Origin of the sequence: Hymenobacter sp. YIM 151858-1, from assembly GCF_025979705.1 — a bacterium.
GTDB lineage: Bacteria > Bacteroidota > Bacteroidia > Cytophagales > Hymenobacteraceae > Solirubrum.
This window is the reverse complement of the sequence record NZ_CP110136.1, coordinates 914,824-971,616: the sequence shown is the minus strand read 5'-3', so window position 1 is coordinate 971,616 and position 56,793 is coordinate 914,824. Positions and strand designations below refer to the sequence as shown.

The window sequence follows — 56,793 nt, the reverse complement described above, 5'->3', positions numbered from 1 at the left end:
CTCCGAGACGCAGCTGTTCCGCAACTCCGTAGCCTACACCGACCACGCCCTAGGTCAGTTTTTGCGGGCCGCCCGCCAGCAGCCCTGGTGGGGCAATACCGTGGTGGTAATTGCCGCCGACCACGGCCACCACCTGCCCGGCAACTCCGGCGGCCACGAGCCCGCGAAATTTCATATCCCGCTGTTACTCACGGGTGGCGCGCTGCGCCCCGAGTTTATGGGCCGCAGCGTGGCTACTTTCGGCAGCCAAACCGACGTGGCCACTACCCTGCTCGCCCAGTTGGGCCTACCCAGCCAGGAGTACGCCTGGGGCCGCAACCTGCTGGCGCCCGCCCCGCCAGCTGCGCCTGGAGGCTTCGCGTTCTACTGCTTCACCGATGGTTTCGGCCTGATACGCCCCCAAGGCGTAGTGACCATGGACAACGACGCCCGCCGCATCATAGAGCGCGACAGCGCCACCAGCCCGCTGCAGCTGCGGCAAGGCCAGGCCTATCAGCAACAATCCTTCGCCGACTTTTTGCGCCGCTGAACCCCGCCGGGCCCGGCGCCGCGTATACCTCGTCCGATGCTCCCAACTTCTGCCTCCTCCGCCCAACTGCTGTTCGTGTACAACGCCGATTCGGGCTGGGCCAATGCCTTGCTGGATGCGGTGCACAAAGCCGTTTCGCCCGCTACCTACCCTTGCTCGCTGTGCGGCATCACGTACGGGGCCGTAAGCATGCACCCCGCCTGGAAGCAGTTTTTGCGCAGCCTGCCCGTACCCGCCAAATTCGTGTACCGCAATCAGCTGCCGCAGCACTACCCGCAACTGGCGCCCTACCGCCTGCCGGCCGTGTTCGTCGAAACCGAAAACCGGCAGATTGAACTGCTGGTATCGGCTGAAGAGCTAGGCCGCGCGGATTTGGCCGGACTGATGCACCTGCTCCGGGAGCGGCTATCGACCATGCTTCAGCGGTAAAGCCTGCCCCGGGCGCCTGCTCCGAACGTTTTTAACCTTAGTGGATACCCCAACATGGCGCTGACGCCCGAGCCGCGTACATGCAAGGTAGTGGCGCCGCGCTGCGAGTTATACTGATACTCCACGGGCACGAGCAGCATGTCGGTCAGGCCTTGGGTCACGAACACGCTCAGGTTCAGCCGCTCCTTCCCCAGGCGGTAGAAGCGGGCCGTGACGCCAGCCGTAACAAAGCCGCCCCACTTGCGCTGCACGAGCCGCTGCTCCCGGAACTCAATGGTGTCGTAGAACAGTCCGCCGCCGCTGAGCAGGCCGCAATCCAGGCAGCTGTTGCCGATGCGGTTGGCCCCGCCGCCCACCACCGCGTCGAGGCGGAAGCTGGCCAGGTAGGTGTGGCGCACCGTGTCGATTTCCTTGATGTTGTAACGCCCGACGGTTTTGCTCAGCAGCAGCGGCAGTTGATGCATGTACAGCCCCGAGCCTCTGCCGCGCCACTCGCCTTCATAGGGGTTGGCGGTGTACTGCTCGGGCATTTTAATGCTATAGGCCCAGCCCAGCGTGCTGCCGCTGTAGCCCGCCGCCACGCCCCACTCCTCGCGCAGCTGCAGCCGCAGCATTACTACGCCTTGTTCGGCAAACGAGAGCGTGCTGTACGCTTTAAAGGGCAATGTGCCCTTGCCGAAGTAGGCGCCTTCGGCAAAGTTGTGGTTGGCCCCGAGCTTCAAATCGAGGTACAGCTTGGCTTGGCCGTAGCCAGAAATGCGCGTTCCGATAAGCAATAAAGCCAGACAACAGATGCTTCTAAACATTATGCGGGTTTGATTTTAACCTCCTGGCAACGGGCCCATGCGTGCACGTTGATTAAAGCTCCTAGCAATTGGTGGCGCGGTGGATTAACATCCGCTACTGATAATTTGCTTTCACTAATATTTGGATAACGCTGCCGGCCTGCAGCTATTGTTGCACGGCGCTTCGCAGCAACACAATCTGTCCTAAATCCTTATGCCCGGCCTAGGTCGCGCAACTCTCGTTTTGCTTCGGACCCTGCCCGGAACCACTACCCCGCCCGGTGTTGTATCTTTGCCGATCCTATGAACACGCGCACCGTTGCCTTTTACACGCTGGGCTGCAAGCTCAACTTTTCCGAAACCTCGGCTTTGGGCCGGCAATTCGAAGAGCGGGGCTTTGAAAAAGTGGCTTTCGAGCAAGGCGCTGATATCTACGTTATCAATACCTGCTCCGTAACCGACCACGCCGACCGCAAATGCCGGAAAGTAGTGCAGCAGGCGCTTAAGCACAACCCCGAGGCCTACGTTACCATTGTGGGCTGCTACGCCCAGCTGAAGCCGCAGGAAATTGCCGGAATCCCCGGCGTGCACGCCGTACTGGGCGCGGCCGAGAAGTTTCGGTTGGCCGAAATCCTGGCCGAAACGGCCTACCGCAAGCCCGAGGCCGGCCAGCCCGGCCAGGTGTTTGCCTCGCCCATTTCCGAAGCCGTGGAGTTTCACGACGCCCACTCCTTCGGCGACCGGACGCGCACCTTTATGAAAGTGCAGGACGGCTGCGACTACTCCTGCTCATTCTGTACCATTCCGCTGGCCCGCGGCAAAAGCCGCTCCGGCTCGGTAGCGAGCGTGGTAGAGCGCGTGCAGAAGCTGGCCGCCACGGGCGTGAAGGAAATTGTGCTGACGGGCGTGAACCTAGGCGACTTCGGCATTCAGGGCGAAGAGCGCCAGCGCCTCGAAACGTTTACTGACCTGGTAAACGCGCTCGACCAGGTGGAAGGCATCCAGCGTTTCCGCATCAGCAGCTGCGAGCCCAACCTGCTCACCGACGACATCCTGCGCACCGTGGCGCAGTCGCGGCGCTTCATGCCGCACTTCCACATTCCGCTGCAGTCGGGCTCCAACAAAATCCTGGGCCTGATGCGCCGCCGCTACCGCCGCGAGCTGTACGCCGAGCGCGTAGCCCTAATCAAAGAGCTAATGCCCCACGCCAGCATCGGCGTGGATGTGATTGTGGGCTTCCCCGGCGAAACCGACGCCGAGTTTCTCGAAACCTACCAGTTCCTCAACGAGCTGCCCGTTTCGTACCTGCACGTGTTTCCGTACTCCGAGCGCGAAAATACCCTGGCGCCCACCCTGCCCGGCCGCGTGCAGGACCGGGTGCGGCACGAGCGCACCACGCAGCTCCGCAGCCTATCCGAGAAGAAAAAGCGCTTCTTCTACGAGCAACACGTGGGCCTCGAAACCGAAGTGTTGTTTGAGGACGACCTAGGGCCCGATGGCCGCATTGAGGGCTACACCCCCAACTACATTCGGGTGGCTGCCAAGTACGACCCGCTGCTGATAGGCGAGTTGAAAAAGCTGCGCCTGACCGAGGTAAACGCTGCCGGCCTGATGGAGGTAGAAGAATCGGAGTTGCCGGTGTTTCATCACTAGCCTTGGCCCAACAAACGCAAAGCGCCCGCCGCCAAACCATGGCAGCGGGCGCTTTGCTTTGGCGCCTAACCGTGCGGCGCTTTTAACGGCTGAGCTGGCGGCTCATCAGCTCAACCATTTGTTGCATCATCTTTTGCTGCTCCTGCAAGTGTTGGTTGCGCATTTCGGCTAGTGCCAATTGGTGCTGCAGCTGCTGGGCATACAAGGCTGCTTCCAACGAAACCACCTGCGCCGGAGCCGGAGCAGCTGCAGCAACGGGAACAGCCGCCGGCATAGCCTCGGCCGGTGCAGCGGCTGGTTCCGGAGATACTCCTACGCTGGTTATAGCTGCTGAAGGAGCGGCAATCGGCGTCTGCTGACCTGAGGCTGCTTGGGTAGCGTTGGCAGGAACGGGCGCGGCCGCAGCTTGCTGGGCCTTTTCATCGGGAGCTAAATCAACTGCTTCAACACGTGCCGAAGCAAGTACGCGTTCGGTTGGCGTTTCGTCATTAAACATTTGGCCAAAACCTTGCATCATCCATTCCTTTGACACATTTGGGTACACCTCAAACACTTTACACAAAAGGTCAAACCCGGGCTTATTGCGTTCTTCTACAATGTGTTGGATAACCGTGGCCGTTTTGTCGAGCGATAATGCAAAGGCGTTTTTCGACATACCCAAGGTTTGAATAAGTTGGCTGAAGCGCTGACCTACTGTCTCTACTTTTGCCATATATGGATTTGGTTATGCAGGTTGATTGAACACAAATATAACCATTTGTTAAACAAGATCAACTTCAATTGTGCGGCGCTTTAACAGCTTTGCTCAGTCCATCAACACGCATCAGATTTTCTTTGCTGCGTCCGGTCAGTCAATTGTGGCTGCTCAGCTTTTCCTTTTCGGTACCGGCTCACTTTTCTCTCGAAGGAAGATGGATAGCGGCGGTACCAACGCACATTGCCAGCTTTACTTGGTGGTTGCGCAACAGCGCCTTGCCCGCATGCTTACCGCGGGTGGCTTCGGGGGGGAAGCGCGCATGCACAAAGAGGCTGGTGCGCGAAGCAGCACCTAGGCCACCTAAGCCACAGTTCGGCCCGAACGCTACACCTCCGGCCCCACCGCCAGCGACCCACCTCACGGTTGGGTAGTGCCGTGCCGGCTTGATATGATCGTAAGTAGTATTGCCACGAGCCGACGACAAACGTTGTCCTGACCATACCTAGGCCCGAGCCAGGTGGAACGGTTTCGCATCGGAAGCTCCCGCGCTACTGAACGCGTGGCTGCGTTTGACCTTTGGAGCGGCGGTGCCTGGCCCCTTTCCTCGTAAGCGCCCGCCTAGGTCGTTATGCACAGCACCAGGCCAGCCGGCTTGCCAAAGGGTATTCACCACGTGAAATTTATTGGCAGGAATGTAACGATGTGGAGCAGCTCAGAAACCTTGCGTCAGTACCCGAGTTTCCTATAGTTTTCAGGAAAGCGCCTGCACCGGCTGCCGGCGAAGCGGTGAACATTGGCTGGCTATGCGGCGCTCCTACTAGGTTGGCAAATGCGATGCAGCGTTTGATGGCCGGAGCACGCACGAGCCAAAGTCAGGTCATGAAATCGTACGTGTTGCGCAGGCTGTTTTAGCCACCACAAGCGAAGTGCAGCGCCAAGCCTTACTCGTAGCGCAGCGACTCGATTGGATCGAGCTTGGAGGCTTTGCTGGCGGGGTAATAGCCGGAGGCCAGCCCCACGGTTACGCAAATCAGCAGGCCCAGCATCATCCACAGCCAGGGCACCAGAAACGCACCTTCGCCCACGAACAACGAAACGGCGTTGCCCATGCTCACGCCGAGCACGATACCTAGGGCCCCGCCCAACACGCAAATCACAATGGCCTCGATGAGGAACTGCTGCCGGATTTGCAGCGACGTAGCACCTAGGGCTTTGCGGATGCCGATTTCGCGGGTGCGCTCCGTTACCGATACCATCATGATGTTCATGAGGGCGATGCTGGCGCCCAGCAAGGTGATGAAGCCCACCAGAAAGCCCCCGATCTTGAGCGAGCCCGACAGCTCATCCAGCTTGCTGGCGAGCGAGTCGCTGCTCTCCATCTCAAAGCTGTCTTCCTGGCCCAGCCGGTCGTGGCGCACGGCGCGCATAATGCCGCGGGCTTGGTCCATGGCAAAGGGCAGGTTTTCGGGCTGCAGCACGGCGGTTTTGATGTCGTACGTCAGGGCCTGCTGGCGCGGCATCTGGTTGCCGGCTTCCAGCGGAACCAGCACAATTCGGTCGGCCCCGCCGCCGCCCATCGAGCTGCCGCTGCGGTCGAGGGTGCCCACCACCAAAAAGCGCCGGCCCAGCATGTAAATGTACTTGCCCAGGGCCGAGGCCGTGGAGTTGCTGCCGAACAGCTTTTCGCGCACTTCGGCGCCTATAACGGCCACGCTAACGCCGTTCTCAAGCTCCTGCTGCGAAAACGCGCGCCCCGAGGCCAGGTTGTAGTTTTGGTTGAGCAGGTAGTTTTCGTCGCCGCCCACCACCTGGGTGTTGGGGTTGGTTTCCTTGCTGCCGGCCTTCACTTTGGCGGCCCCGGCCACAAACGCCGACACGCCCACGCGGCCTTCGTCGCCGAGCTGGGCTTTGTATTGCTGGGCCTGCAGGTAGGTAATGGGCGGATAGGTTTTGCCGCGCACCCCGCCCCTGCGGAAGCGGTTGCTGTAGCCCTTGGCCTGAATATCAAACGAGTTGGCACCCAGGCTCGAAAAAGTCTCGTTCAGCGAGTACTTCATGGCGTCGATGGCCGTTAGAATACCCACCAGCGACATGATGCCAATGCTCACAATCAGAGCCGTTAGTACCGTACGGAGCAGGTTGCTTTGAATCGACCGGAACGCCTCGCGGATATTTTCAAGTAAATGCATGCCCGACGCCTACAATCAAATCTAAGATTTCTTCTACCTGCCCGAACGCGAAATGTGCTGTACTGAGCCCGCCGAAAGGTAGCGGCTTTGCAACAAACCTGTAGGGCCTTTTGCTACATTTGTTTTGGGCCGTTTGCCGCCGGCCTAGGTTCTTTCAGGGGTGGCAAGGCGTTGGCTGGCGGGTAGTTGGGGCCACCTGAACTTGCGGCCCGGATGCACGCCTCAGCGGAACGCCCACCCGCCCGGCACCGTTGTGGTGCAACGCCCGCGTGCCTTTACCCTTCTTTTGCATCGTGAATCCCATGCTTTCAATCCGTCGTTTGCTTGCTTTCGCGCTGCTGCTGCTGGCCTACCTAGGGCCAACGGCCAGCCGCGCCAGCCAAATTCTCATTCCGATGGATGAGGCCCAGCGCGAACACCTCAAAGCATACGGGGCAGCTTACTGGCTGCTAACCAAGGAAATTGAGGTGGATTGGCTGCTGAACTACCGCGGCGGCGCTTTTGCATTTCCGGCCGTGCAGGCTGCCGAGCAGGAGCTGGCCGTGCGCGGCGTAAGCTACCAGGTGGTATCGGATGCGCAGTACAGCGCCATACTCAGCCAGATTGGCGACCCGAACGCCAACATGGACCTGATGAAGCTGGAGAAAGCACCCAAAATTGCGGTGTACACGCCCAAAGGCAAGCAACCCTGGGACGACGCCGTGACGTTGGTGCTGTCCTACGCCGAAATTCCTTACACCGAGGTGTACGACGACGAGGTGCTCGACGGCAAGCTCACCAAATACGACTGGCTGCACCTGCACCACGAGGACTTTACGGGCCAGTACGGCAAGTTTTACGCCACCTACCGCAACCGGCCCTGGTACCAGCAGCAGCAGCGCGATACCGAGGCGGCCGCCAAGCGACACGGCTTTAGCAAAGTGTCGCAGATGAAGGCCTCGGTAGTTACCAAAATGCAGGAATTTGTGGCCGGCGGCGGTTTCTTGTTCGCTATGTGCTCGGCTACTGACACGTACGATATTGCTCTGGCCGGCTTGGGGCTCGATATGGTAGATGTGATGTACGACGGCGACGCTCCCGATCCGCAGGCGCAGCAAAAGCTCAACTTCAACCGCACCCTGGCCTTCCGCAATTTTACCATCGAGCGCAACCCCTACCAGTACGAGTATTCCAACATCGACATGCAGCCCTACGAGCGGGGCATGAGCGAGGAAAACGATTATTTTCAGCTGTTTACGTTTTCGGCCAAAAACGACCCCGTGCCCACCATGCTCACCCAGAACCACACCCGCACGGTGAAAGGGTTTATGGGCCAAACCACGGCATTCCGCAAAACGCTCATCAAGCCCGATGTGCTGGTGATGGGCGAAAACAAGACCTCGGGCGAGGTGCGCTACATGCACGGCGAGCTGGGCAAAGGCACCTGGACGTTTTACGGCGGCCACGACCCCGAAGACTACCAGCACCTGGTGGAAGAAGAACCCACGGAGCTGTCGTTGCACCCCAACTCGCCCGGCTACCGCCTTATCCTGAACAACATTTTGTTTCCGGCGGCGAAAAAGAAAAAGCAGAAAACCTGATTAGTGCGGCCCGGCCCGCTTCAAAGCCTTGCTTTACCTCGTACCCCGCTAGTGCCTATGCAGTAGCGGGGTATATTGTTTTTAAACACTCGAGGTATCCGGCGAAGCCGAAAACTCGTTTGAATGTGCTCAACCACTGCGCTCCTATGGATTCCGAGCAAACGAACTACGGCTTCTCGCCCACCAATGGCAACGTGCGCACCGCCAACCCTTTGCCCAGGGCAGTGCTGCGCTCCAACAATTTTCTGCTGCTGGACGGCGAGTGGCGCTTTGCCATCGACCCCGACGACTGCGGCCTACGCGAGGGCTGGTACCTGGCCCATCAGTACGAGCTTAACGCCAATTGGCCCGGCTCGGTGGAGTCGCACATCCTCGAAGCCCGGGGGCAGCAAAACACCACGGCCTGGCACGACCGCATCGTGGTGTGGTACGAGCGGGAGTTTACCCTGCCCGAGCGCGGCGACGAAGGTGCGAACTCCATGTTTCAGCTCACGTTTGGGGCGTGCGGCTACGAAACCCGCGTGTGGCTGAACGGGCACCTGCTCACCACCATCGAGGGCGAAACCGTGCATTACGGCGAGTACACCTCGTTTTCGTTTGAGCTGCAGGAGGTGCACCTGCGCCCCGTAAACCGCCTCACGGTCCGCATCATGGATACCATGGATGCCGAAACACCTAGGGGCAAGCAGGAGTCGCACGTGTACAAGCGGGGCGGCATCTGGTACCAAACCTATACCGGGGCCGTGCGCTCGGTGTGGCTCGAAATGGTGGAGCGCAACCGCCTCCGCTCCCGCGTGGGGGTCGATAGCGTTATCGAAGACCAGATGGTGCGCTTTAACCTTACCACCCGCATTCACGACCCTGGGCCTTACACGCTAAGGTTGCAGGTGTTCGAGCGGTTTGCCAAATCGGCGCAGCCGCTGGCCACGGCCGAGTACCCGATGAAGCTCGAAGCCGGCCAACGCAAGCAACGGGTGGTAATGGAGCTGGCCGGCGCCAAAGTGTGGTCCAACGCCTCGCCCAACCTGTACCGGTTGGTGGCTCAGCTCATCGACGCCGACGGGTACACCGCTGAAATAGAAACGCATTTCGGGCTCCGCAAAATCGAGTCGCGGGGGCGCAACGTGTACCTGAACAACGAGCCCATTTACATCGACGGCATTCTGTACCAGCCCGGTACGGCTACCTACGAGGAAATGCAGCGGCATATGCACGCCATGAAGGAGCTGGGCTGCAACCTGGTGCGCGTGCACATTGCCGGCGTCGATCCGCGCATCTACAACCTCGCCGACGAGCTGGGCTTGCTGCTGTGGGTGGAGGTGCCTTCGCCGCACAGCTCTACCCCGCGCAGCCGCGAAAACCACCGCGCCGAGCTGCTGCGCATGCTGGCCCTGATCGAGTCGCACCCCTCGGTGGTTATCTGGAGCCTGTACAACGAGGACTGGGGCTGCCAGGACATTGCCACCAACCCGGCCACGCGCGAGTACATCATCGAGATGTACCACTACATGCAGATTCATCACCCGCAGTTTTTGGTGGTGGATAACGACGGCTGGCACCACATTTCGCACGAGGGCCGCCTGAAATCCGATTTGCTGACGGCCCACCTGTACACGCCCGAGCTGGAACGCTGGCGCGAGCTGCTCGACCGCATGGTGCAGGGCGAAATGGAGGGCGTGGCCGTGAACCCTTTGGTAGTGGGCGACCCGTTCTACTACCGCCGTCAGAAGCCCCTGATTGTAAGCGAGTGGGGCGGCTTCGGCTTTGTGGACTACGGCGGCCCGGCCGACTCCGAGGACCGCGCCCAGCGAATCCGCGACTTCAAGCGCGAGCTGCGGCAGCGCTCCATTGCCGGCGACGTGTACACGCAGGCCACCAACATCGAGGACGAGCGCAACGGCCTGATCGACCCGCACACCGGCGCGCTCGACGTACCGCCCGGCCTGCTCAACTCCGCCGGCTTTGCCCCGGGCGCCAACGAGCCGCAGCCCGAAGCATAGCCTTAGCCTGCATTAAAAACCGGCCCCTAGGTGCTGCTGATGACCAAGCACCTAGGGGCCGGTTGGCGTTATGGCGGCGGTTAGCTGTAAGGTCCTAGGTGCTTGCAGCACATGCCGCACCTAGGGCGCGCAAAGGCCTCAGCTGGCGTTAGCGCTTCATGCGCAGGCTGGCGGCTATTTTTTTAAGCGCAGCGGCGTAATCGGGCGCAGCGGGGTTGCCGGTAGTCTTGTCCGGTTTCGGCTTGCTTTTTTTGGCTGGCGTGGCAGTTGCTTCGGCGGGCCCAAACACCACCCCATCGAACACCAGCGTAGCCTCGCCGTCGGTTTTTACCACCTGATGAAAGGTGCCGGGCCGCTTCTGGTAGCTGCTGGTAGCGCTGATTTCGTACGCAAACACCGGCTCGGCGCTTAGCTGGCGCTCCTCGGTTCGGATAATGGCCCCGGCCGTGGTGCGCTGCAGCACGCTGCGGTGCAAATCGGGGCGCAGGTTGTCGAACGCAGTCGGTGGCAGCACTTGCACGGTAAACTGCGGCGGCATGGGGTCGGGTTTGCTTTTAGCCACTACCGCGGGGCCAAACACGTACAGCTTGCCCTCGTTGCGCACTTGCTGCAGCCGAAAAGGCGTGCCCGCAAGCTGCACCACAAACGGGGCCAGCTCGAGCGGCGGAATGGTGCCTTTGGGGTCGTACCAGCCGGTAAGCAGCATCTTCTTGAGCTCGGCCGCCGATTGCTTATCGGCGTTTTCGTAGAGGCCGAACACCAGCATGATGGAGGTAGTATCGCCGAAGCCCAGCACCATCAGGCTTTTACCGGGCTCGATGCTTTCGCCCTCGCCAAACACGGCCGGGTACCCGTTGAAAAGCAGCTGGCGTTGCTCGCCGATGCGCCCGGCTTTGGCCATGTACTGCTGCACCAGCACATCCTTCACGTTCAGGAAGTTGCTTTGCGGAATCCGCAGCACCTCCAGCAAAGCGCCGTTGGGCTTCACCAAGCCGTTAAGCGACTCCTCGGCCACGTAGTCGGGCGTTTTGCGCACGTAAAACGTGGAGCCGGGCACCCGCACGTGGCGGGCCGTAATGGAGGTTGTAATCGTATCGAGCTGCGGCGGGCCTGCCACGGCCTCTTGCCCCAGGGCGCGCAGGGTTGGGCCCAACAAGAGCCACATTCCTACCAGCAGCAGCCGCCAGCTTAAGCAGTACTTAGCGGCGCAGGTTCTTAGCATTAGCATTTCGGGCAGCAAAGATGCGCAGTAGGCTCGGCATCTGAGATACTTACCTGGGTGCCGCATTGCACAAGTAGCCCAAGCACCCAGGGCTGAACGCAGGGGTATTCAGCGGCTACACCCTCAATATCAAATACTTGATATTAATGCATGCGGTCGTCGCGCACGGGCAGACTGGTTACAATCTCCCCTTCAATCTTCAACAGCTCCTGCAGGCGGGCATCCACTTCCTGCGGGTCGCAATACTCCTTGGCCAGGTCGACGTACGCCACGAAGTGTCCGGCTTCGGATACCATCAGCTCGTAGTAAAACTTGCTTAGCTCAGCATCCGGAATATGTTTCCAGAGCAGCTTAAACCGTTCGCACGAACGGGCCTCGATCAGGGCCGATACCAGTAACTGGTCCATCAGCTGCCGCTCGCGCGCGCCGCCGCGGCGCACGTGCTTCATCAGCTCCACCACGTACTCATCGCGGCGTGGCCGACCCAGGGGCAGGTTGCGCTTGCGCAGCTCCTGCAGCACCCGCTCGAAGTGGCTCCACTCCTCGGCTACCAACTCGGTGAGCTCGTCGACGAGCCGCGTTTTTTCGGGGTAGCTCACGATGAGCGAAATGCCCGTTGAGGCCGCCTTTTGCTCGCAGTAGGCGTGGTCGACGAGGATATCGCCGATGTTTTTCGAAGCAATGTCTACCCACCTGGGGTCGGTATTCAGCTTCAGCTTCAGGATGGTTTTTTCGCGTTTCTGGGCCTCCTCGGCCGAAGGCTGGGCGAAGCTGTGGTCGCTCATATGCTATTAAAGTAACCGTTTAAGCCAAGCGGCTAATCGGGTTACCAGTAGGTAGGTTAATCAATCAAAGAAGTTCCACTTCAGGCCCACCTGAAAGCTACGCGGAATGCCCGTGTAGTAAGGCGTCGGGAAGTAGCCGGCGTTGCCGTCGAGGTTCTGGTTGATGTAGGCCATCTTCAGAAACACCGACACGGTTTTGATGTCGGCCGTCACGAACACATCTACCACCGGGTAGCCGCGCGAGGTGAAGTAGTTCTGCACGAAAAACTGCTGCGTGGCGGGCGAGTAGTCGTAGGGCTTGTAGCTCGACTGGTAGAACGCCTCCACCCCTACCTGGCTGAACAACGCTTTCTGAAACAGGAAGCCCTCGGCCAGAATGCGCGAGTTGCCCACCACCTGCGGAATGCTCAGGCCCTGCTGGTCGCCACCTTCGGTAAAGGTTACGAGATTATCGAGGCGCAGCACGCCGTAGCGCAGCTGGTGGCGCAGCGTGCCAATGAGCAACCGCTGGTTGGCGTTGGCACCGGTCAGCTGTTGCGGAATCAGGTCCTGCCGGTTGCGGGCGGCCGGATCGAGGCCGTAGTACACCAGGCTGTTGATATTGACGAGCCGCCCCGAGGCTTGCACCCGTTGCTGCAAACGAGCCGTGGGGGCTCCGATTCGCTGATCGAACGCGACGGTGAACTGCGTAATGTTGGTGTTGTCGAAGTCGGTAGCCCAGCGGTGGTGGTTGCCCGAATAGCGCTGTTGCGTGAGCGTGGGCGCAAACGACGAGTACAGCAGCTCGCCCGAAAGCGGCCCCAGGCGCAACGAGCCGCGGGCCCAGGCTTCGTCGATAAACTTGTACTCGCCGGCCAGCAGCACCTGAAAGATCTTCCAACGAAAAGCCGCGTTGCCGCCCACAAATATCTGGGTGGTATCGGCTTGCACGGTGGGCACCTTGCGCTCGGGCGCGGGCCGGGCCGTGAGGCTTTCCATGGTGTAGCGGCCAGTGCGCTGGCGGCCGTACACCCGGTACTCCAGCAACTTGGTGCGGCCCAGGAAACCGAACGTGTTTTCGAGCTGGCGGTACAGGCTCACGTCGTCGGTGCGGGCCGAATCGCGCAGGGCTTCGGGGTAAAATAGCAGGCGGCCCTGCTCAAAAGTCAGGCGGTCGTCGGTGTAGCGGTTGTATTGCCGGCTCCAGTCGAACACGTGGAAGGCGGTAAGCCCCCGGCCCACCAGGTTGTAGGTGTGGGCCAGGTGAAACCGGTCGCGGTGGTCTTTGTTGATGGCCTGCGTAAGCCAAACGGTTTCCTGCTCGTAATCAAACAGCTGTTCCAGCGAATCACGCTCGCCCGCCGCGTTGAGGCCCGGACGGATGCCCCCCTGCTCGGCCGCGCGGTGCTTGGCCGTGTAGTAGTTGGTTAGCAGGTGGTAACGGTCGTTTTTGGTTTGGTAGCGGGCAAACACGAGCACGCCCGTGTGCGTTACCTGCCCCTCGCGGGTGCTCACGGCCCCCAGCTGCTTGTTGGCGCTAAACCGCTCGTAGGCAATGCCCAGGTTCACGGCTTTTTTGATGCTGCGGCTGTAGCTGCCCTCAAACACCTGCTCGCCCTGCGCACCCTGCACAAACCGAAAATACGTGTAGGGCGAGCGGGTGTCGTAGTACGGGATGTTGGCCGAGTTGCGGAAGTACTTGTCGAAAGCCGTGCGGCCGTACCGAATGCCGATGTTGGTGTTGGTTTCCCACAACAAGCGCCGCGAAGCGGTGCCCACGTTGCCCAGGTCCTGCTGAAAGGTGCTGTCGTAGTACCAGTTGCGGTTGTTCTGGATGCCGGTGAGCGTAGTATCCAGAACGGAGCCTTCGGGCTGGTTGCGCAGCAGGTTTTCCTCGCGCACCACCAAGGTGGTGCGCGGCCCGTACAGCACCCGCGTCGAGTCGTCGACAACCTGGGCGCGGCTTACGAGCGGCAACAGCAATAGCAGCCACAGCAATAGCCGGCTAGCGCGGCCGAGCCGCAGGGTTTGGCAAAGGGCAGAAACGTCAGGAGGCAACGACACGGGGCGTAAGCTGGGGCGGCGCGAGCATGGCTTGCAGGCGCTGAGCGCCATCGGCCAGGAATGCTACGCGAATAGGAACGTAGAATAACGGCAAAGATGCCACGATGGTACGTAATGCCGGCTCGCGCAGGCGCGCAGCATCTTTTTCGGTGGTGATGATAACTGCCGCGGGCGGCAGTGCAGCGGCCAGCGCCTGCAACTCGGCGGCGTTAAACGCGTGGTGGTCGGCAAATTGGTGGTGCGCCAGCACAGCGTGCCCGCGCCGGCGCAACTCGCTCAGCAGCGGCTCGGGCTGGGCAATGCCCGTGAGCACCACCACCGGCTGCCCGGGCTGCACCGCACCTAGGGCGGCTGCGGTGGGCAGCACCGCCGTTGGCTGGCCGTAGCTGTACGTTGAAAACAGCACCGGCACGCCGGGCCGGGCGTAGCGCCGCACCTGCGCCACGGCGGCTTGCTGCTCGTGCGCGGGCCACTCGGGCGGGCATTTGGTGATGATGACGACATCGGCGCGGCGGGCCCCCAGGCGGCTTTCGCGCAGGCGGCCGGCGGGCAGCACGTGGTCAGTCCAAAAAGGGCGCGCCTGCTCGGTAAGCAGGATGTTGAGGCTCGGGCGCACGCGGCGGTGCTGGTAAGCATCGTCGAGCACCACCGCAGTCACCTTGGGTAGCTGCTGGGCAATTTCGGCTAGGCCATGGCGGCGGTCTTCATCCACCACCACCGGTACCTGCTGCCCAAACGCATGAAAGTGCTGCCAGGGCTCGTCGCCGATGGTTGCGGCCGTATCGGTGCTGCTGGCCAGCCTGAAACCCTTGGTACGCCTTCCGTAGCCCCTGCTCAGGATGGCCGGTTGGTGACCGGCGGCCAACAGTTGCTCGATTACCCAAGCCACGTGGGGCGTTTTGCCGGTGCCGCCTACGCGCAGGTTGCCCACGTTGATGAGCGGCACCCCGGCAGCGGTGCTTTCCCAGCGGCCGGTATCGTAAAACCAGTTGCGCACGGCCGCTACACCGGCGTACAGCCAGCTAAACGGGAGCAGCAACAAAGTCAGAAGGCCGGACATGGTAGTGGAACAACGGCGAGCAGCGCCTTGGGTAATGCGGGCGGCAAAAATACGCGAAATGCCGGCGGGGCGTCCGCCCTGGGTTGCGTTGCGTATGGATTTCGTTGATGACGACGCCCAACACCTTCGGCTCCCGCCTGGCGGCTTTCCTGACCGGCTTTCCGGCGGCTCCCCCTCTGCCCGGCGGGGTGGCGGCCCACCACCCCTACCAAACGCCACCGGCCGCTGAGCTGCTGCTGCGTTTTGGGCAGCGCTATTATGCTGATAACCAACCCCGGGTTGCGCTGCTGGGCATCAACCCCGGGCGCTTTGGGGCCGGCACTACCGGCGTAGCCTTCACCGACCCCGCCGCGCTGCAGCACCATTGCGGCATTGCCAACACCCTGCCCCACCGGGCTGAACTGTCGAGCCAGTTTGTGTACCAATTAGTTGTTGCCTTGGGTGGTGCCTCGGAATTCTACCGCCACTTCTACCTAGGGTCGCTGTACCCGCTGGTGCTGCTGCGCGAGGGCAAAAACTACAACTACTACGATGCGCCTGCGCTTACCCAAGCCCTGTGGCCACAGATGCAGTACGCCCTTCGGCAGCAAGCCGACCTAGGGCTGCGCCGCGACGTAGCCATTAGCCTGGGCCGGCGCAACGGCGAGTACTTTCAAAAACTAAACCACGAGCTGGGGCTGTTCGGGCGCGTGCTGGTGTTCGATCATCCGCGCTACCTGATGCAATACAAACGCCGCGCGGTGCCCGAATTTGTAGCCCGGTACGCCGCTGAACTGGCTGGCTTGCTTTAATATTTCCCGCAGAGGCCGCAGCGTTCAACGTCTTCTGCGCAAAAACCCCTGCGCCTTCTGCGGGCAAAAAACCAGAACTTCGCCCCATGTCCGTTACCGTTCACGACCTCACCCGCGCCCTCGAAGCCTGGGCGCCGCTGCCTTATCAGGAAAGCTACGACAACGCCGGCCTGCAGTGCGGCGACCCGCAGATGCTGGTAAACGGCGTGCTCATCGCCCTCGATTGCACGCCGGGCATCATCGACGAGGCCGTGCGCCGGGGCTGCAACGTAGTGGTGGTCCATCACCCGGTTATTTTTCAGCCCTTAAAGCGCCTTACCGGCAGCACCGAAGTGGAGCGCACCATTATGCGCGCCTTGCGCCTCGATGTAGCCGTGTACGCCGCCCACACCAACCTCGACAACGTGTGCCACGGCGTGAGCCGCAAGCTGGGCGAAAAGCTGGGCCTGCAAAACCTGCGCGTGCTCGACCCCAAAGCCGGCTTGCTGGCCAAGCTGATTACCTACGTGCCCGCCACGCACACCGAGGCCGTGCTGCAGGCCCTGTACGCTGCGGGAGCGGGCCAAATCGGCGACTACAAGGATTGCAGCTTCCGCCTGGAGGGTACCGGCACCTTCACGCCCGGCCCCGGCACCCGCCCCTTCGACGGCACCGTGGGCCAGCCGCAAACCGCTCCCGAGCAGCGCATTGAGGTGCTGCTGCCCCTGCACCTGCAAACCAAAGCCCTAGGTGCCTTGCGCCAGGCCCACCCCTACGAGGAGGTAGCCTACGAAGTAATAAAGCTCGAAAACCTGAATCAGGAAGTCGGTTCGGGCATGGTAGGCGAACTGCCCGAGCCACTCGCGGCCAAGGACTTTTTGCGCCTGCTGCGCGAGCAGCTGCACGTGCCCGTGGTTAAGCACACCGAGTACCACTCGTTAATCCGCAAAGTGGCCTTGTGCGGCGGTGCCGGTTCCTTTCTGACGAAGAAAGCCGTGGCAGCCGGGGCCGATGCCTATGTAACCGGCGACATCAAATACCACGAGTTTTTTGCCCCCGAAGGCCGCCTCATGCTCTGCGACGTTGGCCACTACGAAAGCGAGCAGTATACTAGCGAACTGTTTCGGGAATTGCTTACGGAAAAATTTGCGCGTACTTTTGCGGTCTTGTTAGCAGAGACCCCCACGAACCCTGTTCGCTATGATTTCTAACTCCGCTTCGGATATCACCGTAGCCAGCAAACTGGAAGCCCTTCTGAACCTCCAGCGCATCGATTCGCAACTCGATGAGATTCGGCGCGTGCGCGGCGACCTGCCCGAAGAAGTTCGCGACCTGGAAGATGAAATTGCCGGTTACGAGGTGCGCGTGGCCAAATTCGACGAAGAAGTTGCTGCCCTCAACGAGCAGATCAAAGCCCGCAAGCAAGCCGCCAAGGATGCCGAAGTGCTGATTCGCCGCTACGAAGACCAGCAACAGAACGTACGCAACAACCGCGAGTACGAGGCTATTGCCAAGGAAATCGAACTGCAGAAGCTGGAAATCCAGATTTCGGAAAAGAAGGTTCGCGAAGCCCAGTACCAAATCGACCAGAAGAACGTCGAAATCGGCGGCACCAAGCAGCGCCTCGAAGAGCGCCGCAAGGACCTGGTAAACAAGCAAGCCGAACTGCAGGTAATCGTAGGCGAAAGCGAGGCCGATGAGCAAAAGCTCATGACCGAGCGCGAAACCGCCTCGCAGCCCGTAGAGGACCGCTTGCTGTCGGCTTACAGCCGCATCCGCGGCAACGCCCGCAACGGTTTGGCCGTGGTTATGGTGAAGCGCGACGCTTGTGGCGGCTGCTTCAACACTGTACCGCCCCAGCGCCAGGCCGACATCATTGCCCACAAAAAAATCATCGTGTGCGAGCACTGCGGCCGTATTCTGGCCGACGTTGAAAGCCGCAACGCCTAGGTTTTTTCTGCGTTTTGAGAAAAAGGAACGACACTGCGTCGTTCCTTTTTTATTAGTGTGATGCTGATCGGTACCACGGCGGGCGAGAGTTTGCGCAGGCATGCACTGGTTGTGCTATGTCTGCTGGCATGCGCCGTTGTGTTCGGCGCACCGGCCCTAGGTAGTCCCTACGCCCCAACAGCTCAGCAGCCAGCCGACAGCGCGGTACCAAAAGGCGAAGCCTCACCAGCCGCCACAGCAACCAGCCCCGATCAGCTTACGGCCACCAGCCGGCGCGCCTACGCCGAGCTGCTGAAGCTGCGCACCCCAACGGCCCGCGCCATCATCAAAAGCGAGCTGCGCCAGCAGCCCCGCAGCCCCGGCGCATTGTTGGTCGATGAGGCCATCAGCTTTACGGAGCTAGCGGTTAGCCAGGATGCCGGCCGCTACGATGCCCTGATAACGGCCCAAAACCGCTGCCTCGAAACCCTGGAGCAGCTGCCGCGCTCGGCCCTGCGCGATTATGCCCGCGCCGAAGTGCGCCTGCACCAGGCCGCTGCGCAGATTATGTTCGAGCACGAACTGCAGGGCGCCTGGAGCCTGCGGCAAGCCTACCTGCAGGTGCAGCAAAACGCCAAACGCTGGCCCCACCACCTGCCCACCCAAAAAACCATGGGTTTGTGCCAGTTCCTTATCGGCTCGGTGCCCGAGGGCTACCGGTGGTTTCTGAATTTGCTGGGTTTGCCTGGCAACACCGCCGCCGGCTTGCGGCACCTGGGCAATGCCGCCCGGCAACCCAATGATTTTCAGACGGAAGCCGAGGTATTGCTGGGCCTTATCCGGCAAACCTACTACGGCGCCGACGACGAAGCCGCAGCGCTGACGGCCCGCCTGGTGCGCGCCCAGCCCGACAACCTCTTGTTCAGCTACCTGGTTATGTCGGTGCAGAAAAAGCTGCACCACGCCGACCAGGCTTTGGCCGCGTACCGCGCCCGCCCGGCTGGCAATGCGTACCTGCCCGTGCCTTATCTGCACCACATGGCCGCCGACTTGCTTTTGTACCAAGGGAATTATGCGGCTTCAGTGCAGGCCAATCAGCAGTTTGTGAGTACGTACCGCGGCGTACACTACCGCAAAGACGCCTGGTTTAAAATGTACCTGGCCCATTGGCTTAGCGGCAACGCACCGGCAGCCGAGCAGTGCCGCAAGCAAATCAGCGGAACCGGCGAAACCGTGGTGGAAGAAGACCGGTACGCCCAGCGCTTCGTCGACGACCGAACGCCCTTAAACCCGCTGCTCACCAAGGCCCGGCTGCAGCTCGATGGCGGCTACTACCGCCCGGCATTGGCAACCCTAGGTGCTTTTCGGGCAACGCCGGCCACGCCGCTGCGCGACCGGCTGGAGGAACCGTACCGCCGGGCGCGCGCCTACCACGGCCTGGGCCAACTCGATTCAGCCCGCTTGTTTTACACGCGTACCATTGCGCTGAGCGGCACGGCCCCCTACTATTTTGCTCCGCAGGCCGCCCTGCAAATGGGCTACTTGTGCCAGCAGGCCGGGCAGGCTGCGCAAGCCAAGGCATACTTTCAGAAGGCCTTGAGCTACCACAAGCACGAGTACAAAACCAGCACCGACGCCAAGGCAAAAGTTGCCCTGGCCAGTACGAAATAGTCTGCCTTTGCCTGCATGGTAGCCCGTAGCCTCTCTCCTGCCAAAGCGTTGCGCTGGGGCGCGCTGCACCCGTATTGCGCCTACTTTGTGCCGGCCGCCGACAGCCCTTGCCCCGGTGGCCCGTTTGCGCACGTGCTGGCCGTGGGCACCGAGGAGGCTCCGGCAGTTGGCTCGCTGGCCGAACTGGACGCCTGGCTGCAGCTACCGGCCTCCGAAGCGCCGAGCTGCGGCCTGCTTTCCTACGACCTGAAGAACGACATCGAGCCCCTGCTGCGCAGCCAGCACCCCGATGGCCTGCAGTGGCCCACGCTGCATTTCTTTCGCCCCGCCAAGTGGGTACGCTGGCACCCCGATGGCACCGTTGAGCTGCACGGCCTGACCCCAGCCGACCTGGAAGATATTGAGCAACAAACGGATGCGCTGGCTCCTGCTGCCAGCGTGCCGCCCCTCCTTCCACGTCTTGGCAAGGCCGACTACCTAGGGGCAGTAGAAGCCGTGCGCGAGGACATCCTCAACGGCGAGGTGTACGAGCTGAACCTGTGCCAGGAGTTTTACGCCGAAGGGGTTGCCCTTGCGCCCGTCGATACGTTTCTGCGGCTGCAGCAGGCCTCGCCCACCCCATTTGCAGGCTTCTACAAATGGCACCACCGTCATCTGCTATGTGCTTCGCCCGAACGCTTTTTGCGGCGCGAAGGCGAAACGCTGCTTTCGCAACCCATCAAAGGCACCATCCGGCGCGGGCCCACGCCCGAGGCCGACGCCGCCAATCGGCAGCAATTACTTAACGACGAGAAGGAACGGGCCGAAAACCTGATGATTGTGGACCTGGTGCGCAACGACCTGGCCCGCGTGAGCCAGTCCGGCAGCGTACAGGTGCCCGAGTTGTTTGGCCTGTATCCTTTTCGGCACGTCTGGCAGATGATTTCGACCGTGCAAAGCCAGCAGCAACCCGGCACTACCCTGGCCCAGGTGCTCGGGGCCACCTTCCCGATGGGCTCCATGACGGGCGCCCCCAAAATGCGGGCCATGCAGCTGATTGAGCAATACGAGCGGGCCCGCCGCGGCCTTTACAGCGGCAGCATCGGGTACGTGTGGCCCAACGGCGACTTCGATTTCAACGTGGTAATCCGTTCGCTGCAATACCGCTCCGATACAGGCTACCTCAGCTTTCAGGTAGGCTCGGCCATCACCTACGACTCGCATTCGGAACGCGAATACGAGGAGTGCCTGTTGAAAGCCCGCGCCCTGCTGGATGTGTTGGGCACTTCGATTAAGGAAGAATAAGGCAAGGCGAGAGAAGAATTCGGGTCGGCCCAATTGCTGGCCCCGTTGCTCTTAGCCGACATCCGCGTGCCTAGGGCGCCGCAGCACCACAAAGCAGGGCGCTTGCCGTGAATTTGGTCTCCGCCTACTCTACCATTTGTTGCTTTATTACTTGCTCTGCCAAACTGTCATTTTTGCTGGGTAAGACGTACCTTTGCCCTCCTTCAGTTGATTTTTCGAGGCCATGTCTCAACCCATTCTTACGCTTGATTTCCTGGATAAGGCCGCTGCTCCGGCCGCCGAGCAACTGCCCGCCGACGTGCGCGTGAGCGAACCAACGCACACGGGCCGCCAGCGCCGCTTGTACATCGAGAGCTACGGTTGCCAGATGAATTATTCCGATTCCGAAATCGTGTCGAGCATCCTCTACGATGAGGGTTTCGATACGACCAGCGAGTTATCGGAGGCCGATTTGGTGCTGCTGAACACCTGCTCTATCCGCGAGAAGGCCGAAATCACGGTTCGTCAGCGCCTTAAGGAAATCAACGCGCACAAGCGCCGACGCCCCGGTTTGCTGGTAGGCGTACTGGGCTGCATGGCCGAGCGCCTGAAAAGCAAATTCCTGGAAGAGGAGCAAATCGTGGACCTGGTAGTAGGCCCTGATGCCTACCGCGACCTGCCCCGCCTCATTAAAGAGGTGGATGGTGGCCAGCGTGCCGTGAACGTGCTGCTGAGCCGCGACGAAACCTACGCCGACATTACACCGGTGCGCCTGAACTCGAACGGCATCACGGCTTTCATCAGCATCATGCGCGGCTGCGATAATATGTGCTCGTTCTGCGTGGTGCCCTTCACCCGTGGTCGTGAGCGCAGCCGCGACGCGCACAGCATCGTTCAGGAGGCGCAGGACCTTTTCAACAAGGGCTTTAAGGAGGTAACGCTACTGGGCCAGAACGTAGACAGTTACAAGTGGCAATCGGAGGACGGCACGGAGTTCGTAAACTTCGCCGGGCTGCTCGAGCGCGTGGCCCTGGTAAGCCCCGAGCTGCGCGTGCGTTTCTCCACCTCGCACCCCAAAGACATTACCGACGAGGTGCTCCACACCATGGCCAAGCACGACAACGTGTGCAACTACATTCACCTGCCAGCCCAGAGCGGTAACTCGCGCGTGCTCAAGCTGATGAACCGCACCTACGACCGCGAGTGGTACCTCGACCGCGTGGCCGCCATCCGCCGCATCCTGGGGGTTGACTGCGGCATCAGCACCGACATGATTGCCGGCTTCTGCACCGAAACCGAGGAGGAGCACCAGGAAACCCTAAGCCTGATGGACCACGTGCAGTACGACATGGCTTACATGTTCTTCTACTCCGAGCGCCCCGGTACCCTCGCCGCCCGCAAGCTGGAAGACGACGTTCCGCTGGAGGTAAAGAAGCGCCGCCTCGCCGAAATCATTGCCCGGCAACAGCAGCACTCGCATATCCGCAGCCAAATGGCCGTAGGCAAAGTGCACCGTGTGCTGGTAGAAGGCGTTTCGAAGCGCAGCGCCGAGCACCTAAGCGGCCGCAACGACCAGAACAAGGTGGTCATCTTCCCCCGCAAGCACTACAAGCAGGGCGACTACGTGAACGTGTTCGTGAAGGAGTGCACCAGCACGACGCTTCTTGGCGAATCGGTGGAGTAAAAACCATCTGTCATCCTGAGGCGCAGCCGAAGGACCTTATCACGAGAGATAGTAACTACCTACCCTAGGTTGTTCCAGCGTAATAAGGTCCTTCGGCTGCGCCTCAGGATGACAAAGTGTTTTCATGGCCTGCATTCCTGCGGGACGTAAAATATTTGGCGCCGCTTTTCGTCTACAACACGAAAACTAACTTCGATTTGACCCCTTCCGAAATACAATCCATTAAGCAACGCTTCGGCATTATTGGCAACGCCCCGACGCTCAACCACGCCATTCAGGTAGCGGCCCAGGTGGCGCCTACCGATATGACCGTGCTCATTACCGGCGAGAGTGGCTCGGGCAAGGAGTCGTTTTCGAAGATTATTCACGCCCTGTCGCCGCGTAAGCACGGGCAGTTTATCGCCGTGAACTGCGGCGCCATTCCGGAAGGCACCATCGATTCGGAGCTGTTTGGGCACGAAAAAGGCTCGTTTACGGGCGCTACCGAGGCCCGCAAGGGTTACTTCGAAGTAACCAATGGCGGCACCATCTTCCTCGATGAGATAGGCGAGATGCCCCTGGGTACGCAGGCCCGCCTGCTGCGCGTGCTTGAAAACGGGGAGTTTATTCGGGTGGGCTCCAGCAAGGTGCAGAAAACCGACGTGCGCGTGGTGGCCGCTACCAACGTGAACCTGCTGAACGCAGTGAGCGAAGGCCGCTTCCGTGAAGACCTGTACTACCGCCTGAACACCGTACCCATTACGGTACCGCCGCTGCGCGAGCGGGGCGACGATATCTACCTACTGTTCCGGAAGTTCGCCACCGATTTTGCCGAGCGCTACCGCGTGAAGCCCATTGCCTTGCTCCCCGATGCGGTGCAGGAGCTGCAGCGCTTCCGCTTTCCCGGCAACATCCGCCAACTAAAGAACATAGCCGAGCAGATGTCGGTGCTGGAGATGGACCGCGAAGTGGATGCCCGCCGCCTGCGGCAGTACCTGCCGCAGGAGCAAACCTCCAACCTGCCGATGCTCCTAGGTGCCACGGCCGATGGCACGGCCCCGCAGGGCGTATCGGAGCGCGAGCTGCTGTACAAGGTGCTCTTCGACATGCGCCGCGACATGACCGACCTAAAGCGCTTGGTGCTCGAAATGGCGGCCGGCTCGGCCCGCGGCGACGCCGGACAGGCACAGGAGCTGGTTCGTCAGAACAGCCACTTGTTCACTAACCTCAGCGTGGCTCCTTACGAAGGCGGCACGCGCCTAGGTCGCCCGGCCGCCGAGCCCAGCGAGTCGTTCATCATCAACGCCCAACCCGCCGCCGATTTTGATGAAGAAGATGACATTCAGCGTGTTGAGGATATACCCCACGAAACCGAGGAAGAGAGTTTGTCGCTCGAGGCCAAGGAAAAGGAAATGATTATTAAAGCGTTGAAGAAGCACCACAACAAGCGCAAGTACGCCGCTCAGGACCTAGGCATTTCGGAACGCACCCTGTACCGCAAACTCAAGCAGTATGATCTGGAATAAGCTGGCTGGTATCCGACACCTAGGCTTTGTAGTAGCAATACTGCTTTGCCTGCTGCCCCTGGCGGGCTGCGGCGTGTACTCGTTTACCGGCACCAACATCGACCCGTCGGTGAAGACCTTTTCGGTGGGCACGCTGCAGAACAACGCCGCCAACGGCCCCTCCTTCCTGTCGCAGCGCCTTACCGAAGACTTCAAGGACTATTTCCAGCGCAACACCACGCTCAAACTTGTGCCGCGCGATGGCGACCTGCAGTTTGAGGGCCAGGTAGTTGCCTACGATTTTGCGCCGGCCGCTATTCAGAGCACCGATGGGCAAGATCGGGCGGGCATCAACCGACTGACCATTCAGGTGCGCGTCAAGTTTACCAACACCAAAGACCCCAAACAGGACTTTGAGCAAACGTTTCAGAGCAACGCCGACTTTGCCGCTACTGAAAACGTGAACACCATCGTGAACGACCCCACGGCCAACCGCCGCATTACCGACCGCATCATCACCGATGTGTTCAACAAGTCGGTTGCCAACTGGTAGCTGCCGCCGCCGGGCGTGCTTTACTGCCTAAATTGCTGTATTGTTGTGGTTCGGATAATTAGACCGGGCATCGGCCTGCCGATACTTGGCTAATCACCTCCCTGATCAGTAGCCGCTTACCTACTCCGCACCTAGCCTCACCCAATGAACCGCGCCTCGCTGCTGCACATTCTGGACAATGTAACCGGCATTACTGAAGCCGAAGTTCGAGAGTTGGAGCAGTTGGCCACGGCTTTTCCGTACTGCCAAACGGCGCACCTGCTGTTGGCCAAAGCCGCCCACGACCGGGGCAGCATGCTGGCTGGCCAACGCCTTCGCCGTGCTGCCACCTACGCCGCCGACCGCGAATTGCTGCGTTTGCTGATTGAAACGCCGGCTGCTACTGCCTTAGCTCCTTCTGCGCCGGTGCCTCAGGCAAGCGGACTGGCAGCAGCGCCAATTGACAACCAAGAAGTTGAGGCCGCCGCTTTCGAAGATTCTGCTGACTCGCAGCTGGCTTCATTTGAAGACGTTTCCGTTGGTGTTAGGCAAGAAGCCCCGGAAGCAGCCCTACAACAAATTACTGATGTAGAAGCAGCTCCCACGGAACCCCTGGGTTCTGCAAATGAGCTTGTTGCGGAAGAAAGGACGGAAGTTCAGACAGGGGGTGCAAGTCTGAACGAAGCAGCCCTAGGTGCTCCCGCGGAACTGACAACCGAGGAGCCCACCTCCACCAGCGAGGAAGCCCAGCCCGCAGAAGAAGCGGTGGTTATCGACCAAGCCACCGATACATCAATCGAAGAGCCCAGTGTAACGGCAGAGCTTTTTGATCAACCGGCTGAGCCCGAACCGGAGCCAGCTGCTGTCGCCGAAGCTGTTGAGGCATCGCAGCCCGAAGTTGAGCCTGCTACTGCTGCGGAAACGACCGGGCACGAAGCACCGGAACCGGACTCAGACCAAGCTAATGCCATTGCGGAAGCACAGCCGGTGCCCGACGAGCTGCCGGCCGTAGCGCCACCCATCAGGCCGCCCGTAGAAGCTGGTAGCTCGCGGTTTGAGTTTGGATTGGCAGAAGCCGCCAAACAATCTCCGCTGTATCAGTTGCCGGGCGTTGATGAAGAAGATGAACCGAAGGCAGCTCCCATCCCACCCTTCCGGGCCGATGAGCACCTAGGATACGCCGTTGCGGGCGGCAGTCGTTTCGGCTATGCGCTTGCCCTGCACGACGCCGAGCTCACTCACGACTTGCCGCTGTCGGACAATTGGCACCCCGATGCCTTGTACCTGGCCCATCTTTCGGCCCACCGGCCGTCGGTAGCGGCTTTGCCTTCGTCGTTGGTGCTGATCGAGCGGTTTTTGCGCAGCCAGCCACGCATCAAAACGGCCACGGCCCGCCCCGCCCTCAGCGAAGAGCCCCAAGCCGATTTATCGGTACGCAGCACCAGCGCGCCCCCCAGCCTGGCCTCGGAAAGCCTGGCCAAAATCATGGTAAAGCAGGGCAAGATTGCCCGCGCCATTGAGATTTACGAGCAGCTGATGCAACGCCAACCCGAAAAAAAGGCGTATTTTGCCGCTCAAATTGACTTACTGAACCAACAGACGGAGTAGATGTACACCGCTATTATCGTACTTGCCCTCATTGTATGCGTGTTGCTGGCCCTGGTGGTGCTGGCCCAAAACTCGAAGGGCGGCGGTTTGGCCGGCGGCTTTTCGGCCGGTGGCACAGCCCAACTGATGGGCGTTAAGCGCACCGGCGACCTGCTGGAGCGCCTGACCTGGGGTTTTGCCATTGCCCTGATTGTGCTGTCGCTGGTTTCGCACATGCAGCTCAGCAACCAGTCGGCGGGCCCGCTGCGCAGCGTAAACCAGCAGAAGGCGCTGGAAGCTCGCCTGCCCGCAGCTCCGCCCACCGCACCGGCAACCCCGGTACCGGGCGCACCCGGCGCAGCAGCGCCGGCCCAACAGACGCCGGCTCCGGCTCAGCAACCTGCTCCGGCCCCTGCCCAATAATTGTTGACCTAGGCCTTTATACCGGCGGCTTTTCGCAGCAGCGAAAAGCCGCCGGTTGTTTTTTACCCGGTTTAGTTGGCTATACTTGCGGCCGCCCAATCTGCCACTACCCTGTCAGGTTTGTCAGGCCGGGCAGCTGCGAGGCGGCAAAAAGTTCCATCCGCCGTTCAATCTGTCAGGTTTTAGCAGGCTGGCACAAGAACTGTTCAGCCGCTGCCGACTCCCTACAAGTCGTTTTTCAATTCATCATACCGTTCAACCAAAACCAGCAGTATGGCTGTTAGCATCAAACCGCTGGCCGACCGAGTGATCATCGCACCGGCCGCCGCCGAAGAAAAAACCAAGTCGGGCATCATCATTCCCGATACGGCCAAAGAGAAGCCGCAGCGCGGCGAAGTGGTGGCCGTAGGCGAAGGCAAAGTGGCCGACAACGGCACCCTCGTTAAGCCGCAGGTATCGGTAGGCGACCAAGTACTGTACGGCAAGTATGCCGGCACCGAGATTACCGTTGATGGTCAGGACTACCTGATCATGCGCGAATCGGACATCCTCGCCATCCTGTAAGTTTCCCCTTTCAGCCCAAAATCGTAGCAAAGCCCTATGGCAGCTAAACTCGTTCAATTCGACATCGAAGGCCGCAACAAGCTGGTGGCCGGCGTAGATAAACTGGCTAACGCCGTTAAAGTAACCCTTGGCCCGAAAGGCCGCAACGTGGTTATCGACAAGAAGTTCGGTGCCCCGAGCATCACCAAGGACGGTGTAACCGTAGCCAAGGAAATCGAGCTGAAGGACCCCATCGAAAACATGGGTGCGCAGCTGGTGAAAGAGGTTGCCTCGAAAACCGCTGACCAAGCCGGCGACGGCACCACCACCGCTACCGTACTGGCCCAGGCCATCTACCGCGCTGGCCTGAAGAACGTGGCCGCTGGTGCCAACCCGATGGACCTGAAGCGTGGCATCGACAAGGCTGTACAAGCTGTTGTAGCTAACCTGAAGCAGCAGTCGAAGAAGATCGAAAACTCTTCGGAAATTGCCCAGGTAGGTACCATCTCGGCTAACAACGACACCGAAATCGGCCAGATGATTGCCAACGCCATGGACAAGGTTGGCAAAGAAGGCGTAATCACGGTGGAAGAAGCGCGCGGCACCGAAACCGAAGTAAAAACGGTTGAAGGCATGCAGTTCGACCGCGGCTACCTGTCGCCGTACTTCGTAACGAACGCCGAGAAGATGGAAGCCGAGCTCGACTCGCCCTTCATCCTGATTTACGACAAGAAAGTAAGCACCATGAAGGAGCTCCTGCCCGTGCTGGAGCAAGTGGTGCAAACCGGCAAGCCCCTGCTGATCATCGCCGAAGACGTTGACGGTGAGGCGCTGGCCACGCTGGTAGTAAATAAGCTGCGTGGCTCGCTGAAAATCGCTGCCGTGAAGGCTCCGGGCTTTGGCGACCGTCGTAAGGCTATGCTGGAAGACATTGCTGCCCTCACTGGCGGCACCGTTATCAGCGAAGAGCGCGGCTACAAGCTCGACAACGCTACCCTCGATTACCTCGGCCAAGCCGAGAAGATCATCGTTGACAAAGACAACACGACCATCGTGAACGGCCGTGGCCGTTCGGAGGACATCCAGGCTCGTGTAGGCCAGATCAAGGCTCAGATCGAAACCACTACCTCGGACTACGACAAGGAGAAGCTGCAAGAGCGTCTGGCCAAGCTGTCGGGCGGTGTGGCTATCCTCTACATCGGTGCTTCGACGGAGGTTGAGATGAAGGAGAAGAAAGACCGCGTGGACGATGCCCTGCACGCTACCCGCGCCGCCGTTGAGGAAGGCGTGGTGCCCGGCGGCGGTGTAGCCCTGGTACGCGCCCTGGATTCGCTGGAAGCCGTTGATACCATCAACAGCGACGAGCGCACGGGTGTAAACATCATCCGCACGGCTCTGGAAGCTCCCCTGCGCACCATCGTGGCCAACGCCGGTGGCGAAGGCTCGGTAGTAGTGCAGAAAGTGCGCGACGGCCAAGGCGACTTCGGCTACAACGCCCGCGAAGACCGCTACGAGAACCTGATGGCTGCTGGTATCCTCGACCCGACCAAGGTTACCCGCCTGGCTCTCGAAAACGCTGCTTCCATCGCCGGCCTGCTGCTGACGACTGAGTGCGTGATTTCGGAAGAAGCCGAAGAAGATAAAGCCGGTGCCGGCGCTGCCGCTGGTATGGGCGGCATGGGTGGCATGGGCGGCATGATGTAATATCAGGCTGTTAGCTGATGGCTTTTAGCTATCAGCCACCAAACAAGAAGCCCCGCTGGCCCTAGGTCGGCGGGGCTTTTTGCTTTGAGGACCTCCAGGCACCTAGGGCGGCACTCTCCTACTACAACGGGCCGCTTTGCGTACACATGCTGGCTCACCGTTCGCTGATCATGCCCGAAGCTCTGCTGTACGCATGCGGCGCATATAACCTGCTGTTTTTAGTGCTGCACGCCACGTTTTGGCGGTTGCTGCGCTGGCGCAAGCAGCTGAAAAAGCTCGACCGCATTAACCGCGGCGTAATGCAGATTATGAACGTGCGGCTGATGTACGTGTTCGTCGTGTTTGCCGCGCTGTGCTTCGGCTTTCCTCACGAACTCGTTTCCACACCCCTAGGTCGGTTTGTGTTGGGCAGCATCGTTGTTTTTTGGCTGGGCCGCCTGATCGAGCAGTTTATATTCCTGCGGGTGAAAAACCGCGTGGTGCACTGGCTTACCATTGGCTTCTTTATCGGTACGGTACTGCACAGCATGCCCCTGCTGCTGGGGCTGCTGGCTGAGCATCCCTGACCTAGGCGCACAAAAAAGCCCCGCCGAAATGCTTCGGCGGGGCTTTTTCCTTCGCTGAGGCCAATGATGAGCGCAGGCAATTAGCCGCGGCCGTGCATCATATGGAACAGCTTTTTGGCAATGGCAATCAGCAGCAAGCCTGCCACGATTACAAAGCCAGCAATCAGGCCAAACACCGTCAGGGCACCCAGCTCTTCCACGTAGGCGGCAATGTAGCCACCGGCAATCTGCGCCACGAACGGAGCCAGGAACCACACGCCCATCAGCATCGAAGTGAGCGACACCGGCGAGAGGCGCGACACCATCGAGAGGCCGATGGGCGACAGGCACAGCTCGCCAATGGTGTGGAAGAAGTAGGTAGCCAACAGCCACAGGATGCTGGCCTTAACGGTTTGGTCTTGCACGTCGCCGCCGCGCTCCATTACGGCGCCAACCATGAACAGGAAGCCCACACCGAGCAGGATCATGCCCAAGCCCATTTTTACGGGGATGCTCAGGTCCTTGCCTTTGCGGCCGAGGCTCAGCCATACACCGGCCACCAGCGGAGCCATCAGTACGATGAAGGCGGGGTTTACCGACTGGAACCACGACGTCGGAATCAGGAAGCCGAACACCTCGCGGTTGATGTACTTATCGGTGTAGAGGGTGAGCGACGAACCAGCCTGCTCGAAGCCGGCCCAGAAGAACACCACAAACAGCGTGATGATAAAGATTACCGCCATGCGGTCGGTTTCTTCCTTCGTCAGCGGGGTTTTCTCAACGGTTTTGTTGTCGGCACCTTTGCCCTCGGGGTACAAGCCCACGTCGCCTAGGTACTTTTTACCCAGGAGGTTAAAGGCCAGCTGGCCCAGGATCATGCCAATACCGGCTGCCAGGAAGCCGTAACGGAAGCCGTAGCTGCTTACCTGCGTAACGCCATCAATCACGGTTTTGGTGGCAAACAGGTCTTCGGCCAGGTAGCCGCACACCAGCGGAGCGAAGAACGCGCCCACGTTGATGCCCATGTAGAAAATCGTGAAGGCAGCATCGCGCTTCGGGTCGCCTTGCTGGTAAAGCTTACCAACGATGGTCGAGATGTTCGGCTTGAAGAAGCCGTTGCCCAGAATCAGCAGCAGCAGACCTAGGGCCGTAGGCCAGGGCATGCCAAAAATGGCCGCCTCCGTCGAAAGCGCCGGCTGCATAAACAAGCACAGCTGCGCAATGGCCATGGTGATACCACCGATGAGGATGGCGCGGCGCTGGCCGATGTACTTATCGGCGATGTAGCCGCCGATAATGGGCGTGAAATACACGAAGCCCGTGAAGTAGCCGTAAATCAGCGTAGCGCTAGCTTCGGAAATGCCCAGGCCGCCCTGCACGGCGGTTTTGGTGAGGTACAGCGTCAGCAAACCACGCATGCCGTAGTAGCTGAACCGTTCCCACATTTCGGTGAAGAACAGCAGATACAGGCCGGGCGGGTGCTTGGAGCTCGTCGGGGTTGGCGGCGGCGCCTGAGCGGTTGCTACTTGCATGAGTGCGTGAGGGAAGAAGGTTGGTGAGGAATGGTAGGGAAAGCAAAAAAGCCCGGCAGCAGCCGTACGGAGCTGGGGGCTTACGGGTAAATCTAAGGAAATTTCCCAACTGCACAGTGCCAACCAGCGTAAAAGCGGCCTTCAGAGGCCGTTGCAGCTAATACGCAGACACAACGCGGGCGCTTCGGATTTTCGCCTATTTTTGCTCCATATTCTCCCATTCCCACCTTCTTTTTACCTTTTTTCTCTGCGTTTATGATGGAAACCTCTGCTTCCACCGCCGCAATGAACCGCCTCCAGCCGCTCGGTATCAGCCAGGCCAAAGAGGTGTGCCTGAACCTTACCCCCGCCGAATTGGTGGAAGAAGCCCTGAAAAACGGCGAAGGCACCCTGACCGACACGGGGGCGCTGATGGCCGACACGGGCAAGTTTACCGGCCGCTCGCCCAAAGACCGTTTTGTGGTGAAGGACGAGAGCACGGCCGACTCGGTGTGGTGGGGCGACATCAACATTCCGTTTGACGCGCAGAAGTTCGATCAGCTGCACGAGAAAATGGTGGCCTACTTGGCCGACAAGAAGATTTACGTGCGCGATGCCTACGCCGGGGCTCACCCCGACTATCAGCTGAAGCTGCGCGTGGTAAACGAGCTGGCTTGGCACAACCTGTTCTGCTACAACATGTTCTTGCGCCCCGAGCAAGGCGCCGACACCAGCTGGGCTCCCGACTTCAGCATTATTTGCGCCCCTGGCTTCGAGGCCGACCCGGCAGTTGACGGCACGCGCCAGAGCAACTTCGCCATCCTCAACTTCTCGAAGAAGATGATCCTGATCGGCGGCACGGGCTACGCTGGCGAGATGAAGAAGGGCATTTTCGGGGTACTGAACTACCTGCTGCCCCACGAGAAGAACACGCTGGCCATGCACTGCTCGGCCAACGTGGGCAAAGAAGGCGACACCGCCATCTTCTTCGGCCTGTCGGGCACGGGCAAAACCACCCTGTCGGCCGACCCGAACCGTGGCCTTATCGGCGACGACGAGCACGGCTGGATGCCCGGCAACGCCGGCATCTTCAACTTTGAGGGCGGCTGCTACGCTAAGGTTATTGACCTGAGCCGCGAGAAAGAGCCCGAAATCTGGGACGCCATCAAGTTCGGCTCGATCGTGGAGAACACGCGCTTTATCCCCGGCACGCACACCGTGGATTACGCCAACAAGTCGGTAACGGAAAACACCCGCACCGCCTACCCCATCCACTACATCAACAACGCGGTAGAGCCCTCGGTGGCCGGCGTTCCGAAGAACATCTTCTTCCTGACGGCCGACGCTTTCGGCGTAATTCCGCCCATCAGCAAGCTCGATAAGTCGCACGCCATGTACCACTTCATGTCGGGCTACACCGCCAAAGTAGCCGGCACCGAGGTGGGCGTAACCGAGCCGCAAACCACGTTCTCGGCTTGCTTCGGCCAGGTATTCCTGCCGCTGCACCCCACCAAATACGCCGAGATGCTGGGCCAGAAAATGGAAGAGCACCCCAACGTGAACGTGTGGCTGGTGAACACCGGCTGGTCGGGTGGTTCGTACGGCGTGGGCTCGCGCATGAAGCTGAGCTACACCCGCGCCATGATTACGGCTGCCCTGAACGGCGAGCTGAACGACGTGGAGTTCGTGAAGCACCCCATCTTCGGCGTAGAGGTGCCCACCTCGGTACCGAACGTGCCCGCCGAAATCCTCGACCCGCGCAACACCTGGTCGGACAAGGAAGCTTACGACAAAACGGCTGCTTCGCTGGCCGAGAAGTTCGTAGCCAACTTCCAGAAGTTCGCCGATTTCGCCAACGAAGAAATACTGGCTGGCGCGCCGAAAGTAGAGGCCGTAGCCAACGCCTAACCCTAGGTTATTTTAAACAAAAGCCCCGCGAGCAGCTGCTCGCGGGGCTTTTTGCTTTTTTAACGCAACGGTTAAGCGTGTTCCGCTACTTGGCTGAGAGCCGGCAAACGGTGTGCGTTTTGCGCCAGCCACTTGTCGAAGTTTTGCAAGGCCGGGTTAAGCTCCCGGGCAACTTCTTCGCGCCGCGTTTCGGCAAAATGCGCTTCAAACTCCTGGTAGAACTGGAACATGTTGCCTAGGTCGTCGGCGCCCGGAAAGCCCAAGCTGCGGTAAACTTCTACCGGCACGGGATTGTACACTACCTCCTGGCCTAGGGCTTTGCTGAAGCTTTGAGCCATATCCGAGCCGGTGAGCAGCCCGCCGGTAATGCCAATGGTTTGCCCGATGGCAGCGGCGCCTTTCCTGAAGATGCCGTACGCACAGCGGCCAATATCCTCCGAGGCAATGCACGCCATCTTCTTGTCGCCCAATGGCAAGGATAGCACCAGCTTGCCCTCGTTGTTGCGCTGCACGCCCATGCCGAAGTAGATAAAGTTCTCCCAGTAAAAGGCGGTGAGCATAAAGGTAGTGGGCACGCCCAGGTCGCTGAAGTAACGATTGGCCTCGCCTTTGGCATCGAAGTGCGGCACTTTGTAATGGCCCTGCAGCGTGGGCATGCGGTTGTCGGAAAGCGGCACCCACTGGCGCGTATCTTCCAGCGTCGACCAGATGACGTGCTGCACGCCAGCGGCTTTGGCGGCTTCGGCCATGTTGCGCGCTTGCTGCAGCTCGCGCTCGGGCGAGAAATGCTCCCAGAAATTGGTAACGCAAAACGCTCCATAAGCCCCGGCTAGTGCTCGGTCCAGGCTCTGCGGGTTGTCGATATCGGCAGCAGCCAATTCGGCACCTAGGCGGGCCAGCTCGCGCGCCTTATCGGAGTCGGGGCTCCGCGTGATGGCACGTACCGTAAACTCACTCTGCGGATCGGCGAGGATGGCCCGAGCCAAGCCGCCGCCCTGGGCTCCGGTAGCGCCAAATACAGCAATGATTTTTTTGTCTGACATGGGCAAAGTGGCGCATCGATGCGCAATAAGTTAGGGTTTAAGCCGAGGCGAAAGTATCGGATGCGCTAACCAACATCAACCACACAATTATGTGGTAACCAAAGCTATACAGCTGTATTCAGCAAAGAACAACCCAGAAAAAAGGCCACCTGCAGCACAGCAGGTGGCCTTTTCGGCGAAGTACCAGGAAGCACCTAGGGCAGGTCGTCGCGGCGCGCTTCGGCGTAGCGGTGGTCGTGGCCAGTGGCGTCGTAGTCGTGGCTGCTGCTGGCGGTGGCGGCCGAGGCCAGCGGGCTGGTACGGCCAGCCCCGGCGCGGTTGGGCGTGTAGCCCTCGGGGTACACGGTGCGGGTGCCGGTGCCGCCGTTGCCACCGGCCTGTCGGTTTTTGCTGAGCCAGGTAGCCAGGGCCAGGCCGGCGCCCACGGCCAGGGCGGTTTTCAGCACGGGGCTTTTGCTCGTAACGGCTTGGGTGTAGAAGCTCGTCTCGCGGGTGCTGCCGGGGTAGTTGCCGCGCTCCTCGAGGTTGCCCATGGGCTTATCGAGGGCGTTTTGGTGCAGGGGGCGCGGGGCGTAATCGGCTTTTTCCTGCTTTACAAAGGCGGTTTCCATAAACTTATCGAGCAGGCGCGGCGTCCACTGCTCCATGCTGATGAACGCGCGGCCGCCGCCGCCCACCACGATGCTGCGCTCGGGGCGGGTGCAGGCGTACAAAATGGCGCGGGCCACGGTTTCGGGGGCGTAGGCGGGCGGCGCGTGCTTGGCCTCGCGCTCCATGTAGTTTTTGGCGTGCACGGGGTACGGCGTATCAATGGCCGCTGGCTGAATAAGCGTTACCGAAACGGGTGCGCCGTCCATTTCCAACTCCATGCGCAGGCCGTCGGTAAAGCCCTTTACGGCGTGCTTGCTGGCCGAGTAAATGGTTTGCAGAATGGCCGTGATATCGGACAGAATGCTGCCCACGTTGATGATGGCACCGCCCTTTTGCTTTAAATGCTTGGCGGCTTCGAGCGAGCCGTGCACCAATCCCCAGAAGTTCACCTCAAAAAGCTGGCGCATGTCCTCGATGGGCACCTCCTCAACCTTGCCGTAAATGCTCACGCCGGCGTTATTGATCCAGGTATCGAAGCCGCCGAACGTTGCCACGGCCTTTTGGGCAATGGCGCGGGCGGCCGTCGGCTCGCTCACGTCGATAGCGAGGTAGGTAGCCTCGCCGCCCTCCTGCCGGATTTCTTCCACCAAGCGGCGCAAGGCCTCTTCGCTGCGGGCGGCCAGTACCAACTTAGCGCCTTTTTTGGCCGCCATGCGGGCCGTAACCAGCCCGATGCCCGACGAGGCACCGGTAATCACGATTACCTGATTCTTGAGCTTTTTGAGTTTGGGTGTCATTGGGTGTGGGTTTAAGCGTGGTATACAAACCTTCCTTTACGCACCCCTCCGTGGCTTCGATACAATTAAATCGTATGGCTGAGCTGGCAACCCGCCGGGCCTGGGTAGGGGCAGCTGCCCGAGCTTACTGCCCCCGCCGCCACCTAGGCGCTGGCCGGGGCATTATTGAATCCGGCCGATTTGTACGTGCTTTGCAAATTCATCCGTTACTGCTCCTCCCACTCCTCAAGCCCGGTTATGCGTCGCTTACCCACCATTGCATTGTGTTTACTGTTGAGCCCGCTCCAGCTGATGGCCTGGGGTGGCGAAGGCCACCGCACCGTTGGCAAAATTGCCGAGCGGCACCTTTCGCGCAAGGCTTCGCGGCAGGTAGAGCAGCTGCTGGGCAACCAAACCCTGGCCGATGTTTCGACGTGGGCCGACGAAGTGCGTAACACACCCGAATACAGGAGCACGGCGCCCTGGCACTTCGTAAACCTGCCCCTGGGTCTGGAGTTTCCGGCTTTCAACCAGGAGCTTAAGGCCAAAACCGAACCCAACGCCTACCAGGCCCTCAACGAAAACATTCGGTTGCTAGCGGATAAAAAGCAGCCGCAGGAAAAGCGCCAGATTGCCCTGAAATTTGTGGTGCACCTCGTGGGCGACCTGCACCAGCCCATGCACATCAGCCGCGCCGAAGACAAGGGCGGCAACGATATACAGCTGCAGTTTCGGGGCGAAGGCACCAACCTGCACCGCCTCTGGGATAGTGGGCTGATTAACGTGCAAGGGCTGGCCTACCAGCAGATGGCCGCCAACCTGCAGCAACCCGACGATAAGCAGGCCAAAATCTGGCGCCGCGACCCCATGGAGCAGTGGTTTTTTCAATCGTACCAGCTCAGCTCGAAGCTCTATGAGGAGGCGCAGCCCGGCACCGTACTCGAAGAGCAGTACTACAACACCCACATCGAAGACGTGCGCCTGCGCCTAAGCCAAGCGGGTATTCGCCTGGCCGAAGTGCTGAACGAGGCGCTGGATTAGTCTGACACCTAGGCACCCCCTGGTGTTGGCAGCAGCCCTACATTTGCTTTATGCCCCATACTTTCTTCGCTCCTGGCCTTAGCGGCAATACCCATACCCTGCCCGAAGACGAAAGCAAGCACGCCGTACGGGTGCTGCGCCTGCGCGAAGGCGACGCCGTGGAGCTGATCGACGGCGCTGGCGGCATTTACCAGGCCGAAGTAGCCGACGCCGAGGCCAAACGCTGCCAGCTGCGCATAGTAACGCAACAGCAGGTGCCGCGTCGCCCCTACCACGTGCACGTAGCCGTGGCCCCCACTAAAAACCTCGACCGCATGGAGTGGCTGGTGGAAAAAGCCACGGAAATGGGCATCGATCGGCTGTCGTTTGTGCGGTGTGCCCGTTCGGAGCGGCGCGAACTGAAGCTGGAGCGCCTGGAAAGAATTGCCGTAAGCGCCCTGAAGCAATCGGGCCAGGCCTGGCTGCCGCAGCTGGATGAGCTGACCGATTTTGCCGCTTTGGTGCGCACGCTCGAGCCCGCTACCACCTTTATTGCGCACCTAGCCGAGGGCGAACGACTTTCGCTGGCGCAAGTAGCTGCTGCCGGGAACCGCTGCTGCATCCTTATCGGGCCCGAAGGCGACTTTACCCCAGACGAAATACAGCTGGCCCTAGGTCTGGGCATCCGCCCCGTGGCGTTGGGGCACACGCGCCTGCGCACCGAAACCGCCGCCCTGGCTGCTTGCCACACGGTGCACATTGCCCACGAGCTGGCTCAGTTGCCTGGGTAAAAACAGCAGCCCGGAACGATCGGCCGGCCTGCCGCATTCGTTTATTACCCTAAAGCAACCCTGCCCGGTATTACCGCCCGCCGTATGAAACTGCTACTTCGTTTTTTGCTTGCGCTGGTACTCGTGCTGCCCGCTACGGCGGCCGCGCCGCCCTCGTACAGCTTCCGGATTGCCCGCCTGCAATACGGCGGCGGTGGCGACTGGTACGGCAACAAAACCTCGTTGCCCAACCTTATCCGCTTTTGCAACCAGGTGCTGAAAACCAACATTGCGCCCGAAGAAGCTACCGTGGAGCCCGGCTCGCGCGAGCTGCTGCAGTACCCCTTTGTACACCTAACGGGCCACGGCAACGTTACCTTTTCGGATGCCGAGGCCAAAAACCTGCGCCGCTACCTAACAAGCGGCGGGTTTCTGCACATCGACGACAACTACGGGCTCGACAAGTACATCCGGCCCGAAATGAAAAAGGTGTTTCCGGAGCTGGAATTTGTGGAGCTGCCCTTTTCGCACCCCATCTACCACCAGAAATTCGCCTTCCCGAAAGGCCTGCCCAAAATTCACGAACACGATGGCAAACGCCCCCAAGGCTTTGGCCTGATCTACAAAGGCCGCCTGGTGTGCTTCTATACCTACGAGTGCGACCTGGGCAACGGCTGGGAAGACCCCGAAGTGTACAAAGACCCCGTGGAGAAACACGAAGCCGCACTGCGCATGGGCGCCAACCTGCTGGCCTATGCCCTTACGCAGGAGTAAGTTCCGCTGCCTCGTTGGCAACAGCACAGCGCCGCTCCCAGGCATGAGAGCGGCGCTGTGCGTTTAAGCGGCTATTTAAAAGCGGCGCTGCAGCACCTCGGCCATTACAAAGGCGGCCCGCAAATCGGCAGGGTTGCGTAGGCGCGCGGCGATGTTGTGGGCGGCAACCGTTGGCTGCGAGGCCTGCCGGTTTTCGCGCGCCCAGAAATCGTTGGCGGCGGTGGCAGTGGCCCTAGGTAGCGAGGCCGCCCGGCGCGGAGCGGCCACCGGGGTTTCCAGGCTGCGGGCGGTGCGCGCGGCAGCGGCTTCCTCCAAGCTGCGCGACGAGGCTTGCGGCACCTCCAGCGTGCGGGCTACCGGAGCGCGCTCCGTGGCCCTAGGTGGCGCTGAAGCTGGTTGCGCAGCGGGCGGTGGCTGGTTCTGCTGTTTCATTTGCTGCAGCAGCTGCTCGAATGAGGGCGCGCCCGGCGGGCGCACCACCGGCCGCGTAGCGGGGCGGCTGTCAGGCTGCGGTAGTTTCCGTTCCTGGGCTTCGCGTCGCATCGTTTCCTGTGCCTTGCGCCACATGCGCACCACAAACACGATAAGCCCGAACAGGATTAACAGTAGGGTTTGCAGCTTTTCGAACATGGCGGTGGGCGTAAGTGGTGCGGTTGTCAGCTTCGGTGCAACCTAGGCCGGCGGCTCAATCTACTGAAGTTGGGCGGCTTGGCGCTCGGCCTGCGCCATTTCAAAGCCGATAAGGGCCTTTTTAGTTGCCGAGCCCCAACGGTATTCGCCCAGTAGGCCTTGCTTGCGGATAACCCGGTGGCACGGAATCAGCACTGCCACGGGGTTGGCCCCCACTGCCGAGCCCACGGCCTGCAACGCTTTGGGCTGCCCAATGGCTTGCGCAATGTGCTGGTAGCTGACCAACCGCCCGGTCGGTACCCGCAGCAAGGCCTCCCAAACTTTCAGCTGAAAATTGGTACCCCGCACCAGCAGATGCAGGGGCTGCCCGGCGGCCGGCGCGAAGGCCCGCGCTACCAGCGGTGCGGTAGCGGCCTCGTTTAGCTCAAGCGTAGCCTCGGGCCAGCTTTTTTGCAGCGCCGCCAAAGCCGCGGTGGCGTCCGGCGCATCGGGTTCCAGCAGGTGCAGCCCACACACGCCCCTGGCTGTGGCCGCCAGCAAGGCCGGCCCGAACGGCGTTTGGTGCACGCCATACGCCATGCGCACACCCGCCCCGCCGCTGCGGAACTCGTGCGGCGTAACGGCTTCCAGCGTCACAAATAAGTCGTGCAGCCGCGAGGGGGCCGATAAGCCAGCGGCGTCGGCCGCCTCGGCCAGGCTGGTCGCCTCCGCCAATCGGGATTTCAGGAAATCGGCCGTGAGGTACTGCACAAACCGCTTGGGGCTGATGCCTGCCCACTCGCTAAACAAGCGCTGAAAGTGAAACGGGCTAAGACAAACTGCCTCAGCCACTTCATCGAGACTGGGCTGTTGCCGAAAGTTCGCTTCGAGGTAGCGGATAGCTTGCGCAATGCGTTGGTAATCGGGGCTGCTGACGGCGGCTTGCATGGCGGTTTTAGTTAAGCGTTACCAAACAAAGCTACGCTCGCAGCGCGGGGCCCTCAACCCATTTCTTGCTGACTTTGGCCCGCGGCCTACCGGATGCCCTGCTCCGGAAAACGCCCCTGCTTGGTGCGGTAAAAGGCCTTGACGGTTTCTTCGTCGGCATCGTAGTTACCGGTAGGGTACACGGCGGGCCCTACCCCGGCTTCCTTCTTGCTGTAGTCGAGGTAACCCAGCAAAATGGGCACGTTGGCGGCCTGCGCGGCGTGGTAGTAACCGCGGCGCCAGCGGGGCTGGTATTTGCGGGTGCCTTCCGGCGTGATGAGGATAATCAGGTCGGGGTACTGCTTGAACAGCTCGGCCATGGCTTCCACCATGCTGTTGTTCTTGCTCCGGTCGATGGGCAGCGCCCCCAGGCTCATCATCAGCTTGCCCAGCACGGGTATGTCCGTCCACTCCTTTTTTACGGTGAAGCGCACGTTGCGCCGCATCAGAAAAAAAGCGGCTCGGGCATGGATAAAGTCCCAGTTGCTGGTGTGCGGGGCAGCAATCATCATTGCTTGCCGGATTTCGGGCGGAATGCTGGAAGCCAAGCGCCAGCCTACCAGCTTAAACCAAAACTTCGAAAACGCCAGCCAAAAGCTGTTCATACAGGAGCGGTTGAAGAAATGCGGAAATGGACGCCAAAGCTAGCCAAAATCTGGCTCGGGCGCGGGTTTGCTGAGCAAGGCCTCCAGTTCGGCGGCCTGGCTCAGGGTGTATTCGTAACCGATGGCATACAGCTCGGTGGCATGGCGCAAATCCGTAACCCTGAACCGGCGGAGCTCCGGTGGCTGCAGCACCAGCTCGCACTGCTTAAGCCGGGGCGCCGTGTTGGTGCCGATGGCCAGCATAAAGGTGCGCTCGGCCACGTGCCGGATGGTGCTGATGGGTGCCTCGGTGTTTACAATGTTGGTGTGCGCGCCTACCAAGGCCAGCTCCGGCCGGTGCTGCAGCGGCTCGATGGGCAGGTTGTTGAGCAAGCCCCCATCCACCAGCACGTGCCCTAGGTACTCAATGGGTTGGCATAGCACGGGCACCGCTCCTGTGGCCAACAGCGGCGGCACCAGCGGGCCTTCGTTGAAAAATACGGTTTTGCCGCTGCTCAAATCGGTTGCCGCTAAGGTTACGGGCATCCCTAGGTCGGCAAAGGTTTGGTTGCCGGGCAGGTGAGCAGCAAACAGCTTCTCGAGCAAGCCCAGGTTTACCAGCCCGCGCTTGTAAGCCGGACGCACCAGGCGCAAAAAGCGGGTATCGGACAGCAGGCGCAACACCTCGCGCGGCGGAATGCCAGCGGCAAAAAACACCGCTGCCAACCCGCCCGAACTCACCCCCGACATGGCCCCAATGGGCAGTTGCAGCTCGCTCAGGGCTTGCAGCATACCCAGGTGGGCAATGCCGCGGGCCGCTCCTCCCGATAAGGCCAGTCCTATCTTTCGCGTCGACAAATCCGTGTTCGTTGGGTTACAGATCGGCGATGCGCAGCGTTTCGCTCAGCCGCACGCCGCGGTCGGTTTGCTGTACGGTGCAGGCTTCGGTGTGGGCGTCGTGTTCCAATATCAGCACCCACTGCTCGTCGGCGGCGCGCTGCAAGGTGGCTTCTTTTTCCACCAGCGTTTGCAGCGGGCGCACGTCGTAGCTCATCACCCACGGCATGGGCAGGTGTGCGGTCGAGGGCAGCAAATCAGCCATAAATGCCAGCTTACGCCCTTTGTAGTCCAGCACCGGCACCATCATCTTTTCGGTATGCCCATCGGCAAACACAATCTCGCGCAGCATGGGCAACTCTTCGGGAACCCCAGCCGCCTGATCGATAAAGCGCAGGTGCCCGCTTTCCTGAATCGGCAGGATATTCTCTTTCAGAAAGGAGGCTTTTTCGCGCGCGTTGGGCTGCACGGCCCATTGCCAATGCGCTTCGTTCGACCAATAAGTGGCGTTCGGGAAGGCCAGCTGCAGTTTGTCGTCGGGGGTACGCACCACCGAGCCGCCGCAGTGGTCGAAGTGCAGGTGCGTAAGCAGCACATCGGTAACGTCGGACGAGGTGAACCCCAGCTTCCGCAGCGAGCCTTCGAGGGTAGCGTCGCCGTGGAGGTAAAAATGCCCTTTGAACTTCTCGTCCTGCTTATTCCCAATGCCGTTGTCGACGAGGAGCAGCCGGTTGCCATCCTGCACCAACAGGCAGCGCATGGCCCAGGTGCACATATTGTTTTCGTCGGCGGGGTACTGCCGGCTCCACAACGATTTGGGTACTACGCCAAACATGGCGCCGCCATCCAGTTTGAATAAGCCAGTATCGAGGGTGTAGACGTTCATGGGCGCAAGATGCGCAAACCCCGGCAGCTACCCCAACTCAATGTTTCTCTGGTGCGCCAACCGCCGTTTGTCGGATCAAGCAAATAAAATATGGCTTTAGCCCTCCAACACCACATTATCATGTGATATCAACCCGCCCGATTGCTCCGTTATTTTACACTACAGCGTGTACTTATTACTTTGGGTGCCACATATGGACGACTCCTATTTGCTCGCGTTGGGTTTTGAGCGGTGGGTAAGTGACTTCCCGCTGCAAACGGCCATGTACGTCTACGCCCACCCGGCCCGCGACGGTGCCCGGCTATACATCTCTGTGCCCCGCGCCAAACGCGGTCAGGCTACCGGCTTCAGCTTAACCGAGCAGGAAAACCTGGAAGCCAGCATCGAACGATTCTTCCGCAAACACGGCGGCAAGCACTGCAAGCAATCGGAAGTGGCAGTTTAGCACCCACATGTTGATGTGGTAGCGCGGTTGCCCCGGCACAGGTACTTTTGCACCGGTGCATTTCCAATGCACCCAGGGAAAATTGGTGAGAGCCTTAGCCTTTCTGGTTAAGGCTTTTTCTCATTCCGGCCATTGCCTTACCCGGCATTAGGCCGGTACGCTTGGGCTGAAAAAGCAAACGCCCCGCAGCGGGGTGCTGCGGGGCGTTGTGCGGTTCGGACGGGACTCGAACCCGCGACCTCCGCCGTGACAGGGCGGCATTCTAACCGACTGAACTACCGAACCATCGGGCAATCCCGGGGCGTTATCCCCGATTGCGTTGCAAAGGTAGAGGCAATTTTGGATTACACCAACACTACTGCTAAAAAACAAGCTAAAAAAACGCGTTTGCAGCCCCAAGCACCTGATTAGCAGTGCAAGAAAATTTCAAATTACCGATACGTTGGCTACGGCATCTTTCCGTTTTGGTGGATAGCCTAACGCAAGTACATATGTCGTACTTTAGGCTAGGTTGCCTTGGTCGCACAGCACCGCGCTGCTGAAGAATTCGGTTTGGTAGCCCCACCCAGGATAGCGAGGACTGTTCTTCTTTCGTTATGACACTGGAGGCCACGCCGCGCAAGGTCTTATTGCATTCGCGGGGCACTGCCCACTTTGGGGGCCCGTTCCCCTACTCCCGACCTAGGCTTGGTTACTTGCCTGTTTTCTGGTGCGGGGAAAAAGGCCTGAACACAGGCTGAAAAAGCAAACGCCCCGCAGCGGGGTGCTGCGGGGCGTTGTGCGGTTCGGACGGGACTCGAACCCGCGACCTCCGCCGTGACAGGGCGGCATTCTAACCGACTGAACTACCGAACCATCGGGCAATCCCGGGGCGTTATCCCCGATTGCGTTGCAAAGGTAGAACGTCTTTTTGGCTCGTTGCAAGCCTTGGCGCAAAGTTTTTGGCCGAAATACCGCTTCTGGGGGCTTTGTGGCTGATTGTGAGCCATAAATTTTTTCGCGCATATTGCTGGCCTTGTTCGCAGCAGGCTTGCGCCGCTTCGCTTACCTTTGCCCTCCCCCATTTTCCACCTTAAGATTTCCTCCGTGGCGGTTTTCGTTCCGCCCGTTTGGCTATGCTGCTCGATTTCGAACAACCAATTGCCGCCCTCGAAGGCAAACTCCGCGAAATGCAGAAACTGGCGCAGGATAGCCAGGTTGATGTATCGGAAGCAGTAGAGGCGCTGGAGGCCAAGATCAAGGCCCTTAAGAAAGAGACTTACGCAAACCTCACGCGCTGGCAGCGGGTTCAGCTTTCGCGCCACCCCGACCGCCCCTACACCCTCGATTATATTGAGGGCATGACGGAGAAGTTCGTGGAGCTGCACGGCGACCGTACCGTGGCCGATGATAAAGCCATGGTGGGCGGCTTTGCCGAGCTCGACGGCCGCACGGTAATGTTTATCGGCCAGCAGAAAGGCCGCAATACCAAGCAGCGCCAGATGCGCAACTTCGGCATGCCCAACCCCGAAGGCTACCGCAAAGCGCTGCGCCTGATGAAGCTGGCCGAGAAATTCGGCAAGCCCATCGTCACGCTGATCGACACGCCTGGCGCATTCCCGGGCCTGGAGGCCGAGGAGCGCGGGCAAGGCGAGGCCATTGCCCGCAACCTCAAGGAGATGTTCATGCTGAAGGTGCCGGTTATCTGCATCATCATCGGCGAGGGCGCCTCGGGTGGGGCCTTGGGCATTGCCATCGGCGACCGGGTGCTGATGCTGGAAAATACCTGGTACTCGGTGATTTCGCCGGAGTCGTGCTCGAGCATCCTGTGGCGCTCCTGGAATTACAAGGAGCAAGCGGCCGAGGCGCTCAAGCTCACGGCTACGGATATGCTCAAGGCAGGCCTCGTCGATGGCATCGTGAAAGAGCCCCTGGGTGGCGCCCACACCGACACTGCCCGCATGATCGAGACTCTGAAGAAAACGATTGTCAAAACCCTCGACGAACTCGAGGCTCTTCCCTCCGATGAGCGCGTTTCGCAGCGTATTGATAAATTCGGCCGTATGGGCGTTGTGGTAGAGTAAACCCTTTACCATCCTGACCCGGAGCGGGCCGGCACCTAGGTGCCGGCCCGCTTTGCTTTTACAAGCAGCAACCGACCAACGGGCAGTCGGTGGCTGAGAGCTACCGTTTGTAGCGTGGGTGCTTGGAGTTCAACTCAGCGCGTTTGAAAGTCTGAGACGATGGTCAAGGAGCAATCAGGCATGCTGTAGCTCGCAGCACCAACTCAGGGCAATGTCCCACGGGTTTGAGTACTAGTCCCTAGTTCAAATTTCCCACCCTCCCGCACCTAGGGCAGCAGGAGGGCAAAATAATTTTACTTTTTTTGAACTCTTGCATTATCTACACAAGCAACTTATTATCAATTCATTACATGCAATAAACATTATAAATATAAAGCAAGCCAGCGGTACAGCAACGCACAACCAACCTGTTGTGGCACGCATTTTTCAATGCATCAGCCGAGTTTGAGCGATACACCTTAACCCTTCATCAGTACCATGATCAGGATCCTGCTATTGTGTTTTGCGCTGCTGGTGAGCAGCCTCGCCGCACCTGCCGAAGCCGGCCGCATCAGCGCTTACGCCAAGGCCAAAATGAAGGGCCGGGTATACGTTCATCGACCCAACTACAAACGCTATAAAGGCTGGAAATTCTCGAAGCGCCACCGCCGCAGCAAAGCCGGCAAGCTAAAGGCCAGCAAAGCGGCTCCGCGCTTTGTTCGGGCTACGCACAGCACGCGCCGCTAACGGCACGCCCCCATACCCGGCAGTATGCCGATAAGTGCACGTAGGTGAAGTGACATGCACAGGAAAGCCCCCGCCCGATACGATTCGGGCGGGGGCTTTCTGCTTATCAGCTTAGCTTATGGCTGCACGCTGGTTATCCTGAATTCCACACGGCGATTGAGCCTGCGGGTGGCCTCGCGGGCATTGCTGGCCCTGGGTCTGGCTCCGCCAAAGCCCACACTGGCGATGCGCCCGGAGGCAATGCCGTGGTGCACCAGGTAGGTTTTCACGGCGGCGGCGCGCATTTGGCTTAGCACCACGTTTTTTTGCGGGTCGCCCACGTTATCGGTATGGCCTTGCAGCTCTATGGCAATGCCCGGGTTGGCCGTCAGGATGCCAACCAGCTGATCGAGCGCAGCGTGCGACGATGGCAGCAGCACGGCTTTGCCTTGCTGAAACTGCACGTTATCGAGGGGCAGCGTTACGCCCACGGCGAGGGGCTGCAACAGGATATCTTCGGCGATGGAGCCCGAGTTGGCGCTGTAAAAAGTACTAGCCACCCCGTAGCCGCCGAGTTGTGCCTGCCCCACGTAGGAGCGGCCGGCCTCTACCTCAACAGCGAAGGAGCCGTCGGCACCTAGGGGCACAAGGATTTCCTCGCCCACGCTGTTGCGCAGCTTGTAGCGGGTTTGGGGCAGCGGCTGCAGGGTAACGGCGTCGAGGATGCGGCCGCGCCAGGAAGCTGCCCTAGGTGGTGCAGCGGCTGCTGGTGTGGGCACTGCGGGCGCTACTGCCGCGGGGGGCACCTGCGTTGGCGGGGCCACATCGAACAAGTTGCAGCCGGCCAAATCGGTGTAAACGCCGCGGCGCACCAATTGGGCCTGCCGCTTCTCCAGATCGACGCGGTACAGGGCTTTGGGGCCGGCCAGGTAAAGCTCGCGCCCGCCTCCGGGCCCCTCCTGCATCAGCACGTCGCTGTAACCGCCGCGCTTGGGCAGGCCGTCGATCCGGACAAGCTCCGGTGCGGGCTGCTGCGAGCCTAGGTCAATCTTCAGCAAAGAGCCATCGGTGCTGTAAACCTGGTATACGGTGTCGTTGTCGGCGAGGCAGAAGTTGGCGTGCGTGCCGGCGCCCGAAAACCCAATGGCCGTGTAGTAAGCGGCTCGCCGCACGGGGTCGGTGCTCCAAACCACCTTCACCGAGCTATCGGCCGGGCTCACCTTTACCAGCTTATTGCCATCGGAGGTGATGAAGTACAGGTCGCCGCGGGCATCGGTAGCAGCCGAAATCCATACGTTCTCCTCGCCCTGCGCCGGCAGCCGCCACGGCGTGTAGGCACCTTCGCGCGTGGCGGGGTTGTAGCGGTACACGTACTCGGGCGCATCGGTGGGCGCCTTGGTTACCGAGTACAGGCAATTATCGAGGCCTTTGGCCAAGGCGTACGACTGAAACGGCAGCACCGACCGATGTATGGTGGGCTGAGCCGAGGGGTTGGCCACCGAAAACTCGTGGATGGTGCGGCAATCGTCTTCCCAGATACCGTTGCGGGTGCGCAGGGCGGCAATGCCGTACATTTTATCGTCGCAGCGTTGGCGTACCACTACCGGCTTAACCACAGGCAGGGTGGGCGGCGCCGGTGCCACAAAGCTGAGCGACTCGAGCAGTTGCTGCGCCTGGGGCAGGTAATCGTGGTCTTCGCTGATGGCCGCGTGGTACTCGAGGCGGTACTCGTAACCGTTGCGCCACACCCGGCGCCCAACCACGTGGGTGCGCAAAGCGGGCGCGGGAGCCTCCAAGTAAGTGTAGTCGTAGCGTACTTCGAGTTGGGCCGCGCTGGCCTGCTCGGTTAGGCGCAACACCTGCGCCTGCGGTTGGCGCCGGATTGCGAGCCACACGGAGTCGGCCGCTTCGTTGTACTGATTCACAACGGCTACTTGCGCCGAGGCCAGCACTTCGGCTGCCCGCCCTGCGCCGCCGGCATAAAAGGAAGCCGTATTGGTGTCGGGCTTACGCTCCAATTGCCAGCCGCGGGGGTATTTCAGGCGGTAGCCCGCTTGCAAATCCCGAAACACATGCTGCTCCGAGGTTTCCTGCGCATGCAGCTCAATCCAGCCCAGAGCCAGAACCAGCAACAACAACAACCTCATGAGCGACGCGGCGGGAGAAACTTAGGTAATGTTCAAAATTACGGAAGCTTGCCTTGCGCTGCTGTATGTCGGGCAGAATAATACGGCGCTTTAATTATGCGTCTTTTTTGAAGCTGGCTTTATCTGAGTTTCATCCAATCGGCGGAGGATTGCAACTGGCATGCTTACACGTTCCGGAAGGAAATCGGCCTACGTGAAACGGGCTTTGGGTACGCGCAGCACCTAAATTGGATAAATCGCCCTCAACTAACGCCCTACAGCTGCGGTGCTGCGTCGGAAGTTGCCTAATTTTGCCAACTGAAGGCTGCCAAGCAGCGCCCAATCATCTGCGATATGAAGAAGTTTTTTACCCTGTTTACCCTGCTGGTGCTAGGTGCATCAGCGGCCCATGCCCAAGCCGACCCCGGTGCCGAGCGCAAGAAGTACCTGCGCCCGAAAAAAGACGACGAGTGCCAGTACGTACAAAACGTTACCAAGAACACCGAGGAGGAGCAGCAGGTAGAAGGCACGTACACGCGCGTTGCCTACCGCCCGTATTCCGAGATGCTGGTTGTCATCAACGAGCTCAAGAAGATGAACAACTGGGCCGACAGCACCTACCAGCGCCATTTCAACAACCTGCCCGCCGGCGGCACGCTGGTAATTACCATGCACCGCAAAGGTGCCAAGAACGCCGATCCTAGCCTGCTAACGGTAACCGCCACCACCAAGGATGGCAAGCAACTGCTCAGCCAGCAGCTCACGCCGGGCACGGGCCGCTTCTGGAACCGCGACTTGTACATGAGCACCCGCACTATTCCATTTGTTAAAACCGATGAACCGGGCCCCGTTCAGGTGAGCATTGCTGATGACAAGCTAAAGCAACGCTTTGACTACATTGTAGTTACTCAGTAGGTATACCCAAATGCATAAACACCATTGTCAGCCTTTTCCAGCCTTTGCTGAGCAGCCAACGATGGTGTTTATGCATTTAGTTAAGCCATTAGCGGCGCCTTAGTTGGGCCCACTGAACGGCTACGAGCGTCTTGGCGTCTTGCAGGTTTTCGCGCAGCAGCTCATCCCAACCCAACATTACGGCTGTGATGTTCTCGTTCTCGCCTTCGGCCCCTCCGCCTTGGCCTATGCGCCGACTTACCTCGGCGTAATACACCGAAATTTGCTCGGCGTCGCCACCCGGCGAAGGGTACATATCCACGATGTGCTCGAGCTTGTCGAGGGCATAGCCCAACTCCTCCTCTATTTCGCGGCGCATCGCCTCTTCGGCCGGTTCGCCCTCCTTGTCGAGCATCCCGGCCGGTATCTCCAACGTTTCCTTTTCGGGTCCGATGCGGTATTGTCGCACGAATGCGAACTGTTGTTTGTTGGTATCGAAAACCAACGCCGCTACCGCGTTTCCGGGCTCAAAACGCTCCCGAATCAGCTGTTCGCCTTCGTGTTCGAGCGTCAGCTTGCGCATTTTATAGAAGCCGTCGTAAACCGTTTCTACCTTTGTAATCTTCATGGGATGCTATTGGTACAGGCCTGAACCACCACTTACGCCAAATATGCAGGCCTTTGTTTGGCCGATTATCCCTTTGCCGCATTTCTTTTTCCCCTGATTTTGACGTTTAACGACCTCCAACTGCTGCCAGAACTGCTGACAGCTTTGCACGCTACGGGCTACGAGCGCCCCACTCCCATTCAGCAGCAAGCCATTCCGTATGTGCTCGACGCCCGCGATTTGCTGGGCGTGGCCCAAACCGGCACCGGCAAAACGGCGGCCTTTACCTTGCCGCTGCTGCAGCGCCTTCATCTTTCGAAGCCCACCAATCAGCCCAGTGGCCCGCGTGCCGTTCGGGCGCTGATTCTGACGCCCACCCGCGAGCTGGCCATTCAGATCGGGGAAAGCTTTGCTACTTACGGGCAAAACCTGAAGCTGCGCCATGCGGTAATTTTCGGCGGCGTAAGCCAGCACCCGCAAGTTGAGGCCCTCCGCCGCGGCGTTGATGTGCTGATTGCCACCCCCGGCCGCCTGCTCGACCTGATCAACCAAGGCTACATTGATCTGAAGCGCCTGGAAATTTTCGTGCTGGATGAAGCCGACCGCATGCTCGACATGGGTTTCATCAACGACATCCGGCGCATACTGCCGCTGCTGCCCAAGCAACGCCAGTCGCTGTTTTTCTCGGCCACCATGCCGCCCACCATTCAGCAGCTGGCTGATAGCATTTTGCGCAATCCCGTGCAGGTGGCGGTTACGCCCGTTTCCAGCACCGCCGAAAAGGTGGAGCAGGCGGTGTACATGATCGAGAAGACCGACAAGCCTTACCTGCTGCTGGAGGTGCTGAGCAACCCTGAGCTGCGCCGCGTGCTGGTGTTTACCCGTACCAAACACGGCGCCGATCGGGTAGCGAAGGGCCTGAATGCCAAAGGCATCGTGGCGGAGGCCATTCACGGCAACAAATCGCAGAATGCGCGCCAGCGGGCTTTGCAAAACTTCAAGAGCGGCGAAACGCGGGTGTTGGTGGCTACCGACCTGGCAGCCCGGGGTATTGATGTAGACGAGCTGAGCCACGTAGTAAACTACGAGCTACCCAACGAGCCCGAAACCTACGTGCACCGCATTGGCCGCACCGGCCGGGCCGGTGCCGAGGGCATGGCGCTGTCCTTCTGCGACCAGGAGGAGCGGGCTTACCTGCAGGATATTCAGCGGCTGATTAACCGCGAAATTCCGTTGGTCGACAACCACTCGTACGCCAACAACGACGTAGCCCCGGTGCCGCTCAAAGGCCCCACCATTACCAAGCCCAAAGGCCCGGCTGGCCGGCCGCCGCGCCCCGGCCGGGGGCCCGCCACCACCGGAGGCGGCGCTAAGGCCAACCGCGGAGCCGCTGCGGGCCATGCCCGGCCAGCCACGGCTCCGCGCCAGAAGCAAGACAACCGCAGCAAGGCTTCGTCGCCAAGCCAGGGGGCTGCTGCAGCTGGCCCTGGCAAGCCGCGCCCCAACGGCCGTTCCGGTCGTCGGCGCCGCCGCGACTAGCTCTAGGTACTTTGCCTGTCAGTACAGCCCCCGTGCCCCTGCGCGGGGGCTTTGCTTTTGGCACCTAGGGCCTTTGGCAGGCCACAAGCACGGTGGGCATTGGGCAAACCCAGCGACCAGAGGGCTGGATGCCGAACAAAACCAAGGCCGGTTTGCTTATATAGCTGGTACGTTCATGTGGACGCCCGACACCAGAGCACCGCAATTTTCTTCCTTTCGGTACTTCTTTATGGCTACTTGCTCGCTTTCTGTTATCGAAACCCTCCGCACCACGGCGCAACGACTAGCAACGCAGGCACCCTACCAGTGGGGCCACATGGGGAGTTGCAACTGCGGCCACCTGGCCCAAACCATTACCCAGCTCAGCAAAGCCGAAATCCATGCCCGCGCGCTGCAGCGCTACGGCGACTGGGACCAGCAGCTGCGCGACTACTGCCCTACCAGCGGCTTGCCGATCGACGAGACCATCGACGAGATGCTGGCCGCCGGCTTTACCCGCTCTGACCTGGCCCATCTGGAGCGCCTCTCCGACCCGACCATCCGGGCGGCCATTCCGTTCGAGCGGCGCAATGCGCTACGCCACAACATGCGCGACGATGTGGTGCTGTATCTGCGCACCTGGGCTCAGCTGCTGGAGGAGCAATTAATTGCAGGTATCAAACTTCCCTCGCTGCAGCCGGTGCCGGAGCCTGCGCTGGTGCAACACACCTAGGACCCGAAAAAGCAGCAGCCCCGCCTGAGGTACCTCAGGCGGGGCTGCTGCTTTTTCGGGAGGCTGGCACCAACTGCGCAGAGCCAGATTACTGCTCGATGGCGTTCGGCTGACTGCTCTGGGCTTCGCGGTAACCTTCCGGCCGGTGTTCGCGCTTGTAAGCAGCATCGGCGTTCGGATCTTTTTCGGCATCAGGGGGAGGCGTGCACGACGTGGCCAGCACAGCAACCCAAGCAAATAATGCAAGCAGGCAGGACTTTTTCATACCCCAAAGGTAAGTGCGCCGGATTAGATCGTCAAGCCGAAATACGCACCGGCCTTAAGTGAGTTATGGAGCACGGATTCGGGTTCGATCAAACGCCCTGTTTACAAATAACAACTGTAATCATCCGGAAACTATGACTTATGCTGTGGTCTAAGTTTAGTGGTTATTAAAAACCACTCCATTGTCCTTGGCCTGATCACCGCATCCTGCGTAAACCCAGATCATGAAGATCAGGCCAGCTGAAAGCCTGACTACAGGCTGAAACCAGTGCCAGAGCAAGGCAACCTGTTGTACATTTCACGGAAACCATCGTGTTACAATTATTAGCATCAGATGTTGAAAATACGCCAAACAAGCAGTCTATCCATTAACACCGCAGCGACACCGTTAATAGAACTAAAAAAATAAGGTCATCATCTGTACAACACGGGTTAAAGCCTTATCAATGCACTTCACATGTAGAGCATTTTACCGCTGGCTATCAACGATTTATAATAAGCATTCGATTAACAAGTACCAAGCCACATTATCATCCTATACAATTGGACTTATAATATTAAGCAACCTGTTGGCTTGTGGTTGACAACCAGACACAATTGCATCGGAAATCGGATGCCATCTTAATGCTCCTGCAGTAAGTACGACAGTTGGACAGCAGCAGTTTTCGCCACAGACACGCTTAGGCAGGTTCGGTTGCAGGAGTGTAGTCGGTGAAAGTCCCATCGCTATAGAATATCAATACTCTGCGAATGGTTTTTGGTTGTGTAACAGCAGGTTGGGCCACCACTTCAGGAATGGCTCTGCTGCTGATGGTACCCGCACTATTGTTGGGGCCAGGAGGCGGGGAGCCAGCGCCTAAGGGAAGATCGGGCGGAGCAGTCGGTGTAGCGTCGGCAATAGCGTCCGGGGCTTCTGACGAGGCTGGTAGAGCGATACTCGGCGCTTTATAGCTTTCTGCAGGCTTCTCGGGCTCCGTAGCGGCCTTAACGCCCCGTTTGGGTGGCGCAGTAGCCGAGCTAGCCGCAATCGGCTTAACAGAGACCTGAGGCGGGCTCATTGGCTTCGATGAAAGCATTGCCCCTTGGCCATTAAGCAGCCAAGCCATCGACAGATCCGGAAATGCTGCCAGTATCTTCTGCACCACCTCCAGGCTTGGCTTGTTACGGCCGCTCAATATGTGGCTCACAATTGGCCGTGCAACGCCTATGGCATCGGCAAACTGCGTGGAGGAAAGCTGGCGTGCTTGGATAAGCTGGCGAATTCGATCGAGCATAGCAAGAAAGGCTGGTTACAAACCTACACACTAATGAGTAAAGCGAATGGACAGTCAATGGCCGCCATTACAAATGTAATTACATATCTATACAGGGCATCCTTTAGTTACTTTTGTTTACAAACGATATCTGCTGTTTACATAAGTTCACTAATAGTAATTTATCTGATTCTGCTCCTTGCTGGTCTTACTTGGTCCGCTTCAAGACTATGCCGCGTAGGTTTTCTGTAGTCCTTTCCGCTCATCTGGTTGCCGGATGTCCTTCGGGCAAAAAACAAAGCGCCCCGGCTACGGTGCCGGGGCGCTTTGTTGTAACTATCAGAAGTCGCAGACTAGTTCTGCGGATGCCCCTCGGAAACTACCAAATCGAATGGGCTCTGGTTTGGGGCAGCCATCGTACCAAGGGAACCCCTAGGTGCTAAAGTACTCCCGGGCCAAAGATTTGTCGTGGCCGTAGATGTCGTCGCGGAAGTGCACGTTGCCAGCGTCGTCGACCCAGGTAGTAAAGTACACCAGGTAAACGGGCAGCTTCTCCGGAAGCGTTACGTACTGCTCCTTCCCCGCCGCTACGGTTTCCTGAATTTTGGTCATGTCCCAACCGGGCTTGTTACGCAGCAGGTACTCGGCCAACTCCAGGGGCCGCTCTACGCGCACGCAGCCGTGGCTGAAACCACGTTTGGCCTGGCTGAAGAGTTCGTCGTTGGGCGTGTCGTGCAGGTAGATGTCCTCCGAGTTCGGGAACAAAAACTTAACGTCGCCTAGGTCGTTGCGCGGCCCTGGGCGCTTGCGCAGCGTGTACTTCCACTTGCCTTCGGTGAGGTTGGCCCAATCGATGCTCGATGGGTCGACCGGCGTGGCCTTGGCACCGGAGCCTTTCACCACCTCCATGTCGAGGCGCTCAAGGTAGCCGGCAGCATCGCGCTCCAAACCAGGACGCAGCTCTTTGTCGATGATGCTAAAGGGCACGTTCCAGTACGGCGCCAGCACCACGTATTCCATCTTGTCGCTGAACACGGGAGTTGCGTTCAGCTGCTTGCCCACAATCACGCGCATGTCGATGGCGGGCTTGCCGTTCTCGTACACCCACATGTGGTAGTCGGGGATATTTACGAGCAGGTAGTTGGGCTCGAAGCGCTTCGGAATCCAGCGCCAACGCTCCATGTTCAGGATGATCTGATCGATGCGCTGCTGCAGCGGGATGTTGAGCAGCTTGATGGTTTCGGGCCCTAGGTTGCCGTCGGGGTTCAGGCCGTTCTGTTGCTGAAATGCCTTGACGGCAGCCACGAGCTCAGCATCGTAGGTGCGCGATTCTTGCACACCCGTGGCGCCGGCCTGTCCTGCTTTGTTCGATACCGGTACTGCCTGCGGTTGAGCCGCAAGCTCCGGGTTCGGGGTGCCATCGGGCCTGAAGCCAAAGAGGCGGCGGCGTAGCGCCGGTACTACGGCCGAGGTATCGTTGGGGCGCAGGCGTTTCACGGCCGGCACGGTGGCCCAGCCGCCGTTGCGCTGCATGGTACGGAAGCGGGCCAGGGCCTCGCGCAACCGGTCGTACTCGGGGTGCAGGGGCTCAAACTCGTAGTAGGGGTACGTGCTTTCCCGCTCCTGCAGGATGGTCATGAGCGCCTTGTGCAACTTGATTTTGTTACGCTTGATCTTCCAGTCGATGTTTTTTACCTCGCGCGGGTTTACCAGGCCGCGATAAAAATCATCGGCCCAATTGAAGTAAGTGGCTGATAGCGCGACATCAATCTCTTTTTCGAGCGCGTTGCGGGCGGTGGTATCGGGGGCTTCTTTCAGCTGCGCGAAAAGCTTGTCGAAATCAACGACTTTGTAGTCCTTGGGGTCGAGGCCTTCTTCGCCGGCTTTCTTGAGCACCGAGAGCATACGCTCGGCATGGGGCACCACTTCGTGCTCACGAAACCAACCTAGGCGGCCTTCGCGCTCCTTGTAGAATTTTTTACCCCATTCGATTTCGCCTTTGAACGCCGGCTTCGCGGCCATGTACTTCTCAACGTACACGGTATCGATGCGCGGCTGCGGGCCGGCTTTTTTAGCGGCGGTGCCCGGCAGCAGATCAGCGGCTGCGTCCTGCACTTTCTCCTTTTGCTCCTGGCTGCACGAGGCAGTAACCAGCAGCAGGCAGAAAGCCAGCATCAGCCGTAAGGTGGACAGAAAAACGGTTTGAACCGATGACTTCATGAGTATGGTGGAAAAACAAAGCGGCACTTCCGCGGGGCGGCGGTGGCATCCCTGAACCACAGGGCCGCCGCTGCGGGCTGCTTGATTGTACTCCAACAGCCCGTTACAGGTTGCCTGAGTTACTCTCTTCCAGCCTGCAAGATAATTGTAAAACGATGCGAGCCGGCATCTTGCTGCTCAGCGGCTCGGTTTTCAGCCCTACGCGCTCATTGGTTTCGGCCGCTCGCCCTAGGTGCCGGCGGCTCCAAACGGTCCCGCCACGTAGGGGGTTATCTTTGGGGCCGGTTCGTGCGTAGGCAACATTGGCCACCGGCGCCGCCCGGTTTCACTCCTTATTATATATAGCATGGTTAAAACGCTTCTGGCTTCCGACCCGCACAGCTGCGCCCGCCCGCAAGAGGCCGTGGTGCGCCACTTGGTGCTCCACCTCACCGTCGACTTTGCCGCCAAGCGCTTGCTGGGCAAAGCCACGTGGCAGGTGGAGGTACAGCCGGGCATTACGGAACTGTGGCTTGACACCCGCGACCTGGCCATTGAAGCGGTTACCCTCGATAACGATACCACGCTTACGGCCTTTGAGCTTGGCGAACCCGACCCCGTGCTCGGCCGACCAATGCGCATTCACGTGCACCCCACTACCCGTTCGGTAACCGTGCTCTACCGCACCTCGCCGGAGGCCGCCGCCCTGCAGTGGCTAACGCCCGAGCAAACGGCCGGCAAGCAGCACCCGTTTTTGTTTACCCAGTCGCAGGCCATTCTGGCGCGCACCTGGATTCCGTGCCAGGACTCGCCGGGCGTACGCTTCACCTACGAAGCCACCGTGAACGGACCCAAAGAGCTGCTCGCCCTGATGAGCGCCGAAAACCCGCAGCAGCTTTCGGCTTCGGGCGAGTATACGTTCCGCATGCCGCAGCCCATTCCCTCCTACCTCATGGCGCTGGCCGTGGGCAACCTGCAGTTTCAGGCCCTGAGCAACCGCACCGGTATTTACGCCGAGCCGGCTACGCTGCCCAGCGCTACCCACGAGTTTGCCGACCTCGAGCAGATGGTGGGCGCAGCCGAGGAGTTGTACGGCCCCTACCGCTGGGAGCGGTACGATTTGCTGGTGCTGCCACCCTCATTCCCCTTCGGCGGTATGGAAAACCCGCGCCTTACTTTCGTAACGCCCACCATCCTGGCCGGCGACCGAAGCCTGACCAGCCTGGTAGCGCACGAGCTGGCCCACTCCTGGTCGGGCAACCTCGTGACGAACGCCACCTGGAACGACTTCTGGCTGAACGAAGGCTTTACGGTGTACTTTGAGCGGCGCATCATGGAGCGGCTGTACGGCCGCGACTACGCCGACATGCTGCAGGTACTGGGCCAAACGGCCTTGCACCACACCATTGAGGAGCTAGGTGCCAACAGCCCCGACACCCACCTGCACCTGCAGCTCGCCGGCCGCGACCCCGACGAGGGCCTCAACGAAATTGCCTACGAAAAAGGCAACTACCTGCTCCTAACCCTTGAGAGCATCGTGGGCCGCGAAAAGCTCGACGCTTTCATCACCCAGTACTTCTCCGAGCACGCCTTCCAGTCGATGGATACCGCGCACTTTGTGGCGTACCTGCGCCGCGAGCTGCTCAGCCAGGTACCGGGTGCCGAAGCGCAATTACAGCTCGAAACCTGGATAAACGCCCCAGGTATTCCGCCAATGGCGCCGCCGGTTCAGTCGGAGCGGTTTGCCAGCGTGGAGGCGGCTTTGCAAGCCTGGCGGCACGGCGCCGTTCCGGCTGCACTCGAAACCCACACCTGGAGCACGCACGAGTGGGTACATTTCCTGCACGGCTTGCCTGAGCACATCAGCCCCGAGCAGCTTGCCGACTTGGATAAAGCCTTCGGCTTTACCAATTCGGGCAACGCCGAAATCCTGACGGCCTGGTTTCCGTTGGCTGTTGGCGCCCACTATGCACCGGCCAACACCGCGCTGCAGGATTTTCTTACGCGCGTTGGCCGCCGCAAATTTCTGGTTCCGCTCTACAAAGCCTTGCTGGCCACACCCGAGGGCCAGGAGCGCGCCCGCCAGATATACGCCCAGGCCCGCGGCAACTACCACTCGGTTTCAACCAGCACCCTCGACACGCTGGTTGGCAAGCCAACATTCGCTTAGCCTTTTGGCACTTTTTGGCGCAGGAGTTGCTTCATGCAGCATACGTTCCGATTCTCTCCTTTCTCACTCACCCACGCCTCACTTTTCTGCTAGTTGAACGCACCGAAACCACAGGGTAAACTGATTGCCGTTGGGGGCAACGAAGACAAAGGCACTTACCCCAACCCGCGCAAAAAGAAGAAGTACTACCTCAATTTTTTTGAGCTGGGCATTCTGAAGCGCATTGTGTTGGAAAGCGGCAAAACCAACCCGCGCATCGAGGTAATCACCACCGCCTCCATGATTCCGGAGGAGGTCGGGCGCATCTACGTATCGTCGTTTGGCATGCTGAACTGCCTCGACGTGGGCGTGATGGACATCCGGGTTCCGCAAGACACCGATCAGCCCGAAATGCTCGAACGCCTGCTCGCGGC

At 60.0% G+C, this 56,793-nt stretch carries 50 protein-coding genes and 2 tRNA genes (2 of these 52 cut by a window edge); 30 read left to right on the top strand and 22 right to left on the bottom strand.

The features are described from left to right. Nucleotides 1–529: the 3' end of an LTA synthase family protein gene (locus tag OIS50_RS04100; protein WP_264693056.1), read on the top strand. 1,337 nt of this gene lie to the left of the window's left edge; 529 of the gene's 1,866 nt are visible here — the last part of the coding sequence; the start codon falls outside the window, past its left edge; its stop codon occupies nt 527–529. Between the two features lie 36 nt (nt 530–565). Continuing rightward, the gene (locus OIS50_RS04095) at nt 566–958 is read left to right on the top strand and encodes a hypothetical protein (RefSeq protein WP_264693055.1); all 393 of its coding nucleotides are present in this window, start codon (nt 566–568) and stop codon (nt 956–958) included. On the opposite strand, the gene OIS50_RS04090 is transcribed toward OIS50_RS04095, so the two are convergent. Then, the gene (locus OIS50_RS04090) at nt 949–1,734 is read right to left on the bottom strand and encodes a hypothetical protein (RefSeq protein WP_264693054.1); all 786 of its coding nucleotides are present in this window, start codon (nt 1,732–1,734) and stop codon (nt 949–951) included. The genes OIS50_RS04095 and OIS50_RS04090 overlap by 10 nt on opposite strands. 312 nt (nt 1,735–2,046) lie before the next feature. Here OIS50_RS04090 and mtaB point away from each other — a divergent pair, with 312 nt between their 5' ends. Continuing rightward, a complete protein-coding gene (gene mtaB / locus OIS50_RS04085) occupies nt 2,047–3,396 on the top strand; it encodes a tRNA (N(6)-L-threonylcarbamoyladenosine(37)-C(2))-methylthiotransferase MtaB (RefSeq protein ID WP_264693053.1) in 1,350 nt (449 codons plus the stop codon). Nucleotides 3,397–3,478: 82 nt separating this feature from the next. On the opposite strand, the gene OIS50_RS04080 is transcribed toward mtaB, so the two are convergent. Together OIS50_RS04080 and OIS50_RS04075 are read right to left on the bottom strand one after the other, a co-directional pair. Continuing rightward, nucleotides 3,479–4,108, bottom strand: a complete 630-nt coding sequence (locus OIS50_RS04080) for a hypothetical protein (RefSeq protein ID WP_264693052.1) — start codon at nt 4,106–4,108, stop codon at nt 3,479–3,481. A 926-nt stretch (nt 4,109–5,034) separates the two neighbouring features. Beyond that, nucleotides 5,035–6,282 carry an ABC transporter permease gene (locus OIS50_RS04075; protein WP_264693051.1) on the bottom strand — a complete coding sequence of 416 codons (1,248 nt, stop codon included), beginning with the start codon at nt 6,280–6,282 and terminating at the stop codon, nt 5,035–5,037. Nucleotides 6,283–6,584: 302 nt separating this feature from the next. Between OIS50_RS04075 and OIS50_RS04070 the strand changes: the two genes are divergently transcribed. Together OIS50_RS04070 and OIS50_RS04065 are read left to right on the top strand one after the other, a co-directional pair. Next, nucleotides 6,585–7,862 carry an asparagine synthetase B gene (locus OIS50_RS04070; RefSeq protein ID WP_264694327.1) on the top strand — a complete coding sequence of 426 codons (1,278 nt, stop codon included), beginning with the start codon at nt 6,585–6,587 and terminating at the stop codon, nt 7,860–7,862. A gap of 146 nt (nt 7,863–8,008) precedes the next feature. Further along, nucleotides 8,009–9,862 carry a glycoside hydrolase family 2 protein gene (locus OIS50_RS04065; protein WP_264693050.1) on the top strand — a complete coding sequence of 618 codons (1,854 nt, stop codon included), beginning with the start codon at nt 8,009–8,011 and terminating at the stop codon, nt 9,860–9,862. A gap of 148 nt (nt 9,863–10,010) precedes the next feature. On the opposite strand, the gene OIS50_RS04060 is transcribed toward OIS50_RS04065, so the two are convergent. The 4 genes from OIS50_RS04060 to lpxK all read right to left on the bottom strand — a co-directional run bounded on the left by OIS50_RS04060 (nt 10,011) and on the right by lpxK (nt 14,972). Beyond that, nucleotides 10,011–11,027, bottom strand: a complete 1,017-nt coding sequence (locus OIS50_RS04060; protein ID WP_264693049.1) for a hypothetical protein — start codon at nt 11,025–11,027, stop codon at nt 10,011–10,013. A 200-nt stretch (nt 11,028–11,227) separates the two neighbouring features. Next, complete coding sequence (locus OIS50_RS04055; protein ID WP_264693048.1) at nt 11,228–11,869, bottom strand: MiaE family protein; 642 nt, start codon at nt 11,867–11,869, stop codon at nt 11,228–11,230. A 60-nt stretch (nt 11,870–11,929) separates the two neighbouring features. Continuing rightward, entirely contained in the window at nt 11,930–13,912 is a 1,983-nt protein-coding gene (locus OIS50_RS04050; protein ID WP_264693047.1) for a putative porin, read from the bottom strand. Continuing rightward, complete coding sequence (gene lpxK / locus OIS50_RS04045; protein WP_264693046.1) at nt 13,896–14,972, bottom strand: tetraacyldisaccharide 4'-kinase; 1,077 nt, start codon at nt 14,970–14,972, stop codon at nt 13,896–13,898. The genes OIS50_RS04050 and lpxK overlap by 17 nt, the downstream gene beginning before the upstream one ends. Before the next feature lie 107 nt (nt 14,973–15,079). On the opposite strand from lpxK, the gene OIS50_RS04040 reads away from it, so the two are divergent. The 13 genes from OIS50_RS04040 to OIS50_RS03980 all read left to right on the top strand — a co-directional run bounded on the left by OIS50_RS04040 (nt 15,080) and on the right by OIS50_RS03980 (nt 29,128). Continuing rightward, on the top strand, nt 15,080–15,763 hold the full coding sequence (locus tag OIS50_RS04040) for a uracil-DNA glycosylase family protein (protein WP_264693045.1): 684 nt from the start codon (nt 15,080–15,082) through the stop codon (nt 15,761–15,763). Between the two features lie 86 nt (nt 15,764–15,849). Continuing rightward, nucleotides 15,850–16,953: a Nif3-like dinuclear metal center hexameric protein gene (locus tag OIS50_RS04035; protein WP_264693044.1), complete on the top strand. Its 1,104-nt coding sequence runs from the start codon at nt 15,850–15,852 to the stop codon at nt 16,951–16,953. Beyond that, complete coding sequence (locus OIS50_RS04030) at nt 16,943–17,692, top strand: zinc ribbon domain-containing protein (protein WP_264693043.1); 750 nt, start codon at nt 16,943–16,945, stop codon at nt 17,690–17,692. The genes OIS50_RS04035 and OIS50_RS04030 overlap by 11 nt, the downstream gene beginning before the upstream one ends. Before the next feature lie 138 nt (nt 17,693–17,830). Next, complete coding sequence (locus tag OIS50_RS04025; protein ID WP_264693042.1) at nt 17,831–19,342, top strand: tetratricopeptide repeat protein; 1,512 nt, start codon at nt 17,831–17,833, stop codon at nt 19,340–19,342. 15 nt (nt 19,343–19,357) lie between these two features. Further along, the gene (locus OIS50_RS04020; protein ID WP_264693041.1) at nt 19,358–20,626 is read left to right on the top strand and encodes an anthranilate synthase component I family protein; all 1,269 of its coding nucleotides are present in this window, start codon (nt 19,358–19,360) and stop codon (nt 20,624–20,626) included. Nucleotides 20,627–20,849: 223 nt separating this feature from the next. After that, a complete protein-coding gene (miaB, locus tag OIS50_RS04015) occupies nt 20,850–22,289 on the top strand; it encodes a tRNA (N6-isopentenyl adenosine(37)-C2)-methylthiotransferase MiaB (protein WP_264693040.1) in 1,440 nt (479 codons plus the stop codon). A gap of 197 nt (nt 22,290–22,486) precedes the next feature. Next, the gene (locus OIS50_RS04010) at nt 22,487–23,794 is read left to right on the top strand and encodes a sigma-54 interaction domain-containing protein (RefSeq protein WP_264693039.1); all 1,308 of its coding nucleotides are present in this window, start codon (nt 22,487–22,489) and stop codon (nt 23,792–23,794) included. Further along, nucleotides 23,781–24,326, top strand: a complete 546-nt coding sequence (locus OIS50_RS04005; RefSeq protein WP_264693038.1) for an LptE family protein — start codon at nt 23,781–23,783, stop codon at nt 24,324–24,326. Before OIS50_RS04010 ends, OIS50_RS04005 begins: the two co-directional genes overlap by 14 nt. A gap of 144 nt (nt 24,327–24,470) precedes the next feature. Beyond that, entirely contained in the window at nt 24,471–25,913 is a 1,443-nt protein-coding gene (locus OIS50_RS04000) for a hypothetical protein (RefSeq protein WP_264693037.1), read from the top strand. Continuing rightward, nucleotides 25,914–26,315 (top strand): preprotein translocase subunit SecG, encoded by a 402-nt coding sequence (gene secG / locus OIS50_RS03995; RefSeq protein ID WP_264693036.1) that lies wholly within the window; start codon nt 25,914–25,916, stop codon nt 26,313–26,315. It abuts the gene before it with no gap. A gap of 273 nt (nt 26,316–26,588) precedes the next feature. Next, nucleotides 26,589–26,879, top strand: a complete 291-nt coding sequence (groES, locus tag OIS50_RS03990; protein WP_119443847.1) for a co-chaperone GroES — start codon at nt 26,589–26,591, stop codon at nt 26,877–26,879. Between the two features lie 36 nt (nt 26,880–26,915). Beyond that, entirely contained in the window at nt 26,916–28,562 is a 1,647-nt protein-coding gene (groL, locus tag OIS50_RS03985) for a chaperonin GroEL (protein ID WP_264693035.1), read from the top strand. Between the two features lie 170 nt (nt 28,563–28,732). Beyond that, complete coding sequence (locus tag OIS50_RS03980) at nt 28,733–29,128, top strand: hypothetical protein (RefSeq protein WP_264693034.1); 396 nt, start codon at nt 28,733–28,735, stop codon at nt 29,126–29,128. 80 nt (nt 29,129–29,208) lie between these two features. On the opposite strand, the gene OIS50_RS03975 is transcribed toward OIS50_RS03980, so the two are convergent. After that, nucleotides 29,209–30,639 (bottom strand): peptide MFS transporter, encoded by a 1,431-nt coding sequence (locus tag OIS50_RS03975; RefSeq protein ID WP_264693033.1) that lies wholly within the window; start codon nt 30,637–30,639, stop codon nt 29,209–29,211. A gap of 285 nt (nt 30,640–30,924) precedes the next feature. Here OIS50_RS03975 and pckA point away from each other — a divergent pair, with 285 nt between their 5' ends. Further along, on the top strand, nt 30,925–32,526 hold the full coding sequence (pckA, locus tag OIS50_RS03970; protein WP_264693032.1) for a phosphoenolpyruvate carboxykinase (ATP): 1,602 nt from the start codon (nt 30,925–30,927) through the stop codon (nt 32,524–32,526). Nucleotides 32,527–32,597: 71 nt separating this feature from the next. Here the strand turns inward: pckA and OIS50_RS03965 are convergent, their stop codons facing one another. Together OIS50_RS03965 and OIS50_RS03960 are read right to left on the bottom strand one after the other, a co-directional pair. Then, on the bottom strand, nt 32,598–33,569 hold the full coding sequence (locus OIS50_RS03965) for an NmrA/HSCARG family protein (protein WP_264693031.1): 972 nt from the start codon (nt 33,567–33,569) through the stop codon (nt 32,598–32,600). Nucleotides 33,570–33,763: 194 nt separating this feature from the next. Next, entirely contained in the window at nt 33,764–34,957 is a 1,194-nt protein-coding gene (locus OIS50_RS03960; protein WP_264693030.1) for an SDR family oxidoreductase, read from the bottom strand. 273 nt (nt 34,958–35,230) lie between these two features. On the opposite strand from OIS50_RS03960, the gene OIS50_RS03955 reads away from it, so the two are divergent. The 3 genes from OIS50_RS03955 (at nt 35,231) to OIS50_RS03945 (ending at nt 37,500) form a co-directional block, all read left to right on the top strand. Beyond that, complete coding sequence (locus OIS50_RS03955; protein ID WP_264693029.1) at nt 35,231–35,977, top strand: S1/P1 nuclease; 747 nt, start codon at nt 35,231–35,233, stop codon at nt 35,975–35,977. A gap of 50 nt (nt 35,978–36,027) precedes the next feature. Beyond that, nucleotides 36,028–36,747, top strand: a complete 720-nt coding sequence (locus tag OIS50_RS03950) for a 16S rRNA (uracil(1498)-N(3))-methyltransferase (RefSeq protein WP_264693028.1) — start codon at nt 36,028–36,030, stop codon at nt 36,745–36,747. Nucleotides 36,748–36,831: 84 nt separating this feature from the next. Continuing rightward, nucleotides 36,832–37,500 carry a DUF4159 domain-containing protein gene (locus OIS50_RS03945; protein ID WP_264693027.1) on the top strand — a complete coding sequence of 223 codons (669 nt, stop codon included), beginning with the start codon at nt 36,832–36,834 and terminating at the stop codon, nt 37,498–37,500. Between the two features lie 75 nt (nt 37,501–37,575). Here OIS50_RS03945 and OIS50_RS03940 read toward each other — a convergent pair whose 3' ends face one another. From OIS50_RS03940 to OIS50_RS03920, 5 genes are all read right to left on the bottom strand, one after another. Next, complete coding sequence (locus OIS50_RS03940; protein ID WP_264693026.1) at nt 37,576–38,130, bottom strand: hypothetical protein; 555 nt, start codon at nt 38,128–38,130, stop codon at nt 37,576–37,578. A 60-nt stretch (nt 38,131–38,190) separates the two neighbouring features. Then, nucleotides 38,191–39,057: a bifunctional transcriptional activator/DNA repair enzyme AdaA gene (locus OIS50_RS03935; protein WP_264693025.1), complete on the bottom strand. Its 867-nt coding sequence runs from the start codon at nt 39,055–39,057 to the stop codon at nt 38,191–38,193. A gap of 86 nt (nt 39,058–39,143) precedes the next feature. Continuing rightward, on the bottom strand, nt 39,144–39,701 hold the full coding sequence (locus OIS50_RS03930) for a 1-acyl-sn-glycerol-3-phosphate acyltransferase (RefSeq protein ID WP_264693024.1): 558 nt from the start codon (nt 39,699–39,701) through the stop codon (nt 39,144–39,146). Between the two features lie 39 nt (nt 39,702–39,740). Then, the gene (locus tag OIS50_RS03925) at nt 39,741–40,538 is read right to left on the bottom strand and encodes a patatin-like phospholipase family protein (RefSeq protein ID WP_264693023.1); all 798 of its coding nucleotides are present in this window, start codon (nt 40,536–40,538) and stop codon (nt 39,741–39,743) included. A 16-nt stretch (nt 40,539–40,554) separates the two neighbouring features. Next, entirely contained in the window at nt 40,555–41,403 is an 849-nt protein-coding gene (locus tag OIS50_RS03920; RefSeq protein ID WP_264693022.1) for an MBL fold metallo-hydrolase, read from the bottom strand. A 193-nt stretch (nt 41,404–41,596) separates the two neighbouring features. Here OIS50_RS03920 and OIS50_RS03915 point away from each other — a divergent pair, with 193 nt between their 5' ends. Then, nucleotides 41,597–41,848: a hypothetical protein gene (locus OIS50_RS03915; RefSeq protein WP_264693021.1), complete on the top strand. Its 252-nt coding sequence runs from the start codon at nt 41,597–41,599 to the stop codon at nt 41,846–41,848. Between the two features lie 211 nt (nt 41,849–42,059). Here the strand turns inward: OIS50_RS03915 and OIS50_RS03910 are convergent. Beyond that, nucleotides 42,060–42,133 (bottom strand) — tRNA-Asp (locus tag OIS50_RS03910). Nucleotides 42,134–42,629: 496 nt separating this feature from the next. Further along, nucleotides 42,630–42,703 (bottom strand) — tRNA-Asp (locus OIS50_RS03905). Between the two features lie 260 nt (nt 42,704–42,963). Between OIS50_RS03905 and OIS50_RS03900 the strand changes: the two genes are divergently transcribed. Together OIS50_RS03900 and OIS50_RS03895 are read left to right on the top strand one after the other, a co-directional pair. Further along, complete coding sequence (locus OIS50_RS03900) at nt 42,964–43,911, top strand: acetyl-CoA carboxylase carboxyltransferase subunit alpha (protein ID WP_264693020.1); 948 nt, start codon at nt 42,964–42,966, stop codon at nt 43,909–43,911. A 477-nt stretch (nt 43,912–44,388) separates the two neighbouring features. After that, complete coding sequence (locus OIS50_RS03895) at nt 44,389–44,637, top strand: hypothetical protein (RefSeq protein WP_264693019.1); 249 nt, start codon at nt 44,389–44,391, stop codon at nt 44,635–44,637. 116 nt (nt 44,638–44,753) lie between these two features. Here OIS50_RS03895 and OIS50_RS03890 read toward each other — a convergent pair whose 3' ends face one another. After that, nucleotides 44,754–46,763, bottom strand: coding sequence for an OmpA family protein (locus OIS50_RS03890; RefSeq protein WP_264693018.1), 2,010 nt, complete (start codon nt 46,761–46,763; stop codon nt 44,754–44,756). Between the two features lie 333 nt (nt 46,764–47,096). Between OIS50_RS03890 and OIS50_RS03885 the strand changes: the two genes are divergently transcribed. Further along, nucleotides 47,097–47,657 carry a hypothetical protein gene (locus OIS50_RS03885; RefSeq protein ID WP_264693017.1) on the top strand — a complete coding sequence of 187 codons (561 nt, stop codon included), beginning with the start codon at nt 47,097–47,099 and terminating at the stop codon, nt 47,655–47,657. Between the two features lie 88 nt (nt 47,658–47,745). Here OIS50_RS03885 and OIS50_RS03880 read toward each other — a convergent pair whose 3' ends face one another. Further along, nucleotides 47,746–48,264 (bottom strand): NUDIX domain-containing protein, encoded by a 519-nt coding sequence (locus OIS50_RS03880; protein WP_264693016.1) that lies wholly within the window; start codon nt 48,262–48,264, stop codon nt 47,746–47,748. A gap of 99 nt (nt 48,265–48,363) precedes the next feature. Between OIS50_RS03880 and OIS50_RS03875 the strand changes: the two genes are divergently transcribed. Both OIS50_RS03875 and OIS50_RS03870 read left to right on the top strand, forming a co-directional pair. Then, nucleotides 48,364–49,782: a DEAD/DEAH box helicase gene (locus tag OIS50_RS03875; protein ID WP_264693015.1), complete on the top strand. Its 1,419-nt coding sequence runs from the start codon at nt 48,364–48,366 to the stop codon at nt 49,780–49,782. Between the two features lie 229 nt (nt 49,783–50,011). Next, nucleotides 50,012–50,494, top strand: a complete 483-nt coding sequence (locus tag OIS50_RS03870; protein ID WP_264693014.1) for a hypothetical protein — start codon at nt 50,012–50,014, stop codon at nt 50,492–50,494. 88 nt (nt 50,495–50,582) lie between these two features. Here the strand turns inward: OIS50_RS03870 and OIS50_RS03865 are convergent, their stop codons facing one another. The 3 genes from OIS50_RS03865 to OIS50_RS03855 form a co-directional block, all read right to left on the bottom strand. After that, nucleotides 50,583–50,759 carry a hypothetical protein gene (locus OIS50_RS03865; RefSeq protein WP_160328170.1) on the bottom strand — a complete coding sequence of 59 codons (177 nt, stop codon included), beginning with the start codon at nt 50,757–50,759 and terminating at the stop codon, nt 50,583–50,585. 679 nt (nt 50,760–51,438) lie between these two features. Further along, nucleotides 51,439–52,032, bottom strand: a complete 594-nt coding sequence (locus OIS50_RS03860) for a helix-turn-helix domain-containing protein (protein ID WP_264693013.1) — start codon at nt 52,030–52,032, stop codon at nt 51,439–51,441. 411 nt (nt 52,033–52,443) lie between these two features. Next, nucleotides 52,444–54,231 (bottom strand): L,D-transpeptidase family protein, encoded by a 1,788-nt coding sequence (locus tag OIS50_RS03855; protein WP_264693012.1) that lies wholly within the window; start codon nt 54,229–54,231, stop codon nt 52,444–52,446. A 346-nt stretch (nt 54,232–54,577) separates the two neighbouring features. Between OIS50_RS03855 and OIS50_RS03850 the strand changes: the two genes are divergently transcribed. Together OIS50_RS03850 and OIS50_RS03845 are read left to right on the top strand one after the other, a co-directional pair. After that, on the top strand, nt 54,578–56,380 hold the full coding sequence (locus OIS50_RS03850; RefSeq protein ID WP_264693011.1) for a M1 family metallopeptidase: 1,803 nt from the start codon (nt 54,578–54,580) through the stop codon (nt 56,378–56,380). A 93-nt stretch (nt 56,381–56,473) separates the two neighbouring features. Next, nucleotides 56,474–56,793, top strand: the beginning of a protein-coding gene (locus tag OIS50_RS03845) for a cyanophycinase (RefSeq protein ID WP_264693010.1). 604 nt of this gene lie beyond the right edge of the window; 320 of the gene's 924 nt are visible here — the first part of the coding sequence; it begins with the start codon at nt 56,474–56,476; its stop codon lies beyond the right edge, outside the window.

What these genes read in the sequence shown, in the direction of transcription:
- miaB (WP_264693040.1), top strand. Translation starts at nt 20,850, where the DNA reads ATGTCTCAACCCATTCTTACGCTTGATTTCCTGGATAAGGCCGCTGCT.
- OIS50_RS03900 (WP_264693020.1), top strand. Translation starts at nt 42,964, where the DNA reads ATGCTGCTCGATTTCGAACAACCAATTGCCGCCCTCGAAGGCAAACTC.
- OIS50_RS04035 (WP_264693044.1), top strand. Translation starts at nt 15,850, where the DNA reads ATGTCCGTTACCGTTCACGACCTCACCCGCGCCCTCGAAGCCTGGGCG.
- secG (WP_264693036.1), top strand. Translation starts at nt 25,914, where the DNA reads ATGTACACCGCTATTATCGTACTTGCCCTCATTGTATGCGTGTTGCTG.
- OIS50_RS03885 (WP_264693017.1), top strand. Translation starts at nt 47,097, where the DNA reads ATGAAGAAGTTTTTTACCCTGTTTACCCTGCTGGTGCTAGGTGCATCA.
- OIS50_RS03865 (WP_160328170.1), bottom strand. Translation starts at nt 50,759, where the DNA reads ATGAAAAAGTCCTGCCTGCTTGCATTATTTGCTTGGGTTGCTGTGCTG.
- groL (WP_264693035.1), top strand. Translation starts at nt 26,916, where the DNA reads ATGGCAGCTAAACTCGTTCAATTCGACATCGAAGGCCGCAACAAGCTG.
- groES (WP_119443847.1), top strand. Translation starts at nt 26,589, where the DNA reads ATGGCTGTTAGCATCAAACCGCTGGCCGACCGAGTGATCATCGCACCG.
- OIS50_RS03980 (WP_264693034.1), top strand. Translation starts at nt 28,733, where the DNA reads ATGCCCGAAGCTCTGCTGTACGCATGCGGCGCATATAACCTGCTGTTT.
- OIS50_RS03920 (WP_264693022.1), bottom strand. Translation starts at nt 41,403, where the DNA reads ATGAACGTCTACACCCTCGATACTGGCTTATTCAAACTGGATGGCGGC.
- OIS50_RS04060 (WP_264693049.1), bottom strand. Translation starts at nt 11,027, where the DNA reads ATGTGGCTCTTGTTGGGCCCAACCCTGCGCGCCCTGGGGCAAGAGGCC.
- OIS50_RS03945 (WP_264693027.1), top strand. Translation starts at nt 36,832, where the DNA reads ATGAAACTGCTACTTCGTTTTTTGCTTGCGCTGGTACTCGTGCTGCCC.
- OIS50_RS04020 (WP_264693041.1), top strand. Translation starts at nt 19,358, where the DNA reads ATGGTAGCCCGTAGCCTCTCTCCTGCCAAAGCGTTGCGCTGGGGCGCG.
- mtaB (WP_264693053.1), top strand. Translation starts at nt 2,047, where the DNA reads ATGAACACGCGCACCGTTGCCTTTTACACGCTGGGCTGCAAGCTCAAC.
- OIS50_RS03975 (WP_264693033.1), bottom strand. Translation starts at nt 30,639, where the DNA reads ATGCAAGTAGCAACCGCTCAGGCGCCGCCGCCAACCCCGACGAGCTCC.
- OIS50_RS03960 (WP_264693030.1), bottom strand. Translation starts at nt 34,957, where the DNA reads ATGACACCCAAACTCAAAAAGCTCAAGAATCAGGTAATCGTGATTACC.
- OIS50_RS04070 (WP_264694327.1), top strand. Translation starts at nt 6,585, where the DNA reads ATGCTTTCAATCCGTCGTTTGCTTGCTTTCGCGCTGCTGCTGCTGGCC.
- OIS50_RS04055 (WP_264693048.1), bottom strand. Translation starts at nt 11,869, where the DNA reads ATGAGCGACCACAGCTTCGCCCAGCCTTCGGCCGAGGAGGCCCAGAAA.
- OIS50_RS04065 (WP_264693050.1), top strand. Translation starts at nt 8,009, where the DNA reads ATGGATTCCGAGCAAACGAACTACGGCTTCTCGCCCACCAATGGCAAC.
- OIS50_RS03915 (WP_264693021.1), top strand. Translation starts at nt 41,597, where the DNA reads ATGGACGACTCCTATTTGCTCGCGTTGGGTTTTGAGCGGTGGGTAAGT.
- pckA (WP_264693032.1), top strand. Translation starts at nt 30,925, where the DNA reads ATGAACCGCCTCCAGCCGCTCGGTATCAGCCAGGCCAAAGAGGTGTGC.
- OIS50_RS04095 (WP_264693055.1), top strand. Translation starts at nt 566, where the DNA reads ATGCTCCCAACTTCTGCCTCCTCCGCCCAACTGCTGTTCGTGTACAAC.
- OIS50_RS03895 (WP_264693019.1), top strand. Translation starts at nt 44,389, where the DNA reads ATGATCAGGATCCTGCTATTGTGTTTTGCGCTGCTGGTGAGCAGCCTC.
- lpxK (WP_264693046.1), bottom strand. Translation starts at nt 14,972, where the DNA reads ATGTCCGGCCTTCTGACTTTGTTGCTGCTCCCGTTTAGCTGGCTGTAC.
- OIS50_RS04075 (WP_264693051.1), bottom strand. Translation starts at nt 6,282, where the DNA reads ATGCATTTACTTGAAAATATCCGCGAGGCGTTCCGGTCGATTCAAAGC.
- OIS50_RS03860 (WP_264693013.1), bottom strand. Translation starts at nt 52,032, where the DNA reads ATGCTCGATCGAATTCGCCAGCTTATCCAAGCACGCCAGCTTTCCTCC.
- OIS50_RS03930 (WP_264693024.1), bottom strand. Translation starts at nt 39,701, where the DNA reads ATGAACAGCTTTTGGCTGGCGTTTTCGAAGTTTTGGTTTAAGCTGGTA.
- OIS50_RS03870 (WP_264693014.1), top strand. Translation starts at nt 50,012, where the DNA reads ATGGCTACTTGCTCGCTTTCTGTTATCGAAACCCTCCGCACCACGGCG.
- OIS50_RS03965 (WP_264693031.1), bottom strand. Translation starts at nt 33,569, where the DNA reads ATGTCAGACAAAAAAATCATTGCTGTATTTGGCGCTACCGGAGCCCAG.
- OIS50_RS03890 (WP_264693018.1), bottom strand. Translation starts at nt 46,763, where the DNA reads ATGAGGTTGTTGTTGTTGCTGGTTCTGGCTCTGGGCTGGATTGAGCTG.
- OIS50_RS03950 (WP_264693028.1), top strand. Translation starts at nt 36,028, where the DNA reads ATGCCCCATACTTTCTTCGCTCCTGGCCTTAGCGGCAATACCCATACC.
- OIS50_RS03935 (WP_264693025.1), bottom strand. Translation starts at nt 39,057, where the DNA reads ATGCAAGCCGCCGTCAGCAGCCCCGATTACCAACGCATTGCGCAAGCT.
- OIS50_RS04000 (WP_264693037.1), top strand. Translation starts at nt 24,471, where the DNA reads ATGAACCGCGCCTCGCTGCTGCACATTCTGGACAATGTAACCGGCATT.
- OIS50_RS03850 (WP_264693011.1), top strand. Translation starts at nt 54,578, where the DNA reads ATGGTTAAAACGCTTCTGGCTTCCGACCCGCACAGCTGCGCCCGCCCG.
- OIS50_RS03880 (WP_264693016.1), bottom strand. Translation starts at nt 48,264, where the DNA reads ATGAAGATTACAAAGGTAGAAACGGTTTACGACGGCTTCTATAAAATG.
- OIS50_RS03855 (WP_264693012.1), bottom strand. Translation starts at nt 54,231, where the DNA reads ATGAAGTCATCGGTTCAAACCGTTTTTCTGTCCACCTTACGGCTGATG.
- OIS50_RS04040 (WP_264693045.1), top strand. Translation starts at nt 15,080, where the DNA reads ATGACGACGCCCAACACCTTCGGCTCCCGCCTGGCGGCTTTCCTGACC.
- OIS50_RS04005 (WP_264693038.1), top strand. Translation starts at nt 23,781, where the DNA reads ATGATCTGGAATAAGCTGGCTGGTATCCGACACCTAGGCTTTGTAGTA.
- OIS50_RS03940 (WP_264693026.1), bottom strand. Translation starts at nt 38,130, where the DNA reads ATGTTCGAAAAGCTGCAAACCCTACTGTTAATCCTGTTCGGGCTTATC.
- OIS50_RS04080 (WP_264693052.1), bottom strand. Translation starts at nt 4,108, where the DNA reads ATGGCAAAAGTAGAGACAGTAGGTCAGCGCTTCAGCCAACTTATTCAA.
- OIS50_RS04030 (WP_264693043.1), top strand. Translation starts at nt 16,943, where the DNA reads ATGATTTCTAACTCCGCTTCGGATATCACCGTAGCCAGCAAACTGGAA.